The sequence below is a fragment of the Pseudarthrobacter sp. GA104 genome, from assembly GCF_009741265.1.
Taxonomy (GTDB): domain Bacteria; phylum Actinomycetota; class Actinomycetes; order Actinomycetales; family Micrococcaceae; genus Arthrobacter.
Genome location: NZ_WOWL01000001.1, coordinates 4470763 through 4527421 on the forward strand (window position 1 = coordinate 4470763; position 56659 = coordinate 4527421).

The 56659-nt window shown below is 64.8% G+C and carries 56 protein-coding genes (2 of these 56 running past the window's edge); 25 read left to right on the top strand and 31 right to left on the bottom strand.

Annotated elements, in window-relative coordinates; all coding sequences use genetic code 11:
• The 3 genes from leuA to GK109_RS20510 all read left to right on the top strand — a co-directional run.
• Positions 1-1427: the 3' portion of a 2-isopropylmalate synthase gene (gene leuA, locus GK109_RS20500; protein WP_157242284.1), read on the top strand. The gene continues 313 nt to the left of window position 1, outside the view; 1427 of the gene's 1740 nt are visible here — the last part of the coding sequence; its start codon lies off the left edge, out of view; it ends in the stop codon at positions 1425-1427.
• A 100-nt stretch (positions 1428-1527) separates the two neighbouring features.
• Positions 1528-2280, top strand: coding sequence for a DNA repair protein RecO (gene recO, locus GK109_RS20505; RefSeq protein ID WP_321213587.1), 753 nt, complete (start codon positions 1528-1530; stop codon positions 2278-2280).
• Positions 2281-2282: 2 nt separating this feature from the next.
• Positions 2283-3110, top strand: a complete 828-nt coding sequence (locus GK109_RS20510) for an isoprenyl transferase (RefSeq protein WP_321213586.1) — start codon at positions 2283-2285, stop codon at positions 3108-3110.
• Positions 3111-3158: 48 nt separating this feature from the next.
• Here the strand turns inward: GK109_RS20510 and GK109_RS20515 are convergent, their stop codons facing one another.
• Together GK109_RS20515 and GK109_RS20520 are read right to left on the bottom strand one after the other, a co-directional pair.
• Positions 3159-4187: an alpha/beta hydrolase gene (locus GK109_RS20515; RefSeq protein WP_157242286.1), complete on the bottom strand. Its 1029-nt coding sequence runs from the start codon at positions 4185-4187 to the stop codon at positions 3159-3161.
• The gene (locus GK109_RS20520) at positions 4184-5179 is read right to left on the bottom strand and encodes an alpha/beta hydrolase (protein ID WP_157242287.1); all 996 of its coding nucleotides are present in this window, start codon (positions 5177-5179) and stop codon (positions 4184-4186) included. The genes GK109_RS20515 and GK109_RS20520 overlap by 4 nt, the downstream gene beginning before the upstream one ends.
• A gap of 75 nt (positions 5180-5254) precedes the next feature.
• On the opposite strand from GK109_RS20520, the gene GK109_RS20525 reads away from it, so the two are divergent.
• Complete coding sequence (locus GK109_RS20525; protein WP_157242288.1) at positions 5255-6325, top strand: quinone-dependent dihydroorotate dehydrogenase; 1071 nt, start codon at positions 5255-5257, stop codon at positions 6323-6325.
• A 77-nt stretch (positions 6326-6402) separates the two neighbouring features.
• On the opposite strand, the gene GK109_RS20530 is transcribed toward GK109_RS20525, so the two are convergent.
• Positions 6403-7002, bottom strand: a complete 600-nt coding sequence (locus tag GK109_RS20530; RefSeq protein WP_321213583.1) for a DUF3043 domain-containing protein — start codon at positions 7000-7002, stop codon at positions 6403-6405.
• Between the two features lie 92 nt (positions 7003-7094).
• Here GK109_RS20530 and GK109_RS20535 point away from each other — a divergent pair, with 92 nt between their 5' ends.
• The 5 genes from GK109_RS20535 to GK109_RS20555 all read left to right on the top strand — a co-directional run bounded on the left by GK109_RS20535 (position 7095) and on the right by GK109_RS20555 (position 12324).
• Positions 7095-8537: a dipeptidase gene (locus tag GK109_RS20535; protein ID WP_157242290.1), complete on the top strand. Its 1443-nt coding sequence runs from the start codon at positions 7095-7097 to the stop codon at positions 8535-8537.
• A gap of 202 nt (positions 8538-8739) precedes the next feature.
• Positions 8740-9129 (top strand): iron-sulfur cluster assembly accessory protein, encoded by a 390-nt coding sequence (locus GK109_RS20540; protein ID WP_066275924.1) that lies wholly within the window; start codon positions 8740-8742, stop codon positions 9127-9129.
• Between the two features lie 186 nt (positions 9130-9315).
• On the top strand, positions 9316-10188 hold the full coding sequence (gene coxB / locus GK109_RS20545) for a cytochrome c oxidase subunit II (protein WP_321213581.1): 873 nt from the start codon (positions 9316-9318) through the stop codon (positions 10186-10188).
• Positions 10189-10198: 10 nt separating this feature from the next.
• A complete protein-coding gene (gene ctaD, locus GK109_RS20550; RefSeq protein WP_321213580.1) occupies positions 10199-11920 on the top strand; it encodes a cytochrome c oxidase subunit I in 1722 nt (573 codons plus the stop codon).
• A gap of 2 nt (positions 11921-11922) precedes the next feature.
• Positions 11923-12324 carry a cytochrome c oxidase subunit 4 gene (locus GK109_RS20555; RefSeq protein WP_013601026.1) on the top strand — a complete coding sequence of 134 codons (402 nt, stop codon included), beginning with the start codon at positions 11923-11925 and terminating at the stop codon, positions 12322-12324.
• Positions 12325-12398: 74 nt separating this feature from the next.
• On the opposite strand, the gene GK109_RS20560 is transcribed toward GK109_RS20555, so the two are convergent.
• Positions 12399-12692, bottom strand: coding sequence for an HPr family phosphocarrier protein (locus tag GK109_RS20560; protein ID WP_157242291.1), 294 nt, complete (start codon positions 12690-12692; stop codon positions 12399-12401).
• 163 nt (positions 12693-12855) lie between these two features.
• Here GK109_RS20560 and GK109_RS20565 point away from each other — a divergent pair, with 163 nt between their 5' ends.
• Positions 12856-13626, top strand: a complete 771-nt coding sequence (locus GK109_RS20565) for a GntR family transcriptional regulator (RefSeq protein WP_157242292.1) — start codon at positions 12856-12858, stop codon at positions 13624-13626.
• Between the two features lie 119 nt (positions 13627-13745).
• Here the strand turns inward: GK109_RS20565 and GK109_RS20570 are convergent, their stop codons facing one another.
• The 4 genes from GK109_RS20570 to GK109_RS20585 form a co-directional block, all read right to left on the bottom strand.
• Positions 13746-15416: a ubiquinol-cytochrome c reductase cytochrome b subunit gene (locus tag GK109_RS20570; RefSeq protein WP_157242293.1), complete on the bottom strand. Its 1671-nt coding sequence runs from the start codon at positions 15414-15416 to the stop codon at positions 13746-13748.
• On the bottom strand, positions 15394-16467 hold the full coding sequence (locus tag GK109_RS20575; RefSeq protein ID WP_157242294.1) for a ubiquinol-cytochrome c reductase iron-sulfur subunit: 1074 nt from the start codon (positions 16465-16467) through the stop codon (positions 15394-15396). Before GK109_RS20575 ends, GK109_RS20570 begins: the two co-directional genes overlap by 23 nt.
• Before the next feature lie 98 nt (positions 16468-16565).
• Complete coding sequence (locus GK109_RS20580) at positions 16566-17354, bottom strand: c-type cytochrome (protein ID WP_321213577.1); 789 nt, start codon at positions 17352-17354, stop codon at positions 16566-16568.
• Positions 17355-17440: 86 nt separating this feature from the next.
• Positions 17441-18115: a heme-copper oxidase subunit III gene (locus GK109_RS20585; RefSeq protein ID WP_197432522.1), complete on the bottom strand. Its 675-nt coding sequence runs from the start codon at positions 18113-18115 to the stop codon at positions 17441-17443.
• Between the two features lie 112 nt (positions 18116-18227).
• On the opposite strand from GK109_RS20585, the gene trpD reads away from it, so the two are divergent.
• The gene (gene trpD, locus GK109_RS20590; RefSeq protein ID WP_370460725.1) at positions 18228-19283 is read left to right on the top strand and encodes an anthranilate phosphoribosyltransferase; all 1056 of its coding nucleotides are present in this window, start codon (positions 18228-18230) and stop codon (positions 19281-19283) included.
• Positions 19284-19304: 21 nt separating this feature from the next.
• Here the strand turns inward: trpD and GK109_RS20595 are convergent, their stop codons facing one another.
• Together GK109_RS20595 and GK109_RS20600 are read right to left on the bottom strand one after the other, a co-directional pair.
• Positions 19305-19586: an Lrp/AsnC ligand binding domain-containing protein gene (locus tag GK109_RS20595; protein WP_321213574.1), complete on the bottom strand. Its 282-nt coding sequence runs from the start codon at positions 19584-19586 to the stop codon at positions 19305-19307.
• A gap of 108 nt (positions 19587-19694) precedes the next feature.
• Entirely contained in the window at positions 19695-20096 is a 402-nt protein-coding gene (locus GK109_RS20600) for a DUF3054 domain-containing protein (protein ID WP_157242295.1), read from the bottom strand.
• 72 nt (positions 20097-20168) lie between these two features.
• On the opposite strand from GK109_RS20600, the gene GK109_RS20605 reads away from it, so the two are divergent.
• The 7 genes from GK109_RS20605 (at position 20169) to GK109_RS20635 (ending at position 27785) form a co-directional block, all read left to right on the top strand.
• Positions 20169-20642 (top strand): VOC family protein, encoded by a 474-nt coding sequence (locus tag GK109_RS20605; protein WP_157242296.1) that lies wholly within the window; start codon positions 20169-20171, stop codon positions 20640-20642.
• A gap of 335 nt (positions 20643-20977) precedes the next feature.
• Positions 20978-21790 carry a BTAD domain-containing putative transcriptional regulator gene (locus tag GK109_RS20610; protein WP_231754901.1) on the top strand — a complete coding sequence of 271 codons (813 nt, stop codon included), beginning with the start codon at positions 20978-20980 and terminating at the stop codon, positions 21788-21790.
• Positions 21791-22365: 575 nt separating this feature from the next.
• A complete protein-coding gene (locus GK109_RS20615; RefSeq protein WP_157242297.1) occupies positions 22366-23949 on the top strand; it encodes an alpha/beta fold hydrolase in 1584 nt (527 codons plus the stop codon).
• Between the two features lie 90 nt (positions 23950-24039).
• A complete protein-coding gene (locus GK109_RS20620; RefSeq protein ID WP_157242298.1) occupies positions 24040-24207 on the top strand; it encodes a hypothetical protein in 168 nt (55 codons plus the stop codon).
• Positions 24208-24722: 515 nt separating this feature from the next.
• Entirely contained in the window at positions 24723-25934 is a 1212-nt protein-coding gene (locus GK109_RS20625; protein ID WP_157242299.1) for a type III polyketide synthase, read from the top strand.
• A gap of 5 nt (positions 25935-25939) precedes the next feature.
• A complete protein-coding gene (locus GK109_RS20630; RefSeq protein WP_370460726.1) occupies positions 25940-26635 on the top strand; it encodes a class I SAM-dependent methyltransferase in 696 nt (231 codons plus the stop codon).
• A gap of 1 nt (position 26636) precedes the next feature.
• On the top strand, positions 26637-27785 hold the full coding sequence (locus GK109_RS20635) for an FAD-dependent oxidoreductase (protein WP_370460727.1): 1149 nt from the start codon (positions 26637-26639) through the stop codon (positions 27783-27785).
• Positions 27786-27826: 41 nt separating this feature from the next.
• On the opposite strand, the gene GK109_RS20640 is transcribed toward GK109_RS20635, so the two are convergent.
• Complete coding sequence (locus GK109_RS20640) at positions 27827-28240, bottom strand: nuclear transport factor 2 family protein (RefSeq protein ID WP_157242300.1); 414 nt, start codon at positions 28238-28240, stop codon at positions 27827-27829.
• A gap of 58 nt (positions 28241-28298) precedes the next feature.
• Between GK109_RS20640 and GK109_RS20645 the strand changes: the two genes are divergently transcribed.
• The 5 genes from GK109_RS20645 (at position 28299) to GK109_RS20665 (ending at position 32084) form a co-directional block, all read left to right on the top strand.
• Entirely contained in the window at positions 28299-28979 is a 681-nt protein-coding gene (locus GK109_RS20645) for a peptide deformylase (protein ID WP_157242301.1), read from the top strand.
• A 46-nt stretch (positions 28980-29025) separates the two neighbouring features.
• Positions 29026-29907: a putative RNA methyltransferase gene (locus GK109_RS20650; RefSeq protein ID WP_157242302.1), complete on the top strand. Its 882-nt coding sequence runs from the start codon at positions 29026-29028 to the stop codon at positions 29905-29907.
• A 125-nt stretch (positions 29908-30032) separates the two neighbouring features.
• Positions 30033-30497: an NfeD family protein gene (locus tag GK109_RS20655; protein WP_157242303.1), complete on the top strand. Its 465-nt coding sequence runs from the start codon at positions 30033-30035 to the stop codon at positions 30495-30497.
• A gap of 33 nt (positions 30498-30530) precedes the next feature.
• Positions 30531-31472 (top strand): SPFH domain-containing protein, encoded by a 942-nt coding sequence (locus GK109_RS20660; RefSeq protein WP_157242304.1) that lies wholly within the window; start codon positions 30531-30533, stop codon positions 31470-31472.
• A 264-nt stretch (positions 31473-31736) separates the two neighbouring features.
• Positions 31737-32084, top strand: coding sequence for an RNA polymerase-binding protein RbpA (locus GK109_RS20665; RefSeq protein WP_013600997.1), 348 nt, complete (start codon positions 31737-31739; stop codon positions 32082-32084).
• A 103-nt stretch (positions 32085-32187) separates the two neighbouring features.
• Here GK109_RS20665 and GK109_RS20670 read toward each other — a convergent pair whose 3' ends face one another.
• From GK109_RS20670 to GK109_RS20755, 18 genes are all read right to left on the bottom strand, one after another.
• Positions 32188-32934 carry a polyprenol monophosphomannose synthase gene (locus GK109_RS20670; RefSeq protein ID WP_321213565.1) on the bottom strand — a complete coding sequence of 249 codons (747 nt, stop codon included), beginning with the start codon at positions 32932-32934 and terminating at the stop codon, positions 32188-32190.
• 94 nt (positions 32935-33028) lie between these two features.
• A complete protein-coding gene (locus GK109_RS20675) occupies positions 33029-34684 on the bottom strand; it encodes an amidohydrolase (RefSeq protein ID WP_157242305.1) in 1656 nt (551 codons plus the stop codon).
• Between the two features lie 54 nt (positions 34685-34738).
• A complete protein-coding gene (locus tag GK109_RS20680; RefSeq protein WP_157242306.1) occupies positions 34739-37672 on the bottom strand; it encodes an RNA helicase in 2934 nt (977 codons plus the stop codon).
• Between the two features lie 19 nt (positions 37673-37691).
• The gene (gene tatC / locus GK109_RS20685) at positions 37692-38486 is read right to left on the bottom strand and encodes a twin-arginine translocase subunit TatC (protein WP_157242307.1); all 795 of its coding nucleotides are present in this window, start codon (positions 38484-38486) and stop codon (positions 37692-37694) included.
• Positions 38487-38534: 48 nt separating this feature from the next.
• Positions 38535-38807, bottom strand: a complete 273-nt coding sequence (gene tatA, locus GK109_RS20690; RefSeq protein WP_045731378.1) for a Sec-independent protein translocase subunit TatA — start codon at positions 38805-38807, stop codon at positions 38535-38537.
• Positions 38808-38834: 27 nt separating this feature from the next.
• Positions 38835-39188 carry a hypothetical protein gene (locus GK109_RS20695; RefSeq protein ID WP_157242308.1) on the bottom strand — a complete coding sequence of 118 codons (354 nt, stop codon included), beginning with the start codon at positions 39186-39188 and terminating at the stop codon, positions 38835-38837.
• Between the two features lie 10 nt (positions 39189-39198).
• Positions 39199-41178: a helix-turn-helix transcriptional regulator gene (locus GK109_RS20700; protein WP_370460728.1), complete on the bottom strand. Its 1980-nt coding sequence runs from the start codon at positions 41176-41178 to the stop codon at positions 39199-39201.
• A gap of 120 nt (positions 41179-41298) precedes the next feature.
• Positions 41299-41694 (bottom strand): FKBP-type peptidyl-prolyl cis-trans isomerase, encoded by a 396-nt coding sequence (locus GK109_RS20705; protein ID WP_104997974.1) that lies wholly within the window; start codon positions 41692-41694, stop codon positions 41299-41301.
• 98 nt (positions 41695-41792) lie between these two features.
• Entirely contained in the window at positions 41793-42719 is a 927-nt protein-coding gene (locus tag GK109_RS20710; protein ID WP_370460729.1) for an FKBP-type peptidyl-prolyl cis-trans isomerase, read from the bottom strand.
• 112 nt (positions 42720-42831) lie between these two features.
• Complete coding sequence (gene pafA, locus GK109_RS20715; RefSeq protein WP_157242310.1) at positions 42832-44196, bottom strand: Pup--protein ligase; 1365 nt, start codon at positions 44194-44196, stop codon at positions 42832-42834.
• A 13-nt stretch (positions 44197-44209) separates the two neighbouring features.
• Positions 44210-44920: a proteasome subunit alpha gene (prcA, locus tag GK109_RS20720; protein ID WP_157242311.1), complete on the bottom strand. Its 711-nt coding sequence runs from the start codon at positions 44918-44920 to the stop codon at positions 44210-44212.
• Between the two features lies 1 nt (position 44921).
• Complete coding sequence (prcB, locus tag GK109_RS20725) at positions 44922-45740, bottom strand: proteasome subunit beta (protein WP_321213558.1); 819 nt, start codon at positions 45738-45740, stop codon at positions 44922-44924.
• Positions 45741-45820: 80 nt separating this feature from the next.
• A complete protein-coding gene (locus tag GK109_RS20730) occupies positions 45821-46024 on the bottom strand; it encodes a ubiquitin-like protein Pup (protein ID WP_157242312.1) in 204 nt (67 codons plus the stop codon).
• Between the two features lie 85 nt (positions 46025-46109).
• Positions 46110-47780, bottom strand: a complete 1671-nt coding sequence (dop, locus tag GK109_RS20735) for a depupylase/deamidase Dop (RefSeq protein WP_157242313.1) — start codon at positions 47778-47780, stop codon at positions 46110-46112.
• Positions 47777-49528, bottom strand: a complete 1752-nt coding sequence (arc, locus tag GK109_RS20740) for a proteasome ATPase (protein ID WP_157242314.1) — start codon at positions 49526-49528, stop codon at positions 47777-47779. The genes dop and arc overlap by 4 nt, the downstream gene beginning before the upstream one ends.
• Before the next feature lie 82 nt (positions 49529-49610).
• Positions 49611-50678 carry a tRNA (adenine-N1)-methyltransferase gene (locus GK109_RS20745; RefSeq protein ID WP_157242315.1) on the bottom strand — a complete coding sequence of 356 codons (1068 nt, stop codon included), beginning with the start codon at positions 50676-50678 and terminating at the stop codon, positions 49611-49613.
• Between the two features lie 93 nt (positions 50679-50771).
• Positions 50772-51938 carry a site-2 protease family protein gene (locus GK109_RS20750; protein ID WP_370460730.1) on the bottom strand — a complete coding sequence of 389 codons (1167 nt, stop codon included), beginning with the start codon at positions 51936-51938 and terminating at the stop codon, positions 50772-50774.
• Positions 51931-52674, bottom strand: a complete 744-nt coding sequence (locus tag GK109_RS20755; RefSeq protein ID WP_157242316.1) for an HAD family phosphatase — start codon at positions 52672-52674, stop codon at positions 51931-51933. Before GK109_RS20755 ends, GK109_RS20750 begins: the two co-directional genes overlap by 8 nt.
• Positions 52675-52825: 151 nt before the next feature.
• Here GK109_RS20755 and GK109_RS20760 point away from each other — a divergent pair, with 151 nt between their 5' ends.
• A complete protein-coding gene (locus tag GK109_RS20760) occupies positions 52826-53725 on the top strand; it encodes a PAC2 family protein (RefSeq protein ID WP_157242317.1) in 900 nt (299 codons plus the stop codon).
• Between the two features lie 9 nt (positions 53726-53734).
• Here the strand turns inward: GK109_RS20760 and mshC are convergent, their stop codons facing one another.
• A complete protein-coding gene (mshC, locus tag GK109_RS20765; RefSeq protein ID WP_370460731.1) occupies positions 53735-55012 on the bottom strand; it encodes a cysteine--1-D-myo-inosityl 2-amino-2-deoxy-alpha-D-glucopyranoside ligase in 1278 nt (425 codons plus the stop codon).
• Between the two features lie 15 nt (positions 55013-55027).
• Positions 55028-55861 carry an undecaprenyl-diphosphate phosphatase gene (locus GK109_RS20770; RefSeq protein ID WP_321213551.1) on the bottom strand — a complete coding sequence of 278 codons (834 nt, stop codon included), beginning with the start codon at positions 55859-55861 and terminating at the stop codon, positions 55028-55030.
• Between the two features lie 52 nt (positions 55862-55913).
• On the opposite strand from GK109_RS20770, the gene GK109_RS20775 reads away from it, so the two are divergent.
• A protein-coding gene (locus GK109_RS20775; RefSeq protein ID WP_157242318.1) for an aldo/keto reductase crosses the window boundary here: on the top strand, positions 55914-56659 show its 5' portion. 190 nt of this gene lie beyond the right edge of the window; the window shows 746 of its 936 coding nt (coding positions 1-746); the start codon lies at positions 55914-55916; its stop codon lies beyond the right edge, outside the window.

The window sequence follows — 56659 nt, forward strand, 5'->3', positions numbered from 1 at the left end:
ACGTCACCCTCCAGGTCCTCACCCAGGCCCGCGAGCACTTGATCGAGCGCACCTACGAATCCCTGGTAGGCGCCAAGCAGGCCATCGTCCACCTGTACAACTCCACCTCCGTCCTGCAGCGCCGGGTTGTCTTCAACCAGGACGAGGACGGCATCCTGGACATCGCACTCCAGGGCGCCCGCCTGTGCAGGAAGTACGAGGAGACCCTCGCGGACACGCACGTGACCTACGAGTACTCCCCGGAGTCCTTTACCGGCACGGAGCTGGAATACGCTGTGCGGGTCTGCAACGCCGTCGCTGATGTTTTTGAAGCCTCCGCGGACCGCCAGGTCATCATCAACCTGCCTGCCACCGTGGAAATGGCCACCCCCAACGTTTACGCCGACTCCATTGAGTGGATGAGCCGCCACCTGCATCCCCGCGAAGGCATCATCCTCTCCCTGCACCCCCACAATGACCGCGGCACTGGCGTAGCGGCCGCGGAACTGGGCTATATGGCGGGCGCCGACCGCATCGAGGGCTGCCTGTTCGGCAACGGTGAGCGGACCGGCAACGTCGACCTGGTGACCCTCGGCCTGAACCTGTTTGTGCAGGGCATCGACCCCATGATCGACTTCTCCAACATCGACGACGTCCGCCGGACCGTGGAGTACTGCAACCAGCTCCCCGTCCCCGAGCGCTCACCCTACGGCGGCGACCTCGTCTTCACGGCGTTCTCCGGCTCCCACCAGGACGCCATCAAGAAGGGTTTCGAGGCGTTGGAGCGGGACGCCGCGGCCGCCGGCAAGGCAGTGGAAGACTTCACGTGGCAGGTGCCGTACCTGCCCGTGGACCCCAAGGACCTGGGCCGCAGCTACGAGGCCGTTATCCGCGTCAACTCGCAGTCCGGCAAGGGCGGCGTGGCCTACCTGCTGAAGAACGAGCACAGCCTGGACCTGCCGCGCCGCGCCCAGATCGAATTCTCCGGCGTGATCCAGAAGCGCACGGACACCGTTGGCGGCGAAGTAAGCGGCGCCCAGCTGTGGCAGGTCTTCCAGGATGAGTACCTGCCCTCCGGGAAGGCAGACGGGCAGTGGGGACGCTACTCCCTGGGCGCTGTCAAGACAGAAACGGATGACGACGGCGGCATGACGCTTCACGCCTCGCTCACCGTGGACGGCGTGCAGGTCCAGCGTACCGGGACCGGCAACGGCCCCATTGCGGCCCTGCTGAGCATCCTGCGGGAAGACGGCGTGGATGTCCGGGTCCTCGACTACAGCGAACACGCCCTTTCCGAGGGCGGCAATGCCATGGCCGCCGCCTACGTCGAGTGCGCCGTGGGGGAGCGGGTCCTGTGGGGCGTGGGCATTGACGCCAACACCAGCATGTCTTCGCTGAAGGCAGTTATTTCCGCCGTGAACCGCGCCATCCGGGACGCCCGGGCCTGACGCCGCACCGTTGAGCCGCCGGGACCCGCCGGCGGCACAACGGAGCCCCGCCCGGTGGCGGCCGGCCGAATGGTGCCTGCAAAGGATGGGAAGATAAGGCGTGGCCCAACACTCTTTCGCCTCCCGCGCGTACCGGGACGACGCCGTCGTACTGCGCACCCATAAGCTGGGCGAGGCGGACCGGATCATCACCCTCCTGACCAAGCACCACGGCCAGGTGCGGGCTGTGGCCAAGGGGGTCCGGCGCACCAGCAGCCGGTTTGGAGCGCGCCTTGAGCCGTTTATGGTGGCGGACCTGCAGCTTGTTTCCGGCAAGACGCTGGACATCGTCACCCAGGCGGTGGCCAAGGGCGCCTACGGCGGCAGCATTGCCGCCGATTACGGCCGGTATACGGTGGCGGCCGCGATGACCGAGACGGCGGAGAAGCTCACCGACGTCGACGGGGAGGCAGGAACTGCCCAGTACAACCTGCTGGTGGGTGCCCTGGCCGCCTTGAGCAGGGATGAACACGCCGCCGGCCTGATCCTCGACTCCTATCTGCTGCGCGCCTTGGCCACCGGCGGCTGGGCCCCCAGTTTTACGGACTGCGCCCGCTGCGGGGTTCCCGGCCCGCATACCGCTTTCTCAGCGCCGCTGGGAGGGATGGTCTGCAGCGGCTGCAGGCCCCCAGGATCACCGGCTCCTGCGCCGGAAACCGTGGTCCTCCTGGCGGCACTGCTCACCGGTGACTGGACCACGGCGGACGGCTCCCTTCCGCCACACCGGAAAGAAGCTGCGGGCCTGGTGGCGGCGTACCTGCAATGGCATCTCGAACGAGTCCTGAAGTCCCTCAAACATGTGGAGCGAAGCTGACAGTGGCCCTCGGCAAAAAGAACCCCGCGTCCCGAAAGCGCACCCACCCGGTGGTTGCACCGTACCCTCATCCCTCCGGAGCCGTGGCGCCCTCCATCCCCGCAGAGTTCATTCCCCGCCACGTGGCGATCGTGATGGACGGCAACGGGCGCTGGGCCAACCAGCGCGGACTGCCCCGGATTGAAGGGCACAAGGCAGGCGAGCCGGCGCTGCTGGACGTCATGGCAGGGGCGATAGAACTCGGCATCGAGTATGTCAGCGTCTATGCCTTCTCCACGGAAAACTGGCGCCGGTCTCCGGAGGAAGTACGCTTCCTGATGGGATTTAACAAGGATGTGCTGCGCCGGCAAAGAAACCAGCTCGATGAATGGGGCGTGCGCGTCCGCTGGTCCGGCCGCCGGCCGCGGCTGTGGGGCTCAGTCATCCGGGAGCTGGAAGAGGCCGAGGAGTTCACCGCGGGCAACAGCACTTGCACGTTGACCATGTGTGTTAATTACGGCGGCCGGGCTGAAATTACCGACGCGGTCTCGGCCATCGCCGCCGAGGTTGCTGCGGGCAGGCTGAAGCCCGGTGCCATCACCGAGCGGACCATCCAGAAGTACCTTGACGAGCCGGACCTGCCGGACGTGGACCTGTTCCTCCGCAGCTCGGGCGAGCAGCGGCTGTCCAATTTCATGCTTTGGCAGTCCGCCTACGCCGAGTTCGTTTTCATGGACACGCTGTGGCCCGACGTCGACCGCCGGACGCTCTGGGCGGCAGTGGAGGAGTACGCCCGGCGGGACCGCCGGTACGGCGGGGCGGTGGATGCCGCCGCACCCGCGGGATCCTAGGGTCCACGCCCCGCCGGCAGTACACCCGGTTCCGGCAGGAGGCGGCCTTCAGGCCGGGTAGCCCCTGAGCCACGCCGCGAGGTCCCGGCAGGCTTCCTCCCGCACCCCGCGGCGGGACAGGAAAACGTCGTGGATGGCACCGGGATAGCGGAACACCGCCACCCGCCGTCCAAGGCGGAGCGCACGGTGGGCTGTCTCCTCGACATCGATGACGGCGTCCGCCTCCATCAATTCCGCCGACCACTCGATTTGGATGCGGGTGCGGTCCGACAGCATGACCAGGGCCGGGGCCCGGATGTCCAGCCGGCGTTCCACCGCGGCGTGGCCGGCAAGGACTGCCTTGGCCCATCCTGCCCGAATGGGAAAGGACGTCCGTGGGCGCCACAGCGGGTCGAGGTGCCACTCCCCGTGGGCCTCGCTGCTGACGCTCTGCCAGTAGCCGGGCATCTCCGGAAGCCACAATGGGCGGCGGGGATCGGCCCTGGACAGCGGGTCCACCAGGTGCATGGCAATGGTGCGGATGATGCTGCTCCCCTGCAGTTCCAGCCACGGTGCGTTCAGGATCAGGGTGCCCACCGCCTTCGGGTTCCGGTCAGCCCACAGGGCGGTGATAAGCCCGCCCAGGGAGTGCGCCAGGACGTGCACCGTGGGGAAGACTCCCGGTCCCAGGGCCTCCTCGAAGTCCTCCCTGATCGCCGCGATGGCGGCTGCCAGGTCAGCATCGTAGACTCCCAGGTCGTCAGTGAAGCCAGGCGTCTGCCAGGGGCGCAGGCTGCGGCCGAACTTGCGCAGGTCAACGGCGTAGAAAGGGAACCCCGCCCCGGTGAGGTACTCCGCGACTTCCGCCTGGAGGAAGTAGTCCGCCCAGCCGTGGACGTAGAGGACCACGTTGACAGCCGCCCGCTGTTCCGCCGTACCCTGCCGGGGTCCCTGGCCGGTGCAACGGACAAGCGTTGCGCACACTTCGCCTTCATCATCGGGTTCCAGGGGCAGCACGCGCTGCTCGAAACGCGGCCCCAGGATGTCGGCAGACCATTGGGCAGCGGCTCTTTCCCGGCCCGCGTGCCCTTTGCTCATCCGCTCTTCCAACTTTCGGATGGCTCGTCATCGCCATAAGCCTTAAGCCAGCGTGCCAACCGGGCATAGGCATCGGCACGCACCGCGGCGCGGGAGAGGAACACGTCATGAAGTGCACCGTCTATGCGTTCCACCGTCACCGTACGGCCAAGGGTGAGGGCACGCGTAGCGATGATGTTGACGTCAAGTACGGCATCCGTCCGCCGCATCTCTTCAGACCAGAAGAGGCCGTTGGCGCTGCCGCTGGACAGCAGGACAAGGATGGGAACGTCTATGTTGAGGCCCCGCGCCACCTTGGAGTGCCCGGACAGCACGGCATTGAGCCAGCCTGCCCGCACGGGAAACGCCATCGGGGGACGGTACCGGTCATCCAGAGTCCACTCACCGTCGGCCGAGCTGCTGATGGTCCGCCAGTAGAACCCCCGTTCCGGAAGCCTAAGGACGGCTTCGGGCCGGAACCGCGCGACCGGTCCCACCATCCTGGATGCCGCACGCCGTACCAGTGAGCTGCCGTGCATCTCCAGCCACGGGCTGTTCAGGACCAGCCGGGAGACCCGGCCGGGATGCCGGCTGGCCCACAGCGCCGCCACCAGTCCTCCTGTCGAATGGCCCATAAGGGTCAGCGAGGGGTCCGCGCCGTCCTGGCCGATCAGTTGGAATGCAGCTTCGATTTCGGCATCGTAGTCCATGAGGTCGGCGACGTATCCGCCCGGGAAATCCGGACGCAGGCTCCGGCCGTGGTTGTGCATGTCCAGTGCGTAGAAGTCGTAACCCGCCGTGGACCAGAATCGGGCAAGGTCCGCGTTGAAGAAATAGTCGCTCCAGCCATGCAGGAACAGGACGGCGCTGCGCCGGCCCGGGGATGGAGGCAACTTCGTCAGTGCCGGGCGGAACCGGACCAGCGTGGCGGTGCGCTCCACACCGTCCGGCCCCGTGGCGCGGAAGGCGTGCGACTCGAAGTCAGCGCCCAGGATGTCCTGCTGCCATTCCATGCGTTTATGCTAATCCGCTGCAGGTTTGCCCCGCCTCATTTTGGTCTGGGCCCTCCTAGGCGGAAAACTAGAGGCATGCGCGTTTATCCCACATTCTTCAGGCTGGCCTTTTCATGGATGGACGCCGAGCGCGCCCACAAGATCGGATTCAAGGGCATCAGGCTGGCGCATCGCTCCGGTGCGGGGAAGGTGCTGGCGAAGCTGACGGCTCCAGCACCGTCGCTCCAGACCACGGCCTTCGGAATCACCTTTCCGTCGCCGTTCGGGCTTGCTGCCGGCTTCGACAAGGAAGGCCATGGGATCGAGGCCCTGACGGAGCTTGGCTTCGGCCACGTTGAGGTGGGAACCATCACCGGTCAGGCCCAGCCGGGCAACGAGAAACCTCGGCTCTTCCGCCTGGTGGAGGACCGCGCGGTCATCAACCGCATGGGATTCAATAACGACGGCGCAACCGCCGTGGCCCCGCGGCTCAAGGCCGCGCGCGCTGCCCTCCAGCGCCGGCACCGGGGCGTGCGCCCCGTCATCGGCGTCAATATCGGCAAGACCAAAACGGTGGAGCTTGCCGATGCGGTGGAGGACTACCTCGTCAGTGCCCGCAGCCTTGCACCTGCTGCGGACTACCTGGTGGTCAACGTAAGTTCGCCCAATACCCCCGGCCTGCGGCTGCTGCAGGATGTGGAGTCGCTCCGGCCGCTGCTGACGGCTGTGGGCCAGGAAGCGGACAGGTCGGCAGGCCGCCATGTCCCCCTGCTTGTAAAGATCGCCCCGGACCTCAGCGACGAGGATATCGACGACGTCGCACGCCTGGCGCTGGACCTCAAGCTGGACGGCATTATCGCCACCAACACCACCATCGCCAGGAGCGGCCTGTCCACGCCGGCGGAAGAGGTGGAAAAGTGCGGCGCCGGAGGGCTCTCGGGTGCGCCGCTGAAGCAGCGCTCCCTCGACGTGCTGCGCCGCCTGAAGCAGGTCACCGGTGACGCCCTCACGCTGGTGGCCGTGGGCGGCGTTGAAACGGCACAGGACGTCCAGGACAGGCTCGACGCCGGGGCCACCCTGGTCCAGGGCTATACCGCCTTCCTCTATGAAGGACCGTTCTGGGCTGCCCGGATCAACCGCGAACTGGCGAAGAGCCGCCGGCCCTAGGCCGTGAACGGTCCAAAGCAAAAACCCCGGCGGAATATCCGCCGGGGTTTTGTTGGCTGTTGGAGGGCGCCGCGGGCTCAGGCCGGGTACTGGCCGCGCTTGACCTGGGGCTTGGGGAGGCGGAGCTTGCGGAACTGCAGGGAACGCATGGAGCCGTACCACACGGTTCCGCGCTCCACCTCGCCGAATTTGGCGGTCAGCCGCTTGCGAAGCTGGCGGGACAGGATGAACACGTCCACGAAGACGGCCAGGAACATCACCCAGAACCCGCCGAGGACGTAGATCATCAAGTCGCTGGACGCCGGGACCACCAACGACACCAGGACGAATACGAGGGCGCCGAACATCAGGTACTCACCGAGGCTGAAACGTGCGTCAACGTAATCACGGGCAAACCGTTTCTGCGGACCCTTGTCGCGCAGCGGCAGGAACCGTTCGTCACCGGTGTCCAGCGCCTGGCGCATCTTAAGCCGCTGGTCCTGGATTGCCTGGCGCTCGGCAGCCTTCGAGGCTTTACGGTCTTCCGGGACAAGTGGCCGCCTGCGGGCCGCCTCCTGTGCCTTACGCGTGGGAGTTGGGGCACCCTTGCCGCTCAAGCCCTCTGTCCGCCCCGGCTCTGCAGCCTGTTGGTCTATTATTTGCTGCGCCGAGGGCGCTTCCTTTTTACGTCCGAACACCAGAACAGAATACCTTGCGGCGGGGAACTGAAGTCATGCCCAGGCCAACCGTTGGTCCCAAGCAGTCAATGTGACGCGGGTAATGTTTTGCCATGACTTCATTGCCGACGGGCACGCCGCAAAACCATAATGCCCTTCCATCACCGGGCCTTGCCGGAAACAACCGGACGGAAGACCTTCGCAGCTCCATAGACCGGTCCTTCAACCAGACCTTGGCCCGGCTCAAAGAGCTGGTCGCCATCCCCGGCATCGCCTGGCCAAGCTTTGACCGGGCCCCGCTGGAACGCAGCGCCGAAGCTGTAGCGGAACTGCTCCGCGGCACCGGACTCGGAAACGTCCAGATCCTTGGCTGCAACAAGCCTGACGGCACCCCGGGAGGGCCCGCCGTCGTCGCCCAACGGCCTGCCGCCGACGGCAAGCCGACGATCCTCCTCTATGCCCACCACGACGTCCAGCCCGCGGGTGATCAGAGTCTGTGGGAGACGGAACCGTTCACCGCCGTCGAGAAGGACGGACGCCTGTACGGCCGCGGCGCGGCGGACGATAAAGCCGGCATCATGGCGCACCTGGCGGCGTACGCAGCAGTTACTGAGGTGCTCGGGAACTCGCTGGGGCTCGGCGTCACGTTCTTCTTTGAGGGTGAGGAAGAAGCCGGCTCGCCTACTTTCCGCTCTTTCCTGGAGGCAAACCGGGAACTGCTCCGCGCCGACGTCATCGTCGTCGCCGATTCCAGCAACTGGAAGGTGGGGGTTCCGGCCCTGACCACCAGCCTGCGGGGCCTGGTGGACGGAACCATCGAAGTCCAGGTCCTCGACCACGCCGTGCACTCCGGTATGTACGGAGGACCGGTGCTGGATGCGCCCACCCTCCTGTCGCGCCTCATCGCCACCCTGCACGACGACGAAGGAAATGTCGCCATCGAGGGGCTGGTGGCAAGGGATACAGCCACGGTTGACCTTTCCGAGGAAGACTGCCGGGCAGACGCTTCAGTACTCGACGGCGTCCGGCTTGCCGGGTCGGGCAGCATCGCCTCCCGGTTGTGGACCAAGCCGGCCCTGTCCATCATCGGGTTCGACGCTCCGTCAGTGGAGGCGGCTTCGAACACCCTGTTGCCCCGCGCCCGGGCGAAGTTCAGCCTGCGCCTCGCCCCTGGCCAGGTCCCGGAGGACGCCATGGAGGCTGTGCGCCGGCATGTTGCGGCAAACGCACCCTTCGGCGCGAAGGTGACCTTCACGCCGGGGGAGAGCGGCAACCCGTTCCTGACCGACACGTCGTCGCCTGCGGCGTCACTGGCCATGTGGGCGCTGGGAGAGGCCTGGGGAGTCAAAGCCGTGGAAACAGGGATCGGCGGATCCATTCCCTTTATTGCCGACCTCACGGAACTGTATCCGGACGTGCAGATCCTGGTGACCGGTGTGGAGGATCCGGACTCCCGGGCGCACAGTGCGAATGAGTCCCTGCACCTTGGCGATTTCCGCAAGGCCATCCTTGCCGAGGCCCTGCTCCTGGCCCGGATTAACGACCAGGGACTCTAGGACCGGTTCAGGGGACCCGGGGCACGATGGGAGCGCGGCGCTGGCTGTTCCCGGGGAACAACGGGGAGCCGTCGATGGTTACGTTCAGGAGTTAGAGCTACACCTCCGCCCCGCGTAGCATGTAGCTATAGCCCATACCGAAACCGTAGGGGCAGGCACCGCCAGCGCGGCGCCGCCAGACCGTCCTAAGAAGGTAGGCCAAATGAGCACCGCAACCAATGAGAACAGCACCGGTACCACCAGCACGGCCAGTGACGAACTGCCCGTCCACGAGGTCAAGCTGACCGACGTCGCCGCAGGTAAGGTACGCAGTCTTCTCGAGCAGGAAGGCCGTACGGATCTGCGCCTCCGGGTTGCAGTGCAGCCCGGCGGCTGCTCCGGACTGATCTACCAGCTCTACTTCGATGAGCGGCTCCTGGACGGAGACGCAGTCCGGGATTACGACGGCGTCGAGGTTGTCGTGGACAAGATGAGCGTTCCGTACCTTAGCGGTGCCAGCATCGACTTCGAGGACACCATCTCCAAGCAGGGCTTCACCATCGACAACCCGAACGCCGGCGGCTCTTGCGCGTGTGGGGATTCGTTCCACTAAGCCGGTTATTTCGCCCGATGCCGGCGCCGGGTTTCCTGCCGAAAATATCGGTACGGGGGCACGGCGCCGACATGTGGGCGAAACGCCCGGCGGAGCGGTAAGCTCTACACCGAGTAGTAAAACTTTTAGTGTGCCCGGGGCGGCCAAGGCTGCCCGGACAACAGCAACAAGTAGGAAGGGCCGTCTGTGAGTTCGCAGAACCGAACCGGCAGCCGACGCAAAACGATCACAACGATCTCAAGCTTGGCAATTGCCGGCGCGTTGGTTTTGACCGGATGTTCGCCAGAGGTAGAGAAAGGGTGGCTGCCCACTGAACGTGGCACCACCAGCAACACCGACCGCATCATGGACCTCTGGGTCAACTCATGGATTGCCGCCCTGGTTGTGGGCATCATTACCTGGGGCCTGATCGTCTGGTGCCTTGTTGCATACCGCCGCCGCAAGGGCACCGTCGGGTTCCCGCGGCAGACCAGCTTCAACCTGCCCCTTGAAGTCTTTTACCTGACCATCCCCCTGTTCATGGTTGTGGTGTTCTTCTACTTCACCGACCGTGACCAGCAGGCGATTGACAACCGCTCCCAGCCTGCCGACGTCGTTGTCGACGTCCGCGGCAAGCAGTGGGCCTGGGACTTCAACTACAAGGCCGGCGACGTCATCCAAGAGGACGTCCACGAGGCCGGGGTGCAGGCGCACCTCACGGGCAACACCATCGATAAGGAACAGCTGCCCACCCTGTACCTGCCGGTCAACAAGTCTGTTGACCTCGAACTCAACGCACGCGACGTCATCCACTCCTTCTGGGTCCCCGCTTTCCTCCAGAAGCGCGACATGATCCCGGGCAAGACCAACTACATCAGGTTCACCCCCACCAAAGAGGGCACCTACGACGGCAAGTGTGCCGAACTTTGCGGCGAGTACCACTCCGAAATGCTGTTCCGCGTGAAGGTGGTGTCGGAATCCGAATTCCAGGCCCACATGAACGAGCTGCGCGAAGCCGGCAACACGGGTCTCCTCGGCGTCGAGTACGACCGCAACCCGAACCTGAACGAAATTAAGTAAGGGGAGCGACGTGGCTACTTATACCCAGACCGCACCTGCCGGAACCCTCGAGGCTTCCGTAGTTCCTAAGTCCAAGGGACGCATCGTCGTCAACTGGATCACCTCCACCGACCACAAGACCATCGGGTACATGTACCTGATCGCGTCGTTCGTGTTCTTCTGCCTGGGCGGCGTCATGGCGCTGCTCATCCGCGCCGAACTGTTCGAGCCCGGCATGCAGATCCTGCAGACCAAAGAGCAGTACAACCAGCTCTTCACGATGCACGGCACCGTCATGCTGCTGATGTTCGCGACACCGCTGTTCGCCGGCTTCACCAACGTCATCATGCCGCTGCAAATCGGTGCCCCCGACGTCGCGTTCCCGCGGCTGAACGCCCTGGCCTTCTGGTTCTTCCTCTTTGGTTCCACCATCGCGGTGTCCGGTTTCATCACCCCGCAGGGTGCGGCATCGTTCGGCTGGTTCGCCTACGCGCCGCTGTCCAACACGACGTTCAGCCCCGGCATCGGTGGCGACCTGTGGGTCTTCGGCCTGGCGCTGTCCGGCTTCGGCACCATCCTGGGCGCGGTCAACTTCATCACCACCATCATCTGCATGCGTGCTCCGGGCATGACCATGTGGCGGATGCCCATCTTCACCTGGAACGCCCTGGTGACCTCCATCCTCGTGCTGATGGCCTTCCCGCCGCTGGCGGCTGCTCTGTTCGCGCTCGGTGCCGACCGCCGCTTCGGGGCCCACATCTTCGATCCGGAAAACGGCGGTGCCGTCCTCTGGCAGCACCTGTTCTGGTTCTTCGGCCACCCCGAGGTGTACATCATCGCGCTGCCGTTCTTCGGCATCGTTTCGGAGATCTTCCCGGTCTTCAGCCGCAAACCGATCTTCGGCTACAAGGGCCTGGTCTACGCCACCATCGCCATCGCCGCACTGTCGGTAACCGTGTGGGCACACCACATGTACGTCACCGGATCCGTGCTGCTGCCGTTCTTCGCGTTCATGACCATGCTGATCGCGGTTCCGACCGGTGTGAAGTTCTTCAACTGGATCGGCACCATGTGGCGCGGTTCACTGACGTTCGAGACCCCGATGCTCTGGAGCATCGGCTTCCTGATCACCTTCCTGTTCGGCGGCCTCACCGGCATCATCCTGGCGTCCCCGCCGCTGGACTTCCACGTCTCGGACTCCTACTTCGTGGTGGCTCACTTCCACTACGTGGTGTTCGGCACCGTGGTGTTCGCGATGTTCGCCGGCTTCTACTTCTGGTGGCCGAAGTTCACCGGGAAGATGCTGAACGAGCGCCTGGGCAAGATCCACTTCTGGCTGCTGTTCCTTGGCTTCCACGGGACGTTCCTCATCCAGCACTGGCTGGGTGTCGAAGGCATGCCGCGCCGTTACGCGGACTACCTGGTGGAGGACAACTTCACCTGGATGAACCAGTTCTCCACCGTGGCATCGTTCGTCCTGGGCGCCTCCCTGATCCCGTTCTTCTGGAACGTCTACATCACGTGGCGCAACGGGGAAAAGGTCCAGGTTGATGATCCGTGGGGCTTCGGCGCCTCGCTGGAATGGGCCACGTCCTGCCCGCCGCCGCGGCACAACTTCACCTCGCTGCCCCGGATCCGTTCCGAGCGGCCCGCCCTGGACCTGCACCACCCGGAACTCCGCCAGGTCCACACCGTTGAGTCACCGGCGCCGGCCGCCCAGGTACTCGGAAACGCCGACCAGAGGGACAACTGACAATGAAAATTGAATCTTGGATTTTTGGTGCCGGAGTCTTCTTCTTCGTCCCGGTGTCCCTGGTCTATGGCTTCCTGACCAACTGGGGCGAATGGGTGGGCATCCTCGGCATCCTGCTGGTGGGCGGACTTGCCGGCATGATTGGCGGCTACCTTGGCTTCACCGGCAAGCGCGTTGGTATGCGCCCCGAGGACCGCAGCGATGCTGAGATCCACGAAGGCGCCGGCGAGCAGGGACACTTCAGCCCCTGGAGCTGGTGGCCGCTGGTCCTGGGAATCGCGTGCGCAACAGGTTTCCTGGGCCTTGCGGTCGGTTTCTGGATTGTGTTCATCGCGGCCGGCCTGGCAGTAGTGGCACTCATCGGCTGGGTGTACGAATACAGCCGCGGAGACCACGCGCACTAACGCTTCACCAATTACGACGTCGGGCCCCACCAAATGGTGGGGCCCGACGTCGTTTTTGTTGCTCCTGGCACGCCCTAGGCTGCGCCCTGCGACTCCAGCAGCTCGCCGAGCGCCCGCAGGGCGTCCTCGGCCTCCTGGCGGCCCAGCGGGCCTCTGACGGCCGCGTCGCTGACGCCAAGCTCCACGATGCATCCCTGGTGAAAATCCGCCGCCATTACCTGCAGCAGGGAGCGCGCATCAACGCCTGGGCCACCCTCCTTGGAGATGGTCACCGGCAGTCCGGTTTCCGTAACAGCCCGTACAAATAGGGCGGCAGGCCTGGCGTGCAGGCCCACCGATGCTTTGACCACGGCGTTATGTGTTGGCAAAGGGACTCCTCCGTTATGACGGCCCCCTCCGTCGACATCGCGTTTTCATGACAAATATAGGGCCTGCCCCGTTGCCCTGCTAAACGGCTGGGCATGGTGAACAACGCTGGTCTAGACCTGACCTAAAATTGGAAGGTGAACTTCAACGCAGGGGAGACAATCCATGCCAGCTAGTGCGGCAGCCATCACCGGCGACATCGACCGGTCCAGTGGCACGGCCATCTACGTCCAGCTGCGTGAGATCCTGCGTACCTACATCGCCGACTCCTGCCCGCCGGGATCAGCCCTGCCGTCTGAACGGGATCTCGCCGAACGGTTCGGCCTTGCCCGCATGACCGTCCGCCAGGCGATTGATGCGTTGGTAGGCGAAGAAGTGATCGAGAGAGTAGTGGGCCTGGGCACGTTCGTCCGCCGGCCAAAGCTCGATCTCCAGGTCAAACTGACGTCCTACAGCGAGGAGATGCAGCGACGCGGGATGGTCCCCGCGGCGAAGGTCCTGAGCTTTGAGCAGATTGCCGCCAGTGCGTTCCTTGCACGCGAGCTGCAGTTGGATGAGGGAACGCCATTGGTGCGTTTCCGGCGCCTGCTCCTGGCCGACGGTGAACCCATGAGCGTTGACGAGAACTTCATTCCGGCCCACCGGGTGCCTGGACTGCTGGACGGGGAACCGCCCACCTCGCTGTACAACGTCCTCAGCGAGCAATTTGGGCTGGTGATGGAATGGGGCGAGGACATGATCGAGGCCACCGCGGCTTCGCCGTCCACCGCGCGGTTGCTGAACGTGGAGGTGGGTGCGCCGCTCCTTAAGATCCAGCGGCATGCCTTCGTAGCCCGGGCCATGGTTGACTATTCGGTCTCCTACTACCGCGCAGACAGGTACAAGCTATGGGTGCCGCTGCAGCGCCCGGGTGCACGCCGGGCACGTAACCACTGAGGCGCCCGCCGACACACCGGCGGCAGACGGAGTGCAGCGCTGGCGCTGCGGACACGCGAAAGGCAAACAGGAAGGCCCGGTCCATGTGGACCGGGCCTTCCTGTTTGCCTTTGTAAGCCTTAGTGGGACAGGCTCTTTGCTTCCTCGGGTGCTTCCACTGCGGCATGGCCGTGGCCGTGCGCAGCTTCAAGTTCAGCCGGAGTTGCAGGTGCAACCCGGTCCTCGAAGAACCACTTGGAGAGCAACGCGCGGCGCTTTTCCTCGCGGGTTACAACGCCATGTTCATTCGGCACGGCAGGAAGAACCTCAGGCGATTCGAAGCCCACCAGCTTGTAGCGCTTGTACTCGTCCAGGGGAGCGTGAACCTCGATGAACTCACCATGCGGGAGGCGGACAATGCGGCCCGTCTCGCGTCCGTGCAGGGCGATCTCGCGGTCCTTGCGCTGGAGGGCCAGCGCCACGCGCTTCGTGACGACGAAGGCGATAATCGGCCCGACGAAGAACAGGGCGCGCAGCCAGTACGTCACATCGTTCAGCGAGACATGGAAGTGGGTTGCGATGAGGTCGGACCCGGCAGCCGCCCACATGACGCAGTACCAGACGAAGCCGGCCATACCGATAGCCGTACGGGTGGGGGCGTTCCGGGGACGGTCCAGGACGTGGTGTTCACGTTCGTCCTTGGTAACCCAGCGTTCGATCCACGGGTACATGAACATGATGGTGAACAGGATGCCTGCCGGGACCAGGGCCGGCAGCAGGACATTCAGCGTGAGGGTGTAGCCGAAGATGACGTATTCGAAGTGGAAGTCGCCAATCACACCCGGCATCAGGCGCAGGGCGCCGTCAACGAAACCGATGTACCAGTCGGGCTGGGTACCGGCGGATACGGGGGATGGATCGTAGGGGCCGTAGTTCCAGATCGGGTTGATCGTGAAGAAGCCTGCCATCAGGGCCAGGACGCCGAACACGATGAAGAAGAATCCACCGGCCTTGGCTGCATAGACAGGACCCAGAGGGTAGCCGACGACGTTGTTGTCGTTCCGGCCGGGGCCGGGGTACTGGGTGTGCTTGTGGACGACCACCATGAAGAGGTGCAGGACGATCATCAGCAGGATGAGTGCCGGCACCAGCAGGATGTGCAGCATGTAGAGGCGCCCGATGATGGCGGTGCCCGGGAATTCTCCCCCGAAGAGGAAGAACGAGATGTAGGTGCCGATGACCGGGATGGACTTGATCACGCCGTCGATGATGCGCAGGCCGTTTCCGGAGAGCAGGTCATCAGGCAGCGAGTAGCCGGTGAAGCCGGCGGCCATTGCCAGGATGAGCAGGACGCTGCCCACAACCCAGTTCATTTCGCGGGGCTTGCGGAAGGCGCCGGTGAAGAAGACCCTCAGCATGTGCACCGCGATGGAGGCTACGAACAGCAGGGCTGCCCAGTGGTGGACCTGGCGCATAAACAGGCCGCCACGGATGTCAAACGAGATGTCGAGCGACGAGCTGTACGCCACGGACATCTCCACGCCCTTCAGCGGGACGTATGAACCCTCGTAGTGCGTCTCGGCCATGGACGGATCAAAAAAGAATGTCAGGAACGTGCCCGAGAGCAGGAGGATGACAAACGAGTAGAGGGCCACTTCGCCGAACATGAAGGACCAGTGGTCCGGGAAGACCTTGCGGCCGAACTCGCGGAGGATTCCGGAACCGCCAACACGTGCATCGACGAAGTCGGTAATCCGGCCCGTCTTGGTTTTGGCGACGAAAGCCGGCTCAGCTGGTGATGCTGCGCTCATGCATATCACGCTCCCAGTAACTTGGTCCTACGGGTTCTTTGAAGTCGCTGGTGGCGACCAAGTAGCCCTCGTCGTCAACTGCGATGGGCAGCTGGGGGAGGGGCCGGCTGGCGGGGCCGAAGATCACCTTGCACTCTTGGGTGAGGTCGAAGGTGGACTGGTGGCACGGGCACAGCAGGTGGTGCGTCTGCTGCTCGTACAGGGCAACAGGGCAACCGACGTGGGTGCAGATCTTGGAGTAGGCAACAATGCCGTTGTAGCCCCAGTCCTCGCGTCCCTCGGAGGGGTTCAGCGATGCCGGGTCCAGCCGCATGAGCAGCACAACGGCCTTGGCCTTTTCGTTGAGCTTGCCCTCGTGGAGGTCGTTCAGCCCTTCCGGAATAACGTGGAAGGCCGAGCCGATGGTGACGTCGGAGGCCTTGATCGGCGTTCCGTCAGGGTCACGGGCAAGCCGCTTGAGCTTGCCTTCCTGGGGTGCCCACATGGTGTGGGCCAGTTTGTCGTCCGGGCGCGGTCCGAGGTCACCGAAGATGGCGACTGCCGGAAGCGGCGCGAGTGCAACGGCACCCAGGAGGGTGTTACGGATCAGCGGACGGCGCTTGATGCCCGTCTCTTCGACGATGTCATCGACGATGCGGACAGCCGCCTGCCGGTCCTCCTCGTAGCGGATCGCGTGGCGCTCCTCGGAAACTTCGTGGTCCGGCATGAGGGCCTTGGCCCAGTGCACAATGCCGGTACCGATCCCGAGCATGGCGAACGCCGTGCCAAGGCCGAGCAGCATGTTCTGGAGCCGGATGGTGCCGATGCTCGATTCTTCGCCTCCCAGGTCAATGGCGAAGTACGCCACCAGGAAGATCAGGGTTCCAACAACAGAGATGCCAAATAGTAAGGCGACCTGCCGTTCTGCCCGCTTTGCGGCCTTCGGGTCCGTGTCAGCCAGGCGCAAACGGTGCGGAGGGATTCCAGGATCCTGGAATTTCTCCACCTCATTCTGACCAGCCGTAGCTACGGTGCCCGAGTGGTTCGGACTGCCGTCACTATGGTTGCCCATAATTCGCCTCATCCTTCTCTCGTCCCGGCGGGTGCCGGGTTAGTTTCTAATATCAAGCTGCTGACGGATCAGCAGAAGTGTGTGGTGGTTCCCAGGGGTCAGGACGTCCGGGAAGTCAGCCAGATAGTGAAGGCGATAATGACGCCGAGGCCGGCAACCCAAACAAACAGGCCTTCTGCCACCGGGCCCAGGGATCCGAGGTCTGCTCCGCCCGGCGAGCCGGTGGTTTCGATCTGCTTGAGGAAGGTGATGATGTCCCGCTTGCCTTCGGGGGTGATGTTCGAATCACTGAACACAGGCATGTTCTGCGGGCCGGTGGCCATGGCCTCGTAGATGTGCTTGCCGGATACGTCTGCCAGCGCGGGTGCGAACTTGCCGCGGGTCAGCGCGCCGCCGGCGGCTGCTGCGTTGTGGCACATGGCGCAGTTGGTGCGGAACAGCTCGCCGCCTTCTGCTGCGTCGCCGCCTTCGTCGAGCAGGCCTTCTTCAGGGACCGCCGGGCCGGCACCCAGGGAAGCAACATAGGCTGAAAGCTGCCGGGTCTGCTCATCGTTGAACTGCACGGGCTTCTTCATGGCCTGGGGGCCGTTCATCTGCATCGGCATGCGGCCGGTGCCCACCTGGAAGTCAACGGCTGCTGCACCAACGCCAACCAGCGAAGGACCAGCTTGGCTTCCGCTGGCACCCATCCCGTGGCAGGTAGCGCAGTTCGCTGCAAACAGCTTGCCGCCCTCTTCCACGTCATTGGCGCTGTAGGAAGTGCTGGAGGCCTTGGCCTCGTTGACTGTGGTAGCCGCGGCGTATACCCCACCCGTGATGAGGAGCCCCATCAGGAGCAGCGCTAGTGCTGCTAGTGGGTGACGCCGCTTTTGTGAGAGTGCCTTCACGTGGTGGTTCCTTTATTCGATCCTGCGCCGGCTCCGGGAGCCGCTACCTGAAATTCTGCCTCTTGTAGAAAAAGAATCAAAGCTGGCTACTTGAGTACGTAGATGACCAGGAAGAGGCCGATCCACACGACGTCCACGAAGTGCCAGTAGTACGAGGTGACAATCGCTGAGGTCGCTTCAAAATGCCCGAACTTCTTCGCAGCGAAGGACCGGCCCATGATGAGCAGGAAGGCGATGAGGCCGCCAATGACGTGGAGGCCGTGGAAGCCGGTGGTCATATAGAAGGCGGAGCCGTAGGCGTTGGAGGACAGCGAGACGTGCTCAGAGACCAGCATGGCGTATTCCGTGGTCTGTCCGGCAACGAAGAATGCGCCCATGAGGAACGTCAGGGTGAACCATTCGTTCATTCCCCAGCGGGCGAACTGGAAAGCGCCCCCGGTCCGGCGCGGCTGGAGCCGTTCGGCCGCGAAGACGCCCATCTGGCAAGTAAAGGAACTTGCCACGAGGACGATGGTGTTGACGAGCGCAAAGGGGAAGTTGAGCTTGGCTGTCTCATCGGCCCACATCTGCGCACTCGTGGAGCGCAGCGTGAAGTACATGGCGAAGAGACCGGCGAAGAACATCAACTCGCTGGACAGCCACACAACGGTTCCAACGGAAACCATGTTCGGGCGGTTCAGCGTGGGGTGCGCCGGGGTACTGGGGGCATGGGTCGCAGATGTCACATAGACATTATGTCTGTAAAACTCCGTGCTGCCCAACGCAAACCGCCTTTTCGGGGGACTTTTTCTACAAAGACGCGAAATCGCCCGGAAAAGTTCCTGGAGGGGTTCACATTGGTCACGCCCCCGCAACGCTCGATAGCATCAGGAGGTGACTTCACAGGTTTCCGCACCGTCCGGCAATTCTTGGCCCCGCCTGATCTCCGCCTTGATCGGCGGTGCTGACCTGACAGCGGACAACACCTCCTGGGCGATGGACACCATCATGTCGGGGGAGGCCACGCCCGCCCAGATTGCCGGATTCCTGGTGGCCCTCAGCTCCAAAGGCGAAACAGTTGAGGAGCTTTCGGGCCTGGTGGCGGCCATGCTTGCCCATGCCAGGCCTGTGAGCATCTCCGGCGAGAAGCTGGACATCGTGGGCACCGGCGGAGACCAGTTGAACACGGTGAATATCTCCACGATGGCAGCCCTTGTCGCGGCGGGGGCCGGTGCCAAGGTGGTCAAGCATGGCAACCGGGCCGCGTCGTCGTCGTCCGGCTCTGCAGACGTACTCGAAGCCTTGGGCGTGCGGCTCGACCTGACCATCGAGGAGGTGGCGCGCAACGCCGAAGAGGCCGGAATCACGTTCTGCTTTGCGCAGGTGTTCCACCCCTCATTCCGCCACACCGCCGTTCCCCGGCGCGAGCTGGCTATTCCCACCGCTTTCAACTTCCTCGGCCCCCTCACCAACCCTGCCAACGTGCAGGCCTCAGCGGTCGGCGTCGCAAACGCCAGGATGGCGCCGCTGGTAGCCGGCGTGCTGGCGCAGCGGGGGAGCAGGGGCCTGGTATTCCGCGGCAACGACGGCCTGGACGAGCTCACCACCACGGGTCCGTCCACAGTGTGGGAGATCCGTGATGGCCGGGTGACAGAGCTGACTTTCTCTCCGGAGGACCTGGGCATCCGCCTTGCCACCGTGGAACAGCTGCGGGGTGGAAACGCAGAGGTAAACGCAGCCGTTGTCCGCGAGGTCCTCGCCGGCAAGGCAGGCCCGGCCAGGGACGCCGTCCTGGTCAATGCGGCGGCTGGGCTGGTGGCCTTCGACGAATCGGCCGAGGGCCCCTTCCTTGACCGGATGCGGAAGGCTTTTGCCCGCGCTGCCGAATCCATTGATACCGGGGCCGCCGCAGCCGTCCTTGGGAAGTGGGTCTCGCTCACCGCCCGGTGAGCCAGGTCAGTTGCCTACTGGCTACTGCTCAAAGCCCAGCGAGAACGCCGCGTCCAGGTCGTGCTGCGAATATGCGCGGAAGGCAATGTGGGTTGTGGTGTGGACCACGGCAGGGACCTTGGAAAGCCTGTCCGCGATGACGTCCGCCAGATCCTCGTGCCGGTGGACCCGAGCCACGGCAATGAGATCCCATTCTCCGGTTACGGAATAAACCTCGCTGATCCCCTCGATCGAGGAGATTTCCTCGGCAGTTTCAGGGATGCGGGCAGCGTCGGTCTTGATCAGGACAAATGCAGTGATCACGTTGAACCCTTCCGGATCTGTTGCGCCGTAGCAGTGCCCGGCAAGCTTCTGCTGCCAGCCTATTACATTGGCAGTTGCGCGCGGCCGGACCGTCATGTGCCGGCCTGTTCACGCACGGCGGCGGCGCCTGAACCCCGCCAGCAGCACGCGGTAGCCAAGCAGCAGGACCCCCAGGCTGACCAAAGCCACTATGACAAACGGGAGCACCACGGCCTGGCCGGTCAGGGCGCGCAGCACCATCCCTCCCGCCACGCTGCCGAGCCAAACGGCGAGGCCGGTGCGCCGTACCGAGAGGGGTTGCCGCCATGCCCTCGCAATGATCCAGCCCAGCGCAGCACCCGCCAGGAACGGCCAGGCGGTCAGGAACACACCGGTCACCACATCGCCGCGCTGGTGGGCGTCACGTCCGACGGCGGCGAACACCAGAATCATGACGGCGTCGGTCGCCGCGGCTGCCAGAGTCAGGCGGAAGGCGTGCGGTTTTGCGGTCTTCATGTTGCGGGAAGTCATGGATCCGAGCTTAACGCCGGCCGTTGTGTGCCGTGGACCGCGGCATTAGGCTCAAGCCGGAAGGGAGCCACCATGCCACGAAAGATCGGGACCTGCCTCTGGTTCGAAAACCAGGCGGAAGAAGCGGCACAGTTCTACACTTCGGTTTTCGACGATTCAAGAATCCTCAATGTTTCGCGGTTCGGTGAGGGCGGACCGGGCGCGGCAGGCGAAGCAATCGCCGTCGACTTTGAACTCGAAGGACGGGGGTTCACTGCCCTGAATGGTGCCCGGGGATCCACCTTCACTGAGGCTGTTTCGTTCGTGGTGGACTGCGAGGACCAGTCCGCGGTGGACCGGTACTGGGCAGCCCTGACCGACGGCGGCTCAGAAAGCCAGTGCGGATGGCTAAAGGACCGTTTCGGTTTGTCCTGGCAGGTCATACCCTCAATCCTGCCGTCCTTGATCGCGGGACCCGACCCCCAAGGATCTCAGCGGGCCATGCAGGCAATGCTGGGGATGCGCAAGCTGGACATCGCCGAACTGCAGAAAGCCTATGACGGGTGACCTTGCCGGGAAATCCGCAGTAATCTCCGGCCGGCTGCCGAACTATCCGCTGCTGGAGGCCCTGTGAACAAGCCACTGTGGATCTGTTGCCTCGTTGGCGGTGCTGTTGGAATTACCCTTGGGCTCGCGGTTTTTGACAGTCCGTTGCTTGGTTTTGCACTGGGACTTGGGATCGGGGCCATGGTTGGCGCCGGGATCGGGTCCAGGCGCTAGATTCCGTCCGGGTTGCCTCCGCTTCGGAGAGGGACCTCTCCCTTAGGAAGTATGGGGATGGCCCCATTGACAGGACCGACCGTCCTGAGGATGCTCATTCGTACCATCCATCACACGTTTTGTTGAACCGAAATCAGGTTCCCATGGGCGCCGACGGCTATGGAGAATTGAAACTGGAACTGCTCGGGTCCTGGCGTCTCTGCCGGGACGGCGTGGTTGTGCACGTTGCGACGCGTCAGCAGCGGCTGATCGCGGCGCTGGCCATCAAGGGTCCGCTTCTCCGTAACTACCTCGTCGGCTTGTTGTGGCCCGAGTATCCGGATTCCAAGGCGTTGGAGAGCCTGCGCGTCAGTGTGCATCTGATTTCCCGCCAAGTGCCCGGGCTGATCGTCAATGAGGGCCGGATGCTGTACCTCAGCGACGACGTGGATGTCGACCTAAGGCGGGTCCGGCTTCAGGCCAGGGCCCTGGGCGGTGCAGGGCTGCAGGCCGACCCTGCATCCCTGCTGGACGGACTACATGACGCGCAGCTGCTTCCCGGCTGGTACGAGGACTGGATGATGGTTGAACAGAGTCGGCTGCAGCAGGACCGCTTACGGGCTTACGTAGCCATCGCTTCGCATGCACTTGCCGTGGGGGACACCGGTACGGCAGAGGCAGCCGCCGAGGCGGCGGTGGAGATCGAGCCGCTCTATGAGACTGCCGTCAGTCTCCTTATCCAGGCTGAATTGCAGCACGGCAATCCCGCCGCCGCGCTCAGGGCTTACGAACGCTACCGGAAGCAGCTTGGGGAAGACATGGGTCTACTGCCTTCGGAATCGGTAAGCGGGCTTCTCACGGGGCCCCTCGAGCGTCGGCCAGGTTTGGGGACGGAACGGTCAGTTCCGCCCGGTCACCCCTGGCTGAGCGGCCAGCCAGCGCTTGACCACGCTTAGGACCTCCGCGGGGTCGGCTGTGGCCACGGTGCTTTGAGTGCTGCTGGGAGTCTGTCCGTAGGTTATCCTCGCGCGGAACCCCTGTGGGTGGCCGGGCTCCTGCCAGGTCCGAATGACCATGAAGCCGGCGGAGGGGGGCTCCTGCTCTGGTCCCTGGTCGCCCGCGGGCTCGGACCAATGGTGGTCTTGCATCACCGCGGTCACCTCTCCCGTCCTGGCTCAATGATTGTGGGAAGGTCCAGGCTTCTGCCGCGCCGATCCCTTGGCCGCCAGAGGTGCCCTCCATTGAATGGAGGCTTTCCTCTTGGTTCCTTTGATCTTGGTGGAGGAAAATCAGGAGTTGGCTCGCGTTTCCGAAATATTGACGCAAGATTAGTCCTGCCCGGCGGGGCTCCCGCCCCCGTACACCGCTGAGCCGTTAACCCCCACGGCACCGGCACTGGGACCCGCGGGGCGCGGCGGAGGAACCGGCAGCAGTAACGCTGCGGTAACGCCGCGGATGGTCCAATCGGCCAAGACCCGTACGCTGCAAGGCGCACGGCAGAGTCCTGATCTGTTGCCTAAGGAGGGACAGTATGGGGTTCCCCGGTGACGACGGCCGGCTGCCCGTGATCTACGTCCGGGGCTTCGCCGGAACAGGCACCGCCGTCAATACCGCCGTCGATGACCCGTTCTACGGCTTCAGCCAGGGCTCTGTGCACGTCAGGGCTGACAGCAATGGCCGGGCGAAGTTCCACCAGTTCGAGTCTCCGATGCTGCGGCTGGTGAGCGACCATAAGTACGAGGTCCCTGTCCACGGTGACCAATGGGCCTTTCTGAACAGCGCGGACGCCGGCTCGGTGAACCCGGCGTCGGTGTGGATCCACCGCTTCTACGACGTGTCAGCAGATACCTTTGGCGCGGACCCGGAAAACTTCTCCTTCGAGGATGCGGCACGCGACCTGTTCAAGCTGATCAAGCTTGTGCTGGAGAAGACCGGCGCGCCCAAGGTCTTCCTGGTGGCCCATTCCATGGGCGGGCTGATCTGCCGCTCGCTTCTGCAACGGGTCATCCCGGAAAGCCTCGCCGGGCAGGACGGCAATATTGACCCCGCCGCGGGAGCCGGATTTGTTGCCAGGGTCTTTACCTACGCAACGCCGCACGGTGGAATCCGTTTCGCTATCGGTTTTGGCCTGCTGGAGAAGATTCGCGACGCCACGGGGCTCCAGGGCGCGGATATTTTTGGCCCTGACCGGATGTACGAGTACCTCACCCCTCCTGCCCTCAGGAGGACGCTGACGCGCGATCAATTCATCGCAACCGAGATGCCCGAGGAGGGCTTCCCGGTTGACGAACTGTTCTGCCTCGTCGGTTCCAATCCGGAGGACTACGATGTGGCCCTGGGCCTGTCCTCCAAGGCGGTGGGTGCCCGCAGTGACGGGCTGGTCCAGATCGACAACGCTGCAGTCCGGGGCGCGCCGCTGGCCGTAGTGCACCGCAGCCACAGCGGACGGTACGGAATCGTCAACTCGGAGGAGGGCTACCAGAACCTCCAGCGCTTCCTCTTCGGCGACCTTAAGGTCGAGGTGGAGCTGGTCGGCTTCACGGTCGGCAGGGACGCTCCTGCCGACGTCGAATTCCAGCTTGACGTCGCGCTGGCCATCAGGGGACTGCCGGTCATGGTCCACGAGCAGAGTGCGTCCCACTTCTGTCCGGTACAGATTGAGCACTGGCGGGAAGGGGACCCCATCGATTCTCCGGTTCCGCTGCTGACGACTTTCCTTTCCTCCAAGGCGCCACGGCCGCGTGTCGGCGGCAGGGTGGTACCCCGGCTTCGTCATGCGCTCCGGCTCCGGCTGATGTCCATCAGGGAGAAGGAGGGACACTTCTTCTTTGATGACCACCTGGAGCAGACCGAGGACTGGCAGGACACCCTGGTGGTTGACATCGAACCTCCCGCAAAAGACCGGCCGCTGCCGAGGGCATGGGCTGCCTGGAACAGCGTGATCCCGACGGCCCTTCGGGACTGGGAGCCGGGGGAGAGGGACCAGCTGAAGGACATAGACCCTACCGTTCACCGCTGGAGCGGACGCATAGACGTCCCGGAGGCCTCCCGGGACCTGCTGGGACGGCATGCAGGGATCAACCTCACCGTGACCCCGAGAACCCTTTCATTCTGAGACCGACCGCTTCAGCCGCAGGGGAGTGGTGCAGTTCCGCACGCACTGGTGCCTGCCGTCCGCGAGGGCGGGATGCCAGAATTGGGCCAGATGCAGGTTGGGGGCTTTCGTGGACAGGAGGTGACGGTGGGCGGTTACACCTTCGTCGTGGTCAACGGCGCTGAGTGGCGGTTCGACCGCGAGGACGTCTTCGGAGCACTGCGGCGCGACCACATCGGCAGCCTCTTGAGCGCCGCGGTAGACGACTGGCGCGAGTAGGCTACTCGGACGCCTGGGATGTAGGGCAGCGATGACCTCACCGCGTTCGTGATCAGCGCTCCGCCCGCGCCGATGATCGAATTGGTGGCCTGGGTGCGGGCCTTCGTGCCGGCGGACGTGGACCTGCTGCTTTTCGAAGACCAGCTTGCCTTCGATCCAGTTTTGCTGCCTCCTGGCATCACGCGGTGCGGAGCCGGTTCTTCCCTGATGCCTGGAGGGTGGAACAGTTGGGTGCGCCGGGGCCTCCGGTGCTGGCCGAACGCCTGGGGTCGACGAAGCCGCCCAAAGTTCCATGAAGCCCAACCCACGGAATTATCCGAACGTGAAGCAGGGCGTGCATCTCCCCATGGCAGGTGGACTCGACTCTACTTGACATAATGTAGATTATCGGCGTTATGTGAGGTTACGGAAGCGTGGGTCCACCAGCGTGGGCGCACCCGCCGGATCGGACAACTCCGCAGGTCACCGGGCCGCCCACCGTTGCCTTATTCCAAGGGCTCGCTAAGAATGAACCAATGACGGTCTACGTGCGTTCACTTGAAACTGCAGTTCCGAAAACGATGCTGATCCAGTCGGAAGCCCGGGACGTTTTTGCGGCCCAGCCTGGCCTGTCCAGGCTTGGTTCCCGGCTGGTGAACACGTGCTTCGATTCAGCGGCCATTGACACCCGCTTTACCGCCGTCGAGGAACTGACCAACGAGTTCCGCTCGGACGATCCGCAGTTCTACGACCCCGCCACCGGCCTCCTCCTGAACCCCGGCACCAAAGCCCGGAATGAGATCTTCGGCCGGGAAGCCACCAAGCTCTTCGTCGAAGCCGCCCGCTCCGCCGTCAGCGCCTGCCCGGAACTCAATTTACTTGACATAACTCACCTGGTGACAGTCTCCTGCACGGGATTCTTCAATCCGGGGCCCGACTACAAAATCGTGCGGGAGCTCGGCCTGGATCCAGCGGTCCAGCGCTACCACCTCGGCTTCATGGGCTGCTATGCGGCCTTTCCCGCGCTGCGCGCAGCAAAGCTGTTCTGCGAAGCCGACCCCAACGCCGTGGTCCTGGTGGTCTGCGCGGAACTGTGCTCGCTGCACGTGCGTACTTCCAACGATCCGGACACCATCATGGGGTCAGCACTTTTCGCCGATGGTGCGGCAGCCGCCGTCGTCACTGCCCGGCAAGGCGCCGAAGACCATGCGCTGATGCAGCTGGACCATTTTGAAACAGTCCTCACTCCCGTCGGCGAGGACTCCATGGCCTGGAACATTGGCGACCACGGATTCGAAATGGTCCTGGGCAACTACGTCCCGCACATCATCGACGACCACATCGTCGGGGCACTGGCGCCCCTCCTGGCGCGGGAACCGGAACTGGCAGCACTCCCCTACTCCTCCATCCGCCACTGGGCCATCCACCCGGGCGGCCGCAGCATCCTCGACAAAGTCGAGTCCAGGCTCGGCCTCACGCAGGAACAGCTGGTTCCGGCCCGCGAGGTCCTCCGCAATTACGGCAACATGAGCAGCGCTACTGTCCTGTTCGTCATCAAGCACATCCTGGAACAGGACCCGGAGCCGGGTGACGAACGGATCTGCTCCATGGCCTTCGGCCCCGGCCTCACTGTGGAAACGGCGGTCTTCACGAAACTGCGGCAAGCGCCGCGCACCACCCGGCCGGCGCACAACTCTCCAGAGGAACAGGTGCAGGAGGGGCTGCCGGTGGAAGCGCCGGTGGCCTGATCCCCGTGGATCTCCTGCTGCGGCGGCGCGCCGCCTGGGCGGTGGAAATCATGGACCTGCCCGACTGCGACCCGCAGGCCCTGGACAACACGTACCGCCAGTTCGCTGTCATCAACCGGATGCTCTCCGGGTGGCGCCGGCTGTACGTGCGCGAGCTGCGTCCTTTCCTGGCCGGCAGCTCCCGGCCCGTGACGCTCCTGGACGTTGGCTCAGGCGGAGGGGATCTCCCAACCCTGCTGTGGCGCTGGGCCGCGCGCGACCACCTGGCCCTGCACATCACGGGCATCGATCCCGATCCTCGGGCCGCCGCCTTCGCTAGGCGGCGCCCCGACGTCCCGGGACTCACTTTCCGGCAGGCCCACAGCGCCGATCTGGTGAGCGAGGGCAGGCAGTACGACTTCGTGATTTCCAACCATGTCCTGCACCACCTTGCTGAGGCACAACTCCAGGAACTGCTGGCGCATTCGCAAGTTCTGGCCGAAAAGGCCGTGCTGCACAACGATCTCCGCCGCAGCCCGGTTGCCTATGCCCTTTTCAGTGCCGCCGCCCTGCCCTTTCGGCATTCATTCATTCGCGCGGACGGGCTCACGTCCATCCGGCGCAGCTATTCGCGCCGGGAACTGGCGGCCGTCGCTCCCCCCGGCTGGGTGGTCAGACCGAGCAGCGCCTTCCACCAGGTCCTCGCTTTTTCGAGGGACTGACGTGGAAACAGACGTGGTCATCGTCGGCGGCGGCCCGGTGGGCCTCTACCTGGCGGCTTCCCTGCTCCAGGAGGGCGTCTCCGTACGGCTCCTCGAGCAGCGGACGGAACGCAATATCCACACCCGCGCCATCGGGATCCATCCTCCCGCCCTCGAGGCGCTGGACGGCGTCCACCTGGCCGATGCCATGGTGCGGGAGGGCGTGCCGATCCGTGCGGGCATGGCCCTCAGCGGCGGGAGGACCGTGGGCACCATGTCCTTCGCAGGCGTTTCGGAGGACTTTCCGTTCGTGCTGGCCCTCCCCCAGTACCGGACGGAACAACTCCTCGAGGAACGCGTCAATGCCCTCGACAGCCGGGCCATCGTCAGGGGCGTGCGCGTCACAGGAGTGAACGACGACGGCGCTTCGGCCGCCGTCGTCGTCGAACCTTCCAGCGACGCAACGGCAGGGGGCGGCAGCTTTGAAGCGTCAATTGTGGTCGCCGCCGACGGCGCAAGGTCACGGCTGCGCGATGCCGTCCGTATGCCCGTCCGCACCAAGGCCTATCCGGACCACTACCTGATGGGCGACTTCGCCGACTCCGGACGCCATGGGCAGATGGCTGTCCTCTTCCTCGAGCCGGAGGGGATCGTGGAATCCTTCCCGCTCCCGGGCGGGCTGCGGCGGTGGGTGGTACGGCTCGGCCAGCCCGCGGAAGGAGCCGACGCCGGCCGGCTGGCACGCCTGGTCCTGCGGCGGACGGGAATCCTCCCTGACGTGCGGACCAACACCATGCTGAGCGCCTTCAGCGTCCGCTCCACAATGGCCCGGCGCATCGTGGCCGGGCGCGTAGTGCTGGTGGGCGACGCCGCCCACGAAATCAGCCCGATCGGCGGCCAGGGCATGAACCTTGGCTGGCTGGACGCCCAGGCCCTGGCCCCCGTGGTTCGGGAGGCAGTGGCGGGAAAGCCAGTGGCCCGGCGGCTGAAGGCATTCGACGCCGGTCGGCGACGTGCCGCTGTGATTGCGCGGCGCCAGTCCGAAGTGAACATGCTGCTGGGACGCCCGCTGCCGGCGCCGCTCCTTAGGCTTCGCAACCTTGCCATCGGCGGCGCCGCTTCAATCCCGGCAATGAACCTGTGGACGGCCCGCCGCTTCACCATGCAGTAGGGCGGTGGCGGGGAACGCTCGGACATGGCCCCCGGCGGGAGTCAGCGGAAGTAGCAGTCGTAGCTGTCCTGGCTCACGATTTTTCCGTCAGCAACCTCAAAAACCGACGACGTCCGGGCCCGGATGGTCTCCCCCCGGTCCCAGTAGCGGAGGTCCATCCGGACCGTCGCTGACCAGTCTGCCTCCACGGACACCCTTCCGCCTTCACAGGTGGTGCGCCTGATGTGGAACTTCTGGTCCGAGACCACCTCGGAGCTCTGGTCCGCGCCGGCAAGGACCGAAGCGAGCGTGCGCGTGGAGCCTTCCGGAGCCAGGAGGTGCGGTGCTTCGACCAGCACGAAGGTGTCCGCCAGGAAAGGCCTGATCTCAGCGGCCCCTCCGCCTGCTTCCAGTACCCGGATGAATCCGAGGACCCGATCCAACGGGGAGATGCTCAGGGAAGGGTCTTCAGCCATGGAAACGACACTAACCCACTGCGGCCGGGAGGATGACGGAGGCCAGTAGGCTTTCCCCATGAACCCCATCCCGCCGGAGACCACCGCCAGCGATGAACAGATTCGGGAAACCGTGGAGCGGATCCTTTCGGCAGGAACGCTCCCGCCCATCGTGCAGGCCGGCCACCCCGCACTTCGACAGCGCGCCGCCGCCTTTGACCGGCAACTCTCCTCCGACCAGCTGGAGCGCCTCATCGCCCTCATGCGGCAGGTTATGCACGAGGCCCCCGGAGTGGGACTGGCGGCGCCGCAGCTCGGCATCCCCCTCCAAATCGCGGTCGTCGAGGACCAGTTCGACGTCGATCCGGAGGCCGCTGCGCTGCGCAAGCGACGTCCATTGGAGTTCCTGGCACTCCTGAACCCCCGGTACACGCCGCTGGGAACGGAGTATGCCTCCTTTTACGAGGGCTGCCTCTCCCTGAACGGGCTCCAGGCAGTGGTGACCCGACCCGAGAACGTCCTGCTGGACTTCCAGGCACCCGATGGCTCACCGGTGCAGCGGGAGTTCGCAGGCTGGCAGGCCCGGATCGTGCAGCACGAAACCGACCACCTGAACGGTGTCCTGTACGTGGACCGGGCCCAGCTGCGGTCGCTCAGCAGCAACGCGGAGTACGCCGCGCACTGGGCGGAACCGGGGATCAGCAAGGCCCGGGCAGGGCTCGGGTTCGATACCGGCCCGGTCAGCGTCGCCGGCTCCTAGCCGGACCCATCCGGGGCGCCGGGCGGGCCGCCCTAAGATGGTGGCTATGCCCGCTCCCAAGCTTCCCCTGCTGTGCCCTGTGTGCTTCCAGCCGCTGGAGCCGGCGGGACCGCATCCCTCCGGCCACGGCCGCCTTCTTTGCGGATCTTCCCACAGCTTCGACGCCGCCAGGCAGGGGTACTTCAACCTGCTGGTGGGAAAAGGCACCGCTTTCGAAGCGGACACCGCCGAGATGGTGGAGGCCCGCTTCAACTTCCTGGGGAAGGGGCACTACCTGCCGCTGGCAGAGGCGGTGGCAGCCGCCGTCGTTCCCGCCCTGCCCCGGGACCGAGCCGTCGTGCTGGACTCAGGAACCGGCACGGGACACTACCTGCGCGTTCTGCTTGATGCGGCGGCGGCCAACGGCCGGGAGGTGGCCGCCCTTGGCCTCGACATCTCGAAATTCGCCCTGCGGCGCGCCGCGCGGCTCAACCCGGAGGCGGTAAACCTCGCCTGGGACGTATGGCAGCCGTTGCCGGTGAAGGACAACTCGGTTGACGCGGTCACGGTTATTTTCGCGCCCCGGAACGCCCCGGAGTTCGCACGCGTGCTGCGGCCAGCGGGCCTGCTGGCCGTGGTGACACCCCGGCCCGGTCATCTCGCCTCCATTGCGGAGCCGGCCGGCATGCTCGGTATCGAAGAAGGCAAGGAGAACCGTTTGGCCGGGGCAATGGAGCCGCACTTCACGATCGAAAGCGCCCGGGACATCGACTTCCCCCTTGCGCTAACCCGCCAGGAGGCAGCAGACCTTGCGTTCATGGGACCGGCGGGGCATCACAGCGACCGCACCGCCATCGCCGCCAGGCTGGAGGGCCAGCCGGAGCCCGTCCTGGCCGAAGCGAGGTTCCGCCTCACAGTCTTCCGCCCCGCGACGGCCCGCACGCAGTAACGACTTGGCCACTATCCCCGCCAACTCCCGGCGGCCCGCCCAAAGGAAGGCTGCCCGCATTAGGATGGAAGAACAGTTGCTGGAGGGTCCGCGGTAGCGGCTCCCCGTAGCGAAGGGGGAGCACGTTGTTCGAATGGTTGGGCGAAAACTGGTGGGCACTGTGGCTCACCGCTTTCCTCGCCTTTGCAGTGATCGAGATGATCACCCTTGACCTGTTTTTCATCATGCTCGGCGGAGGAACCCTCGCCGCCCTGGTGGCTGATTTTGCCGGCGCTGACCTCTGGCTGCAGATTGTGGTTTTCTGCGTCGTCTCCCTGCTCATGATCGCCTTTGTCCGTCCGGTGGCCCTGTCCCACTTGAAGAAGGGTCCGTCCGAGCAGCGCACCAACGTTGACCGGCTGATCGGTGAACAGGCCGTGGTCATGGAACCCGTCTCCTCAGACGGCGGCCTGGTCAAAATCGGCGGCGATATCTGGAGCGCCCGCTCAGCGGCAGGAGTCCTTCCCGCCGGCCAAAAAGTTGTGGTGGCCGCCATAGACGGTGCCACCGCCGTGGTTTCGGCAGCATCCGAACCCGACACCAAGTCCTGATACAGCCTGATCAATTGGGGAAGAAGGAAATGTATGGATAACGCAGGAGGAGCCGCACTCGCCATTGTGCTGGTGGTCCTGATCGTGTTTGTGATTATTGTCCTGGTCCGGGCGGTCCGGATCATTCCACAGGCACGGGCTGGTGTTGTTGAAAGGCTGGGCAAATACCAGCGGACGCTCAATCCGGGACTGACCATCCTTATTCCCTTCGTTGACCGGCTCCTGCCGCTGCTGGACCTGCGCGAGCAGGTGGTCTCCTTCCCGCCGCAGCCTGTCATCACCGAGGACAACCTGGTGGTCTCCATCGATACCGTGGTGTATTTCCAGGTCACGGACCCGCGCGCCGCCACGTACGAGATCGCCAACTACATCCAGGCCGTGGAGCAGCTGACCACCACCACGCTGCGCAACGTGGTGGGCGGGCTGAACCTCGAGGAGGCGCTCACGTCCCGGGACCAGATCAACGGACAGCTGCGCGGCGTCCTGGACGAGGCCACGGGCCGCTGGGGCATCCGGGTTTCCCGCGTGGAACTGAAGGCAATCGATCCGCCCCACTCCATCCAGGACTCGATGGAGAAGCAGATGCGCGCCGAGCGCGACCGGCGCGCGGCCATCCTGACGGCCGAAGGAACCAAGCAGTCAGCGATTCTCACCGCTGAGGGCCAGCGGCAGGCCTCCATCCTGAAAGCGGAAGGTGATGCGAAGGCGGCCATCCTCCGTGCCGACGGCGAAGCCCAGGCCATCCAGAAGGTCTTCGACGCCATCCACAAGGGCAATCCGGACCAGAAGCTGCTGGCCTACCAGTACCTGCAGACACTGCCCAAGCTGGCGGAGGGCTCCTCCAACAAGCTGTGGATCATTCCCAGTGAAGTCGGCGAAGCACTCAAGGGAATCGGCAACGCCCTGGGCGGGACCACCCCGGAATCCGCCGGCGGCCTGTTCGACGAAGTCGGGGCCAAACCGTCGGAGCCTTAGGGCGCTACGGCCGGAGGACCGGCTGACGGTCCTTGCCGGTTACGAGGAGGGGTCCGTGCTGAACGGACCCCTCTTTTGGCTGTTCCGGCCTTACGCCGGTATAATTGTGTATTTGTCCGGCTGGAGCAGATCCGCTGGAACAACAAAGCTTCGCGATGCGTTGAATCTAGAGATGCAGCACAGAGCACACAGTAGTCCGATGGTACGTGTTTACCGTCGGCCGGCGCGGTGTTGTACACCGCGAATCGACCAGAGGGAGAAATCATGAGCGATCGCAGCCTGCGGGGCATGCGCCTTGGTGCACAGAGCATGGAGACCGAGTCCGGAGTAGAGCCGGCTCCGCGCCAGCGTGTCGAGTACCGGTGCGAGGACGGCGAGCAGGTCTTCGTCACCTTCTCCTCAGAGGCGGAAATCCCCCCGGTGTGGGTTTCCAAAACCGGCAAGGAAGCGCTCCTGGTTGATGGCGAACGGCCCGACACCAGCAACGACAAAGCTGTCCGTACCCACTGGGACATGCTCCTGGAACGCCGCTCGCTGCCCGAGCTTGAGCAGATCCTCGAAGACCGGCTGACCATCCTGCGCGAACGCCGCGGAGAACGGCGCTCCGCCTAAGGAATCCAGCCCAGGGCTTGAACCAAAGGGGCTGTCCCTGCACTTTGTGCAGGGACAGCCCCTTCCTTGTTTAATTCGGCTTCTACGCGCTGTGCTGCAGCGGTTACGGCTGCCGCGCCGGTGTCTTCTTGCCGGTCAGGGCGTGCCAGCGGGCCTGCAGGCCCCACTTGGTGACGTTGACCATGGCTTCGAGCACGATGTTGCCGCTCATCTTGGAGGCGCCGAGTTCCCGCTCAACAAAAGTGATGGGCCGTTCCTCGATCCGGAGCCCCATGCGGGCCACCCGGAACGCGAGGTCCACCTGGAAGCCGTAGCCAACCGAGTCCACCTGGTCCAGGTTGAGCTTTTCCAGCGTGGTCCTGCGGAACGCGCGGTAGCCGCCCGTGACGTCCTTGATCTTCAGACCCAGCATGAGGCGGGCATAGGTGCTGCCCACCCTGGAAATGGCCTGGCGGTAGAGGGGCCAGTTGACGACGCTGCCGCCGGGAACCCACCGGGAGCCCATGGCAAGGTCGGCGCCCTGTTCAACGGCTTCCAGCAGCTGGGGAAGCTGCTCGGGCTGGTGGGAACCGTCAGCGTCCATTTCAACCAGGACGTCATATCCGGCGTCCAGACCCCACCGGAAGCCGGCGATGTACGCGGCGCCCAGGCCTTCCTTGCCCTTGCGGTGCAGGACGTGCACCTGGGAATCCTCGGCAGCGAAACGGTCCGCGAGCTGGCCGGTGCCGTCAGGGCTGTTGTCATCCACCACCAACACGTCCGACGCCGGGACCGCCGCGCGAAGCCGCTGGAGGGTCTTGGGCAGCGATTCCAGCTCGTTGTAGGTGGGAATGATCGTGAGGACGCGCACAGAGGGCCTTTCCTGGGGGAAACGGTCAGAGCGCCCGGCCGCAATCGGGGTCGCAGCAGGCGCAACTACCAATTATAGGGTGGCGGCAGCCGGGTCAGGACCGGAGCGCTGGACTTGCGAAAATTTCGATGCCGTTCCTGACCGTTTGCAGGCACACCGGATCAGTGCCGGTGTCCAGGGCAGGCAGCAGCGGTGTCCGCGCCCTTGGGTCGGTGCTCCAGGACTGGACGCGGCCGTCCGCCACCTGGACCATCAGTTCCTCGACCTCCCAGACGGCGAAACTGGCAGGAGCTCCGGGCACGAGCTGTCCCGCCATGGGGTCGGAATATCTGGCGGCGCGCCAGCCTGCCCGGGTGTGGCCCAGGAAGGCTGCGCGGGCCGAAATCCGCTCATCCTGGTTGTGGTGCTCCAGGCAGGCGCGGACACTGGACCAGGGCCGCAGGGGCGTCACTGGGCTGTCGCTGCCGAAGCACACCGGAACCCCGGCCGCGAAGAGCCTGGCAAAGGGGTTCATTGACCGGCTCCGCTCCTCCAGCCTTTGTTCGTACAGCCCTCCGGGGCCGCCCCAGGCAGCGTCGAACGCCGGCTGGGCGCTGACTGTAACCGCGTACCGGGCCAGGGTTTCGACGGCGGCGGCGTCCACCATCTCCACATGTTCAAGGCGGTGGCCTGCGGCACGCACCCGCTGCTCACCCACTTCACGTGCTGCCAGCTCGAGGGCGGCCAGCGCGGTGTCCAGCCCGGCGTCCCCAATAACATGGAATCCGCCTTGGACTCCGGCAAGCGAGCATGCAGCAAGGTGCGCTGCAGCTTCATCAACAGTCAGATACAGGCTCCCCTGCTCGCCCGGCGCGTCCTCGTACGCGGACCTCAGGGCGGCCGTCCGCGATCCGATGGAGCCGTCGATGTTGAGGTCGCCGGCCACCCCCCGCACGCTGAAGCCAAACTGGCCCAGAAGGCTGCGGGCATGTTCTTCGGAGGCCGCCAGTTCCCCCCAGTAGGGAAGGACTTCAGGGACTCCGGCGCTTTCAGGGCCGCCGTTGTTCCATGCGGCGGCAAGCCGCAGGTCCTCTGCGCCGCCGATGTGCGGTGCGCCCATTTCCGCGACTGCCACGTAGCCATTAGCCGCCGCTTCGGACAATGCACGGCCCTGGTGGCGCCGCAGCTCGTCGTGCGGCAGCCGGCGGGTAGCCTGGCGGGCGGCCGTGTGCGCTGCCCGCCGGACCCTCGCCCCGCCGTCGAACCCGTCCAGTTCCCGGACGCCCGCCGCGTGGGCCAGGGACCCGGACACCAGCGCGGAGTGCACGTCCACCCGCGAGAGGTATACGTGCCGCCCGGCGGACGCCCGTTCCAGCTCCTCGGCGGTGGGCAGGGTGTCATCCGCCCAGGTGGTCTCATCCCAGCCGTGGCCCAGCACAGGTCCCGTGCCGGGGACGCCGGCTACGGCGTCCAGCAGTTCCTTGGCTGAACGGATTCCGCCCAGCTGCAGTGAGTCCAGCGCGATGCCGGTCTCGGTCAGGTGGATGTGGGAGTCCACGAAGCCCGGCGCCACGAGGGCGCCCCGGAGATCGATGATCTCCATTGAACTGTCAGCAATGGATGAGGCTGCCTGTTCGGATCCCACCCAGGCAACCGTGCCGCCGTCAACCACCATGGCCGTGGCAAAAGGGTCTGCCGCGGTGTAGACGGACCCGTTCCGGTAGAGGACAGTCTTAGCTCGGGCAGCGGGCAGCGGTTCAGGCTGGGACATGCGGGGCAGTGCTCCTGGAGTTGGTGTGGGCCGGTGGGTGGCCGGCGAGGCTTGTCAGAGTACGGAAGAATAGGCTACGACGCCGCGGCGGATCAGCGAGATGGCTTCGGCACAGAGCCGGGCAAGGCGGGGTTCCAGGCCGGGAATCTTTGCGAGCTGGTCCAAGAGGTCGACAACCTGCTTCACCCACCGGACAAAGTCACCGGCTGCCAGGTCCGTGCCGCTCAGGACGTCCTGCAGGTGGCGGCCACGGGCCCACTTGTAGATCGGCCAGACGAGCCCCAGTTCGGGTTCGCCGGTCAGCGGAAGCTTGTTCTCCTCTTCCACGTCCTCCAAGGCAGACCACTCGCGGACGACGATATCCACCGACGTCTCAAGGGAAATACTGGGCATCCGCGGCCGGAGCCCCCGGTCCTCCCTTTTCGCCTGGTACACCAGCACACTGGCCAGTGCTGCAACTTCCACGGCATCCAGATCGTCAAACGCGCCCAGCCGCAGGGACTGGGAAATGAGGAGGTCCTTCTCCCCGTAGATCCGCCGCAGCCGCTGGCCATCGGGACTGATGCCCAGCCGGCCGTCGGCAGCCGGCTCCAGATACCCGTACGCGGTCAGGACGTCGCACACACGGTCAAAGGTCTTGGCGATCGTGTTGGTCCGGCCCTGGATCTGGCGCACCAGCCCATCGGTTTCCCGCCGCAGCTTCCACCAGCGTTCGGACCAGCGGGCGTGGTCCTCCCGTTCGCTGCAGCCGTGGCACGGGTGGGCCCGGAGGACGCGGCGGAGGTCGGCGATGCGCTTTTCCTGGTTGGGCAGGGCCGTGGCGAGTCCGAAATCGTGGTTGCGGGTGTTGCCCGGGGCGGGCGGCCGGTTCTCCCGCAACGCGTTCCGGGCCGAGGACGCGAGATCACGGCGGGATTTGGGCACCTTGGCATTAAAGGACTTGGGAATGCGGATGCGCGTCACCGGCGCGATGGGGCCTTCCAGATCATCGGTTCCGATTCTCCGCAACTGGTTGTCCAGCGTCAGGACGGCAGGCCGCGGCTCGCGGCTGGTGTGGTCCGAACTGAGCACAATGGCCGGGCCGGGCGCCCTGCCCCCGGGCACCTCCACCACGTCCCCCGGCAACAGGCGGGCCAGGGAATCATCGCTGAGTGATTTCCGGGCGCGGGACTTGGTACGCGAACCGGCGTTTTCGGCGTCGGAGAGTTCCCTCCGCAGCCGCGCGTACTCGGTAAAGTCGCCCAAATGGCAGGTCATCGACTTGGCATACCCGGCCAGCGATTCCTCCCGGCTGCGCACCTGCCTGGCAAGCCCCACCACCGAACGGTCAGCCTGGAACTGGGCAAAGGAGGACTCAAGGATTTCGCGGGCCCGGGCCCGGCCGAACTGGGCCAGGAGGTTGATGCTCATGTTGTACGTGGGCCGGAAGCTCGAGTTCAAGGGGTAGGTGCGCCGGGACGCCAGGCCGGCGACCGCCGTCGGGTCCGTACCGGGCTGCCACAGCACCACTGCATGGCCTTCGACGTCGATGCCGCGGCGGCCCGCACGGCCGGTCAGCTGCGTATACTCACCGGCGGTGATGTCCACATGGGCTTCACCGTTGAACTTGTCCAACTTTTCCAGCACCACGGAGCGGGCAGGCATGTTGACGCCCAAGGCCAGGGTTTCCGTGGCGAAAACCGCTTTGACCAGGCCGTCGGCGAAGAGTTTCTCCACCACTTCCTTGAAAGTGGGCAGCATGCCGGCATGGTGGGCGGCGAAGCCCCGGATCAGTCCGTCACGCCAGGTCCAGAAGCCCAGGATATCGAGGTCGTCCGGCGGGATATCCTGGCCGGCTTCGTCAACGCGCTGGGCGATGATCCGCTGTTCCTTCTCCGTGGTGAGCCACAGCCCGGAGCCGACGCACTGTGCCACGGCAGCGTCACAGCCGGCCCTTGAGAAAATGAAGGTAATGGCAGGGAGCAGGTCCATGCGGTCCAGGCTTGCAATGACCTGGGGGCGGCTGGCGGGACGAACGCCACGTTCGTCGCCGCCCCGGCCGGGACGGTCGTTGCCGCGCCGCCCGCGCTGGCCGCGTCCGCCGGGTCCCCCTTGGCGGCTGCGGAAACTCTGCTGGATTTCGCTGCGCGCTACCTTGAGGAGGTGGGGATTGACGTCGACGCCGCGGCCCTTTGCGCTGTCCTTCGACGAAACCGGCTGCGTCTCCCCCCCGTCCACCGGCGGCGCAATTTCGTCGAAGCTGGTTTCTCCGGCGAACAAGTCCATGATCTGGCGGCCAACCATCACGTGCTGCCAGAGAGGTACCGGCCGGTGCTCGGAGACGATGATGTCAGTATCACCGCGGACGGTGTCCAGCCAGGCTCCGAACTCCTCGGCGTTCGAGACGGTGGCGCTGAGTGAAACCACCTGCACCTCGCTGGGGAGATGGATGATCACTTCCTCCCAGACGGCACCCCGGAACCTGTCGGCCAGGTAATGCACCTCGTCCATCACCACATAGCCGAGGTCGTCCAATGTTGCCGAATCCGCGTACAGCATGTTCCGCAGGACTTCCGTGGTCATGATGACGACGGGGGCGTCACCGTTGATGCTGGTGTCGCCGGTGAGGAGGCCAACATTCCGGGCGCCGTATTTTTCAGAAAGTTCGGTGAACTTCTGGTTGCTCAAAGCCTTGATGGGGGTTGTGTAAAACGCCTTCAGGCCCCGCTGAAGCGCCAGGTAGATGGCGAATTCACCGACGATGGTCTTGCCGGCGCCTGTGGGGGCCGCCACCAGCACTCCCCTGCCCTCCTGGAGGGAGCGGCATGACTGCCGCTGGAAGTCGTCCAGTTCGAAGTCCAGGGTACGGACGAAGGCTCCGAGGTATGTCGCCGCTTCGGCCCTGCGCTCGGCGCTGGCACGGTACCGCTCGGCAGGAGAGAGCTCTTCAGTGTCGGTGGGCCCGGCAGGGAACGGTCCAATGGAAGAAGGCCCGGTGTTGGAGGACATACCCCAAGCCTAACGGGGCTCAGAGGTTCTTGAGCTCACTGCCGGGGGTGGCGATGTCCGCTGTGGCCTCGGTTTCAGCTGCCCGTTTGGCTGTCCTGCGTTCGCGGCGCTTGTCGTTCATCAGGCAGATGCCGATCGCGGCAAAGAAAAGCACCAGCAGTGGGCCGGCCAGCATGAACATCGAGATGGCATCTGCTCCGGGAGCAGCAATGGCAGCGAGGACGAACACGAGGAACACTGTGATGCGCCAGGCCTTGAGGATGGTACTGCCGGAGATGATGCCCGCCATGTTGATGCCCACCAGCACCACGGGAACCAGGAAAGCCACGCCCAGGACCAGCACCATGCGGGTCACGAACTCGATGTACGTGCGGGCATCGATGACGCTGGAGGACCCTTCCGGGGTGAACTGCGTCAGCGCGTGGACCACCTGCGGCACAACAAGCCAGCCGGCCCAGATACCGGCCAGGAACAACGGGACTGCCGCCGCCATGTACCCCAGCGTGTACCGGCGTTCCTTGGAGGTCAGGCCGGGCGTGATAAACGCCCAGAGCTGGTAGATCCAGATGGGGCTGGAAATGACCACGCCGATGAGCAGTGACATTTGCAGCTTGAAATCGAACGGAGATGCAATGCTTCCGAAGTTTATGGCCGAGAGCCCGCCGGTCTGCTCGGAGATGCGGTTGACCGGCTCGGCCAGGGCCTTCAGCAACGGATCGTAAAGTATCCAGCCCCCGATGCCGCCAATAACGACGCCGATCGCCGACTTGATCAGCCGGTTCTTGAGCTCTTTGAGGTGGTCCCAAAGAGCCATCCGCCCCTCGGGGTTGGCTTTACGGGCCCGCGACAGTGCCACTGGGGGTCAGGCGCGGTTCGACGGCGGAACGTCAGTGCCGTCTGTCGGCTCACCGGGCTTCGCCTTGGGGTGGTTGACGATGGTGCCTTCCACCGGACCGGAGGCGTCAGTGGATTCGGTCTTGCCGTCGTTCTTCATTTCCTTGACTTCGGACTTGATGATCCGCATGGACTGGCCAAGGCTGCGTGCCATGGCCGGAAGTTTAGGCGCGGCAAAAAGGAGCAATGCAACAACGATGATAATTACGATGGGCCAAGGGCCATCAAAGAGTCTTCCCACGGGAAATCCTTTCGTTTCAATACAATTTTACTTCGAGGTGAAGTCCAGATCGCCGAGTGCCTGCGGCTGGCCCCGGTCTATCTTGCGCTGCACCCGCCGAAGACGGCGTTCTTCCTGTCGGGACGACTTGGATGCCTCGTAATCATGTCTCATGACAGTCGGCGAGGCAAAAACCGCGGATCCCGGGTGGGGCGTCGCCGGCGCTGTGGAGGCCGGGGATGTTTCCATGGGGCCCAGCTGCCCCAGTTTTTCACCGGCCGCCCCCAGGTCCTTGACGGTTGCCATGAACTGGCGGAACAACCGGATGCCCAGCAGGACATAGAAGAGCAGCGAGAGCGCAACGAGCGCCACCCATATCAGGATCCAGGACCACCAAGGCATGCTGAGAAGTCTAGTCGCCATACATGGCCAGCGATGCCGCCAGCCAGGTGCGGGCAGCTTCCGCCAGCTCCTCGGGGGCAAGAATACGGGCAGCACCCCCGTGCTGGGCCACGAACATCGGCAACCATGCGGTGTTGCTGAAGCGGATGTCCGCCACCAGGCCGCCGTCGGGCAGTTCCGCCGTACGTTCCGCGTAGTAGTCATCTGCCAGTCCCCTCCCCTGCCGGGTGAGCTGGACGGTGACGGTGGTGTCGTCGTCGTTGGCCGTGAAAAGCTTTGCAGGCGCCCCTTCGGCCGGCGTGATGTCGGCGGAAATGGGAACACCGTTCGGGTGCAGCTCCTGGACCCGGTCCAGGCGGAAATTCCGCAGCCCGCGGACCAGGTGGCAGTAGGCCTCGAAGTACCAGGTGTTGTCCAGGGAGTAGAGCCGGAGGGGATCCACATCGCGTTCGGACACGGCGTCCCGCTGGGGCGACAGGTACGCCAGGCGCAGCTGTGAGCGTGACTCGATCGCCTGCCGCACGGCGGCGTGAGTGGCGGCATCCGCGGGTGCGACTTCGGGCCCGGCAAGGGAGGCCGCCCTGAGCCCTTCTTCGCCGGCTGCCGCCAGGAGTTTTAGCGTCACCGATTCCAGGGCGCCGCCCTCGGCTACTTCCGGCAGCCCGTTCAGCGTCTCCAGCCCGGTCAGGAGGGCGCAGGCCTCCTCCACGGTGAAACGGACCGGTTTCGTCAGGTCCAGGTCCTGGGTGATGTACACGTGGTCGTCGTCCCACTGGATGTCCAAAAGATCATCGGGATATCCCTCGGGCAGCCCGGAGCAGATCAGAATCTGCAGGTCGTCCTCCAGCTCCTTCCTGCTGACGCCGAACTGATCGGCGACGTCCTGGATGTGCAGGCCCTGGTTGTGCACCAGGAAGGGCACCAGTTGGAGCATCCGCTTGAGCTGGTCCTCGGAAGTGCGTTTGCGGACACTCCGGGCACGGGCCTCGCCGAAGCGGTAGGAGGGCACAGGAGCCGCGCTGAAGTCCGCAGCGGCACGCAGCCTGCGGCGGACGGCTTTGACGAGCTCGGAGGGGGACACCGCGCGCGCATCCGGCCCGTAAGAGGCCAGTTCCTCGGCCAGGCTCTCGGGGTCCCTGAATTGCAGGGCCAACCGCTCATAGCCGGTGGCCGGCCGCCCGGCCGCGTTGCCTGCGTCAGAGCTCCGCCGGCGCAGGGCCAGCAGGCGTCCTTCCCTGACGTCCACGATGGCAGTGCGCAGCGGAAGCTCCGGGAGGCGGGCCAGTTCCTGCCGTACATTGAAGTCCGCGGGCGGCGTAAAGAGCTCTTTGTCCAGGGTTGTCACCGCACTGGTAATGCGGGAGAGCCGGAAGTGCCGGGTGGCATTCCGCACCCGGTCGTGGCCCATCAGGTACCACTGGCCAAAGCGGCTGCCCAGGCCCCATGGTTCCACTGCCCGCAGTTCCTCCTTGCCGGTGGTGCCCGCGAGGTACGTGAAGGTGACGGGGTGCCGGGAGTGCATTGCGGCGACCAGGTCATCGAAGGCCTGTCCGGCGGGTTTGATCCGTGGCTGGACGCCGGCGGGCAGGCCGACGTCGGCCATCCGGCCGGAAGCCTTGAGCTTCCGGAGCGCGCTTTGGGCGGACGTGCCCAGGGCGGCGCGTTCCCACAACTGCGAGGCCAGGAGGAGTACGGTCCATTCCTCCGGCCCCAGCTGGACATCAGGAAGGCGGTTCGATTCCTTGCCGATCCGGTAGCGGGTGGTGGCAGGGTCGTCCTCGCTCCACCCCATGTCCGTCAGTGTTTCCACATCGAAGCCGAACTGGCGGAGGTCGTTTTTGTCCCGTTCGAACATCCGCCCGAAGGCAACGTCGTTTCCTGACTGGTCGTGGTAGACCTTCTCCCGCAGCTCACTGCGGCGCAGGCCATACCGGGTGTTCAGGAGCGCGATGAGCAGGTTGAGGAGACGTTCAGTACGGGATACGGACACCCTGGCTACGTTACTAAAGTCCGCGCCGGAACGCAGAAAGCGCGGCAGGCCCGGGTGTTCAAAGTCCCGGGCCTGCCGCGCTCGTGGCGGTGACGGATGCCGTTTAGCGGCTAATCCCCGTCAGCGGACCCCTACGAGGTCCACTACGAAGATCAGGGCTTCGTTCGGAGCGATGGCTCCGCCGGCGCCGCGTGAGCCGTACGCCAGCTCGGACGGGATCTCCAGGCGGCGGCGGCCGCCCACCTTCATGCCGAGCAGGCCCTGGTCCCAGCCCTGGATGACCTGGCCGACGCCTACGCGGAAGTCAAGCGGTGCGCCGCGGCCCCAGGATGCGTCGAACTCTTCGCCTGTTGACCAGGCAACGCCCACATAGTGGGTGGATACGGTGTCGCCGGCTTTGGCTTCCCGCCCGTCGCCCTCAATGAGGTCGGTGATCACCAGTTCCGTGGGAACATCGCCCTCGGGGAAGTCGATCTCGGGCTTCTGGCGGTCGAAATCACGCTGGCCAAATGACATGGTTACTCCTTTAGGTCTGTGCTGCTCGTGTTCTGCTGCGCACGTGTGGTGCTGCTGATCGATGCCGCGGTGGGGCAGCGGCCCGACTGTAAGTGTTGCTACTTCGCCCCGAGGATGTCCACTACGAAGACGAGGTCCCCCTTGGCCTCGCCCTGTCCGGCGTCGCCGTAGGCAAGGTCCTTGGGGATGACCAGGAGGACGCGGGAACCAACTGTCTTGCCGGCAAGGCCCTGGGTCCAGCCCTTGATGACGCCGGTGAGCGGGAAGCTTGCGGGTTCGCCGCGGTCGAAACTCGAATCGAACTTGGTGCCGCCAACGAGGGTCACGCCAACGTAGTTGACGGTGAGGGTGTCGGATTCCTTGACTGTGGGGCCCTTGCCCTTGACGAGGTCCTGCGACACCAGGGCCGTGGGGGCGGCTACGCCTTCGACGTTGATTTCGGGGATGCCGTCTTTTTCGGTGACTGTGGGCAATCCTGCCGGCGGGGTCACGGTCTCGCCCTCGGGCTTTTCCAGGACCGGCGCTACATCCTCAGCGGACAGCACCTTGATGACCAGCAGCTGGGTGGGCTGGGCTTCGGCTCCGGCTGACGCGGCCTGGCCGGGTACAGCCAGTGCCAGGCTGGAGCCTACTTTCGATCCGACGAACGCGTTGTAGATGACCTCGCTGCCGGTCTTCAGCTCCTCGTTCAGCTCAAGCGGTTCCGGTTCACCCGGGAATGTGTCCTCGAGCGTCGTGCCGTCGGTGCCGTTTAGGGCCAGGATGGAAATGTTGGCGACCTGGTTGGCCTTAACCGTTTCGCCGCTGCCCTCGGTGACCACCTTGATGGTGGGTTCTGCCACTTCCAACGGCTTGGTGAATTCAACACCGGGGGCTTTCTTGTCCCCGTTGTCGGTCAGTTTGAGGGAGTCGAACTTGGCAGTCTCACCGGCGGATACGCTGGTGGGTTCCGGCTCTGCGGTTGAACCGCCGCAGGCGGTCAGCAACAGCAGGCCGGGAAGAAGGATTGCTAGTAGTCGGCGCACGTATAAAACTTTCGTCGGGGCAGGATGGATGCGATGTTCCGCATGGCAACGGCCGGCATCGCGCAGGGCCCGGATAAAGGGCCCTATCCAGAATAGCCCCTGAAGCTGGGTGTCAGCCCATAGAGTCAAGGAGCGCATCCACACGCTCGTCGACGCTGCGGAAGGGATCCTTGCACAGGATGGTCTGGTGCGCACGGTCATTCAGCTTAAGGTGCACCCAGTCAACCGTGTAGTCCCTGCCCAGTTCCTGGGCGCGGCGCACGAAGTCGCCGCGCAGCTTTGCCCGGGTTGTCTGCGGCGGAACGTCAACGGCGTCCTTGATGACCGTATCTTCCACGATGCGGCGGACTGCCCCGCGCGCCTGAAGCAGGTAGTAGAGGCCGCGGCTGCGCGAGATGTCATGGTACGTGAGATCCAGCTGGGCAATCCGCGGGGCGTCCAGGCCCAGCCCGTGGCGTTCACGGTAGTTGTCCATGAGCTTCTTCTTGATGGCCCAGTCGATTTCGGTGTCGATGCTGCGGAAGTCGCCGCTTTCGATGGCCTTGAGCGCGCGCTCCCAAAGGTCCAGGATCAAGGGGACGTGGGGGTTGTGGGCACCATGCTCTTTCACGAATGCCGTGACCTTCGTCAGGTACTCCTGCTGGATTTCCAGTGCCGTCAGCTGGCGTCCGTTCGCCAGCCGGACCAGTGCCCGGCCGCTGAGGTCGTGGGAGATCTCACGGATGCTGCGGATCGGGTTTTCCATCCGCATATCCCGCATGATCACCCCGGCCTCGATCATGCGCAGCACGAGGTCCACGGTGCCGATCTTCATCATGGCCGTGGCTTCAGACATGTTTGAGTCGCCCACGATGACATGGAGGCGCCGGTAGAATTCCGCATCCGCATGCGGCTCGTCGCGGGTGTTGATGATGGGGCGGGACCTGGTGGTGGCGGAGGATACGCCCTCCCAAATATGGTCGGCCCGCTGTGAAAAGGCGTACGTTGCCCCGTGCGGTGTCTTGAGGATCTTGCCGGCGCCGGCGATCAGCTGGCGGGTGACCAGGAACGGGATCAGGATTTCTGCCAGCCGCGAGAATTCGCCGCGGCGGGGAATGAGGTAGTTTTCGTGGCTGCCGTAGGAGTTTCCGGCGGAGTCAGTGTTGTTCTTGAACAGGTAGACCGTTCCGTTGAACCCTTCGGCCGCAAGGCGGGCCTGTGCCTCGTCCACGAGGTCATCAAGGATCAGCTCCCCGGCCCTGTCATGGGCAATGAGCTGCGCCAAGTCATCGCATTCGGCGGTGGCATATTCCGGGTGGGACCCCACGTCAAGGTACAGCCGGGAGCCATTGGTCAGGAAGACGTTGGAGGAGCGCCCCCAGCTGACAACTTTCCGGAAAAGGTACCGGGCCACCTCCTCGGGAGCGAGAGGCCTCGAGTCGGGGCTCGAATATGAGATGCCGAATTCGGTTTCGATGCCGAAAATTCTCTTGTCCATCTGTCCTGTCCTCCTAGGCCAGCATTGCAGTGATATCTGCGTCAGTAAGCCGGCGGAAGGCACGCCTTGATCCGCGGCTGCTTTCTGACTGCCGGTCCAGGACTGCCACCTCCAGCGCTCCAGCCGGCAGTGCCTTCGCCGGTTCCTCTCCCTCCGCCGGCGGAACCAGTCCCGCCATTGCCAGCCGCACAGCCTCTGCGAAGCTCAGCGAGCTGCGCCAGCCCTGGCCAATCACGGCTGAGACCTTGTCTGCCTGGCCGCCCATCACAACAAAGGAGTGCTCATCGGCAATGGAGCCGTCAAACGTCAGCCGGTAGAGGTGGTCCTCCGCCTGCGTGGGGCCAACCTCGGCCACTGCAAGCTCCACCTCGAAGGGCTTCTGTTCAGCGGTGAACACCGCGCCAAGGCTCTGCGCGTAGACACTGGCCAGTCCCCTGGCCGTCACGTCCTCCCGGTCATAGGAGTACCCGCGCACATCGGCGTAGCGGACCCCGGCCTGGCGGAGGCTTTCGAACTCGTTGTACTTGCCGACTGCGGCGAACGCGATTTTGTCGTAGATCTCACCGATTTTGTGAAGCGACGGCGAGGGGTTTTCGGCAACGAGTGCAATGCCGTCCTCGCAGCTGACGACGACGACGGACCTGCCGCGGGCGATGCCCTTCCGTGCAAAGTCGGCACGGTCCTTCATGAGCTGCTCGGGTGATACATAGAACTGCTGTGTCATCTCAGGCCTCCCGTCCAGCGATGGTGCGGGCTTCGATGACATTCCTCGCGGCAGCTGCCAGTTCGCTGTCCGGAACCCGCCGCGCACCCGAGCTGTCCACCGTGTAGATGACAGGCCAGAGTTGCCTCACGGTGTCAGGACCGCCGGTGGCTGAGTCGTCGTCGGCGGCATCGTACAGGGCTTCGACCGCGACAGCGGTAGCTTCCGCTGCCGTAAGGTTTGGCCGCCAGAGCTTCTTCAAAGCACCGCGTGCGAAGACAGCTCCGGATCCCACCGTATGATGCTCGTGTTCCTCGTACCGGCCCCCGGTGACATCGTAGGAGAACAGCCTGCCGACACCGGCGCTGGTGTCGAACCCGGCGAAGAGCGGCACCACTGCCAGTCCCTGCAGCGCCAGGGGCAGGTTTCCCCTGATCATGGCGCCAAGCCGGTTGGCCTTGCCTTCCAGGCTGAGAAGCGTGCCCTCGATCTTCTCGTAGTGCTCGAGTTCCACCTGGAACAACCTGGTGAGGTCAATCGCAATGCCGGCAGTCCCCGCGATCCCCAGAACGGAGTAGCGGTCGGCCGGAAAGACTTTTTCGATGTGCCGGCTCGCTATGACGTTGCCCATGGTGGCCCGCCGGTCCCCCGCCATCAGCACGCCGCCGTCGTAGCTCATCGCAACGATCGTGGTGGCGTGCGGAACCTGCAACGGGGCGGCGGCCGCGCCCGCCTGGAGGGACCGGTTGTAGGGCAGAAGCTCCGGCCGGTCCCGCTGCAGGTGTTCGGTGAACGATGACGTGGCGTTGGCGGCTACCTGGTTGGCGGTTGATTCCTGCACTCATGCACTCCTTGAACGTGGTACTTCAACGTCGGTACAGATTCGGCCGTCCGCGGCTTCCGCCAGCCTCCGGGTACGGGTTACTGACCGCCCTTTTGGACGAATGCCCGTACGAATTCTTCGGCGTTGGATTCGAGGACGCCGTCGATCTCGTCGAGGAGGTCGTCCACGCCTTCCGTTGATGCCGATGCCTGCGCCTCAGGCGGCGTGGGCGGCGACTCGGGAATGTCCTCTTCGACCTGGCTGTCGCGTGACTGCGGCTGCTGTTGCTCCTGGCCTGCCATTGCTACCCCTCCTTATTTCTGTCTTCGGATCCGGCGGATCCTCCGATATGCCCATCCTGCCACGGTGTGGGCCAACCGGGGCGGTTTACGCCGCAGGCGGAGCGTTATGTCCCAGAAGCTCCGCGAGGAACGGGCCTGCGTCCCGGTAGCGTTCAAACAACGCTCCGGTCAGGGCTTTGGTTCCCCGAAGCGGTTCCCTGGTGGGCACGCGCTGCAGCCGGCCGTATCCCGGAACATCGAAGATGACGGAGTCCCAACTGGCACCTACGACGTCCTTGCCGAAGCTGCTGATGCACTTGCCCCGGAAGTATGCGCGGGTATCGGCCGGTGGTTCAGTGACGGCGGAGGCAATGGCGTCATCTTCAAGGATTCTTTGCATCCTGTCCCTGGCGAGGAACCGGTAATAGAGTCCCTTTTCGGGCCTGATATCAGCCCACTGAAGGTCGACGAGGCCGAGCCTGGCGTCGTTCCACTCAAGTCCGTCGCGTTCACGGTAGCCGTCGAGCAGCGACAGTTTGGCAAGCCACTCCACCGAGGAAGCTGCGGCGGCCCGGTCATTGTCTAGCTGGGTCAGGACGGTGGCCCAACGCTCCAGGACGTCATGCGTGTGGCCGTCCCCGTCCACGGCGTCGCCAACCCCCGTATCCTGCGCCAGCTTGGCCGCGGCCTCGTGGTATATCCACTGGAGGTCAAGGGCGGTGACCCGCCTGCCGTCCAGCAGCCGCAGTTTTGCGGTGAGCGAAGTATCGTGGCTTACCGCCTGGAGTGCAGAAACCGGCTCGTACACCTCGATCTTGGGCGCCAGCCCTGCCTCAATGAGGCTGAGGACCATCGACGTGGTTCCGAACTTCAGGTAATTGGAAACCTGGCTGAGGTTTGCGTCGCCGATGATGACATGCAGGCGCCGGTACTTGTCCGCTGTTGCGTGCGGCTCGTCCCGGGTATTGATAATGGGCCGGCGGATAGTGGTCTCCAGTCCCACTTCCGCTTCGAAGAAGTCGGCCCGCTGGCTGATCTGGAAACCCGGGGTGGAGGCGTCCTGGCCGATGCCCACCCGGCCGGATCCGCACAGGACCTGGCGGCTGACGAAAAAGGGCGTCAGGCCCCGCACGATGTCGCCGAAGGGAACGGAACGCGGCATGAGGTAGTTCTCGTGCGAGCCGTAGGACACCGATTTATTGTCCGTGTTGTTCTTGTACAGGTTGACCGGCGGAAGGTCCGGATCTGCGGCCAGCCGGCGAACGGTGGCCAGCGCAACAAGGTCTCCGGCGGCGTCCCACTTCACGGCGTCCCGCGGGTTGGTCACCTCCGGGCTGGAGTACTCGGGATGGGCATGGTCGACGTACAGCCGCGCGCCATTGCCGAGGACCATGTTCATCAGCAGTGTTCCGGACTCGTCCTGCCCGTCGAGCTCCAGCTCCTCCCGCCCGTACGCCAGTGCCACCGTTTCCGCATCCAGCACCGGCGGCTGGTCGGTGAGCTGGCTCGGATGGGCTGAGCGTCGGTCCACTGTCCAGCCGCGGGCGTCATGCAGCGGCTCCTCATCCGTATAGTCCCAGCGGGTTTCCGCTCCGCCGGCGGCGCGCTGCCGGGTTACCTGCGCATAGGCCTGGACCACCCTGGCACTCATCATGGTGGCATTGGCAGTAGGGGCGGAGGGGGCATGGATGCCATACTCCGTTTCCGCCCCCATCACCCGCATGGCCCCGCCGGCCGGCAGAGTCCCCCCGGCCGCGGGTTCCCGTGCAGCGGTCATAGATACTGCCCTGTGGTCGGCATGGTTTCGATCGACTTGCCTGGCTCCTGGCCCGCCTTGCCCTGGACGATGGTCCGGATGTATGTGATCCGTTCGCCCTTCTTGCCCGAGATCCGTGCCCAGTCATCCGGATTGGTGGTGTTGGGCATGTCCTCGTGCTCGCGGAATTCGTCCACGACGGCGCGCAGCAGGTGCTCGATCCTCAGACCCTTCTGCTGCGTGATGAGAAGGTCCTTGATGGCATACTTCTTGGCCCGGTCCACAACGTTTTGCACCACGGCACCGGAGTTGAAGTCCTTGAAGTAGAGCATTTCCGTGTCGCCGTTGGCGTAGGTGACCTCAAGGAACTCGTTGGACTTGTCGGTGGAGTACATAGCTTCGACAGTGCGCTGGACCATCGCATCCACCGTCGCCTGGACATCGCCGTCGTGCTCAGCGAGATCGGATTCGTGGAACGGCAGGTCCGGAGTGATGTACTTGTTGAAAATGTCCGCAGCAGCCTCCGCATCCGGACGGTTGATTTTGACCTTAACGTCAAGCCGGCCCGGACGGAGGATTGCCGGATCGATCATGTCCTCACGGTTTGACGCGCCAATGACGATCACGTTGTCCAGCCGCTCCACGCCGTCAATCTCGCTGAGCAGCTGCGGCACGATGGTTGTTTCGACGTCGGACGAAATCCCTGTGCCGCGCGTGCGGAAGAGGGAATCCATCTCATCGAAAAACACCACGACCGGGCTGCCATCGGAGGCCTTTTCGCGTGCCCTGGAGAAGATCAGCCGGATGTGGCGCTCGGTCTCACCGACGTACTTGTCCAGGAGTTCCGGCCCCTTGATGTTCAGGAAATAGCTTTTCAGGTCCACATTGCCCGAACGCTCGGCGGCGCGGGCGGCAAGGGAATTGGCCACGGCCTTGGCGATGAGGGTCTTGCCGCAGCCGGGAGGGCCGTACAGCAGGATGCCCTTGGGAGCTTTGAGGCCGTGTTCCCGGTAGAGGTCAGGGTGGAGGAACGGCAGTTCGACGGCGTCACGGATCTGCTCGATTTGGGGCCCAAGGCCGCCAATGTCCTCGTAGGTGATGTCAGGGACTTCCTCCAGCACGAGGTTCTCCACCTCGGAGCGGGGCACCTTTTCGAGGGCGTATCCGGTCCTGGAGTCAACCGACAGGGCATCGCCCACCCGCAGCTTTTCGGCAAGGAGCGCTCCGGAAAGCCGCACAACCCGCTCTTCATCGGCACGCCCCACCACGAGGGCGCGATCGGCACCGAGCATTTCCTTCAGGGTGGCGAGTTCACCGGCCCGCTCGTATCCCAGCCCGGCGACCACAAGGAGGGCCTCGTTGAGCAGGACCTCCTGCCCAACGGCCAGCTGGTTGATGTTCACCAGGGGGCTGATGCCCACTCGCATCTTCCGTCCCGCGTTGAAGATGTCCACCGATTCCTCGGTTGCAGCCTGTCCGCTGTTGCCGGGTGAGGGCTGGCGCTTGGGGTTCAACTGCAGGATGGTACCGAAGCTGTAGGGCGGCTGCCCCTCCTGGTCCAGCGCATTTTTCAGCCGAAGGATCTCGGCCTTCGCGGTTTCAAGCATGCTGACCAGCTTGGTGTTGTTTTGCGTCGCCGCAGCCAGCTGGCGGTCAATGTGCCTCAGCTTGTCCCGGAGGATGTTGACCTGGCGGTCGGCAACCGAGAGGTCATTGGCGGCAGACTGCTCTGCCGGTGTACGTCCGGAGTCCTGGTTTGGCGTCTCCATGATGTATCAGCCCCTTCCTGCGCTTCTATTAAGACATTAGCCCCAACACGGCAGGTAGGGATGGCGACTCCCGAAATGTGGACTACTTCGTGACCTCGGGCTCGTCCTTGACGTTCGTTCCGGCGATGGCGTCCCGCGCTGCGCGCCGGAGCTTCTTGTCGGAGACCTGCCGTTCCCCGACCGCGCCGGGGGTCCAGGCGTTGACGTCCTCTTCATTGAAGTCGGTTTTGGAGGGGCGGCGCTTCACGGAGATGCCGGTAACGCCGTCGGCCAGGCGCCGGGTGACCAGCAGGAACCCGGTATGCGCCACCATCCGGTGGTCCGGCCGGACGGCCAGTCCTTCGAGGTGCCAGCCCCGGACCAGGGATTCCCAGGCGTCCGGTTCAGTAAAACGGCCGTCCGCACGAATGGCTTCGGCGGTGCGGGAAAGCTGGGTCACCGTGGCCACGTAGTTGATCCAGACACCTCCGGGTGCCAGGACGGTTGCCACGGCGTCCAGGCATTCCCACGGAGCCAGCATGTCCAGGACCACGCGGTCCACGGAGCCCGGCGCTTCGCTCCGGACCACCTCGTCCTGGAAGTCGCCCAGGGAGATTTGCCAGGCCGGGTGCGGCCCGCCGAAAATCGTCTCGACGTTGCCGCGGGCAATGTCGGCGAACTCCTCGCGGCGCTCGAAAGAGTGGAGGTAGCCCTGGTCGCCTACTGCCCGGAGCAGGGAAATCGACAGGGCCCCGGAGCCCACGCCCGCTTCCACGACGCGCGCACCGGGGAAGATATCAGCCATCGTCACGATCTGCCCGGCGTCCTTGGGGTACACCACTGCGGCCCCGCGCGGCATGGACAGGACGAAGTCGGAGAGTAGGGGGCGCAGGGTCTGGTACTGCTGGCCGACGTTGTTGACAACCACCGACCCGTCCGCCTTGCCGATGATGTCATCGTGGTTCAGGAAGCCGCGGTGCGTGTGGAATGCTCCGCCACTCTCAAGGGTGATGGTATTCATGCGCCCGCGCTCGTCGGTCAACTGGACGCGCTCACCTTCGCGGAAAGGACCACGCCGGCGGGCAGCGCCGACGGGCTGCGAGACGCCGGCAGCATCACCGGCTTGACCGGAAGCTGCTGTGGCCTCGTTGACGGCAGTTTCGCTGCTCATGAATTTCCTCGCTCCTGTAAAACATGGCGCCTGGATGTCCCGTTGCAGACAATCCGGCTTCTGCGGCGGCGATGCACCGGCCGGCAGGTAACTCTACCGGTTTTGGCCCTGCCGGCGTGTATCGGGCCGCCGGGGTTTTCCAGTAACGGCGGCCAGGACCGCGTCCTGGGAAAGAAGCCCGGTGACCTTGCCGTTGTGGTCCACCACGGCGTAGTGCCGCCCTTCGAGCTGGGAGAGGAACTGGAGCAGCTCCTGTCCTTTCGACCATTCGGGAACGTAAGCTCCCGGTGCGAGGGCGAAGGAAACAGCCGTGATGGGGGTGGAAGCCGCAGCGTGCGCAGGGACAGAGGACAGGGCGGCGGCATCCACCACTCCCTCCGGCCGGCCGTCCGGCCCGCAAACCACCAGTGACAGGGCACCGGCACCCTCGTGCCGGAGGGCTTCCTCCACCGTTGCCGTGGCAGGCAGCCCGGTAGCCGGCGTCGACAGCCCTGCGGCGCTGACAAGGTGGAGCCGTCCCCGGAGGGTTCCCTGCTGGATGGACGCCGAGGCACCCACCCAGAGGAAGCTGGCCACCAGGACCGTGATCATCAGCAGGCTGAAGTCGGGCGACTTTCCGGCCAGCAGGGGCCGCGCAACGAACCAATAGCAGATGACGACGACGATGATGCGGCCGCCCCACCCGGCGGCCACAGTGCCTTTTGCCTGGCTACCGGTTGCCTTCCATACGGCGGATTCGACCAGCCGTCCACCGTCAAGGGGAAGTCCCGGGAGCACGTTGAAGACGCTAATCAGGAAGTTCGCCCACATGAAAATGTTGATCAGGATTTCGGCAACGCTGCCCAGGGCCACTGTGCCGAGCACCAGCCAGGCGCCCGCGGCCAGGACGAAATTCGCGGCGGGCCCGGCCAGGGCCACCAGGACTGACCGTCCCGGCGTCGCGGTAAAGCTCTCGAACTGGGTATGCCCGCCCCAGAGGTTGAGCACGATCTTCTGGGTCGGCCAGCCGTAGATTCTCGCTGTCAGTGCGTGGGCGAGCTCGTGGACCAATACCGAGATGAGGAGCAGGACGGCGTAGGCGAACGCCACAATGTATGCGCTGGCACCAAGGGCGGGGTTCTCCTGGCCCAGGACAGGGCCATACACGATCACGGTGAAGGCGGCGATGACGAACCACGAATAGGCGAGCACCACTGGAACTCCGGCAATCCTGCCCAGCGGGATGCCCTCGCGCCGGACCGGCGCACTGGTTTCAGCCACCGGAGATCTCCGGCGAGCGGGCAGGCGCAGATGAGGACCCCAGGAGCTCAGGGCCGGCCAGGACCAGGGATTCAAGGTCCGTCACGGAGCGGCCGGACAGTGAGTCCCAGAGCGTGTACCGATCATCCTCGGGAAGCGGGACGATGTGCGGAATAGCCACGGTTGCCACGCCGGACGCCACGGCTGCCGCCACGCCCGGGGCTGAGTCCTCCAGCGCGACGCAGTGATGGATGGCCAGCTCCGGGTCCGAGTCCTGAAGCCATTCGACGGCGGTCAGGTAGGCCTCGGGGTGCGGCTTGCCCTGCGCCACAGTGTCCCCGGTGACCAGGACTTCAAAGTACGGCCGCGGAAGGCTGGCAACAACCTGGCGGGCCAGCGGCCCCTCGGACATGGTGACCAGGGCGCAGCGGACCCCTGCGAGGTGAAGCTCCTCGAGGAGTTCGCGCGCACCGGGCCGCCATGGCACCTGGCGTTGCACGCTGCTCACGACGGCCCCGGTCAGGGTGTCGATGATTTCGCGTATTTCAAGGTCCACGCCGGCCTCCTGCAGGATGCCGGCGGAAAAGGTCAGCGACTGCCCGACCAACTGCATGGCCTGTTCATGGGACCAGGTGCCGCCGTGGGCTTCCACCAGTGCGTGTTCGGCAGCAATCCAGTACGGCTCCGTGTCAACAATCGTGCCGTCCATGTCCCACAGGACGGCTTTGAGCGGGGAACTGTCAGCTGGAAATCGCATGTCCTCAGTCTACGGGGACAGCCCGGACGCAGGCTGACGGCTACGCCTTCGGCGAATATCGGGCTCGTTCGCGCTACCGACCCTGCTTTCGGCGGATTTTGCGGCGCTTCATTCAATGCACAGCTGCGGTCCTTGGACGTAGGGTGAAGAAATGAATAGCTTCGAGGGAGACACCGCCGAACCGGGTGCCGGACCCGAGCGGTTCCTGCAGCCGGTCGCTGACGGACAGCGCGTAACAGTGATGCTTGCCGCCTTTGAAGGCTGGAACGACGCCGGAGAAGCGGCAAGCGATTCGTTGCGCTACCTGAACAAACTGTGGGGCGGCAAGAAGGTGGCGTCCATCGACGCGGACGAGTATTACGACTTCCAGTTCACGCGGCCCACCGTGCGCCGGAATGCTGCCGGTGAACGCAAGATAAAGTGGCCCTCCACGAGGATCTACAAGGCCAGCGCACCGGATTCGAACGTGGACGTCATTTTTGTCCAGGGGACTGAACCGTCCTACAAGTGGCGTGCCTACACGGCCGAACTCCTGGTGCACGCTGAAGCGCTGAATGTTGACTATGTCGTCCTGGTCGGGGCGCTGCTGGCGGATGTTCCGCACAGCAGGCCCATCCCGGTCAGCACTTCTTCTGACGACGCCCCCCTGCGGGAGCGCATGAACCTGGAGGCTTCGCAGTATGAAGGCCCGGTGGGAATCGTCGGCGTGCTCTCGGAGGTCGCCCTGCTGGCAGGAATTCCCACCGTCTCGCTCTGGGCCGCGGTCCCCCACTACGTTGCCCAGGCGCCGTCACCGAAAGCCCAGCTGGCGCTCCTGCACCGCATCGAGGAACTGCTCCAGGTGCCGTTGGACACGCATGAGCTGGCAGAGGAGGCGGACGCCTGGGAACGGGGTGTGGACGAACTGGCCACGGAAGATCCCGAAATCGCCGCCTATGTCCGGCAGCTTGAGGAGGCAAAGGACACGGCGGACCTGCCCGAGGCCACCGGCGAGTCGATTGCCCGCGAGTTTGAGCGCTATCTCAAGCGGCGGGGCCAGGACCGGCCCTGAACGGGCAGCCTAGAGAACCACACCAAGCAGGGCGTCCACCGCGTCCTTGACCATTGCCTGGTCTACGGGACTTGCCGGGCCGGCGTCGTGGTTGGCCTGCTCCGCCCAGCGGGACACGGCCGCGACGGCAGCCGGGGCATTCAAGTCGGCAGCCAGAGCTTCCCGCATCTCGGCAACAAGCGGGACGGCAGACCCCTTGGGAGCGCGGCCCAGCGCCCGGCGCCACGCGGCCAGGGTGGCCTTGGCTTCCAGGAACCCTTCATCCGTCCAGGACCAGTCGGAGCGGTAGTGGTGGGCAAGGATGCCAAGGCGGATGGCGGCAGGGTCCTCCCCCGCTGCCCGAAGTTTCGACACCAGGACCAGGTTTCCCTTGGATTTGCTCATCTTCTCGCCGTCCAGGCCCACCATGCCTGCATGGGCGTAGTGCCTGGCAAGTGGAACACCGGCAAGGGAATACGCGTGGCCGGCACCCATCTCGTGGTGCGGGAAGATCAGGTCCGAGCCGCCGCCCTGAACGGTGAAGGGCGAGGGCAGGTACTTTTGCGCGATCACGGTGCACTCAATGTGCCAGCCGGGCCGGCCCGCACCCAGGCTGCCGCCGGGCCAGCTTGGCTCGCCTTCCCGTGCCACCCGCCACAGCAGCGGATCAAGTGCCTGCCGCTTTCCTGCCCGCCCGGGATCGCCGCCGCGTTCCGCGAACAGCTCAAGCATCTCGCTTTCCGCCAATCCGGAGATGCATCCCAGGGTCCACGCGTCCGGTGCCACGGAGTGCTTTCCGGCCGCTTCGACGTCGTAATAAACGTCCCCGTCAGGCTCGCCGTTGGTGCCCTGCACTTTGTAGGCCAGCCCGAGGCTGACCAGCCGTTCCACCTCCGGAACTATCAGGCCGATGGATTCCACGGCACCCACGTAGTGGTCCGGAGCGAGCACGTTGAGGGCTTCCATGTCCGTCTGGAAAAGCTCAATCTGGCTGGCGGCGAGCTCCCGCCAGTCAACGCCTCTGGCCGTGGCGCGTTCCAGGAGCGGATCGTCCACGTCCGTGACGTTCTGCACGTAGTCAACCTCGTGGCCGGCGTCCCGCCAGGCCCTGTTCAGGAGGTCAAAGGCCACGTAGCTGGCGGCGTGGCCCATGTGGGTGGCGTCGTACGGCGTGATGCCGCAGACGTACATCGAGGGGCGTCCCTCATTCTCCAGGGCAACTTCACGGCCTGCCGCCGTGTCGAACAGCCGGAGGGCGGGCATGCTTCCGGGCACGTCGGGAACGGGGCGGGATTTCCAGGATTTCACACGCCAAGCCTAGTGCTAGGCGCTGATGACATTGAAACCGAGCAGGAGGTACAGGGCCAGGCCCAGGAAGATCCGGTACCAGACGAACAGCCGGTAGCTGCGGGTGGAAACGAACTTCAGGAACCAGCCGATGATGATGTAGCCCACCACCAGGGCGATGACGGTGGCAAGCGCGGTTTCCGGCAGGCCGTAGGGGCCGGTGATTCCTTCCTTGGACACCGTCTTGTACAGCTGGAAGAGGCCGCTGCCAAAAACCGCCGGAATGGCCAGCAGGAAGGAGTACCGTGCGGCCGCTTCCCGGGTGTACCCCATCAGGAGGCCGGCGGTGATGGTGCCGCCGGACCGGGACACACCGGGGATCAGCGCCATGGCCTGGGCGAAGCCGTAGAGGATGCCGTGCTTGTACGTCAGCCGGGTCAGGTCGCGTTCCTGCCTCCCTACTGCGTCGGCGACCGCCAGGATCAAACCGAAGACAATCAGCATGGTGGCGACGATCCACATGCTGCGGAGCACCGATTCGATCTGGTCCTGGAACAGCAGTCCCAGGATAACGATGGGGAGGCTGCCCAGGATGACAAGCCAGCCCATCCGGGCATCCGGGTCCTGCCGGGAGACTTTTCCGGTAAGCGAACCGGCCCATGCCTTGACGATCCGGACGATGTCCCGCCAGAAATAGATGAGCACCGCCGTCTCGGTTCCCAGCTGGGTGATGGCGGTGAAAGCAGCGCCGGGATCCTCGGCATTGGGCAGGAACTGCCCCACAATCCGCAGATGCGCGCTCGATGAAATCGGAAGGAATTCCGTCAGTCCCTGCACTAGGCCCAGCAGGGCCGCCTCAAACCAGTTCACGCTAAGACCCTACGTCATGGGCAGCGCCGGTTCTGCCCGTAAGCTTGCTGCTATGCAGCAGCGTTACGTCGGCAACAGTGGATTGCGGGTTTCCGCCCTTTCCCTCGGCACCATGTCCTGGGCCGGCGAAACGGACGAACAGGACGCCTCTGAGTTGCTGCGCACCTTTCTAAACGCCGGCGGCCGGCACGTCGATACCGCCGCCTCCTACGCGGACGGGCGCTCGGAGGCGATGATCGGCTCCATGCTGGGCGACGTCGTGGCCCGGACGGAGGTTTCCATCTCCACCAAAGCGGGAATGACGACGCCGGATGGCCGGCTCGGCGTGGACACGTCGCGTAATGCGATGCTCACCGGACTGGAAGCGAGCCTCGCCAGGCTGGGCACCGACTATGTGGACATCTGGTTCGCGCAGGCCTGGGACCGTAATGTGCCGTTGGACGAGACGCTGTCAGCTTTGGAATTTGCTGTCCGTACCGGCCGTGCGCGGTATGTGGGGGTCTCCAACTTCAACGGCTGGCAGGCGGCGAAGGCCGCAGCCATCGCCGGCTTCCCCCTTGTCGCCGCGCAGGCGGAGTATTCGTTCCTGCAGCGCAGGCCGGAAGCCGAACTGATCCCTGCCGTCGAGGACGCCGGCATGGGCCTGATGGCGTGGGCGCCGCTTGGCCGCGGCGTGCTCACGGGCAAGTTTCGCGGCAGCATCCCCTCCGGATCAAGGGCTGCCTCCGCAACCGAAGCCGGGTACGTTGAGCCGTACCTGGAGGAGCAGCCGTCCCGGACGGTGGAAGCTGTTTGCAT

Excerpts from the sequence above, each read along its gene's own strand:
- GK109_RS20695 (WP_157242308.1), bottom strand. The coding sequence starts at position 39,188 with ATGCCTTGGTGGTCCTGGATCCTGATATGGGTGGCGCTCGTTGCGCTC.
- GK109_RS20640 (WP_157242300.1), bottom strand. The coding sequence starts at position 28,240 with ATGGCTGAAGACCCTTCCCTGAGCATCTCCCCGTTGGATCGGGTCCTC.
- GK109_RS20555 (WP_013601026.1), top strand. The coding sequence starts at position 11,923 with ATGAAAATTGAATCTTGGATTTTTGGTGCCGGAGTCTTCTTCTTCGTC.
- GK109_RS20705 (WP_104997974.1), bottom strand. The coding sequence starts at position 41,694 with ATGTCATTTGGCCAGCGTGATTTCGACCGCCAGAAGCCCGAGATCGAC.
- tatC (WP_157242307.1), bottom strand. The coding sequence starts at position 38,486 with ATGGCTCTTTGGGACCACCTCAAAGAGCTCAAGAACCGGCTGATCAAG.
- prcA (WP_157242311.1), bottom strand. The coding sequence starts at position 44,920 with ATGACACAGCAGTTCTATGTATCACCCGAGCAGCTCATGAAGGACCGT.
- GK109_RS20615 (WP_157242297.1), top strand. The coding sequence starts at position 22,366 with ATGGGGTTCCCCGGTGACGACGGCCGGCTGCCCGTGATCTACGTCCGG.
- GK109_RS20620 (WP_157242298.1), top strand. The coding sequence starts at position 24,040 with ATGCAGGTTGGGGGCTTTCGTGGACAGGAGGTGACGGTGGGCGGTTAC.
- GK109_RS20665 (WP_013600997.1), top strand. The coding sequence starts at position 31,737 with ATGAGCGATCGCAGCCTGCGGGGCATGCGCCTTGGTGCACAGAGCATG.
- GK109_RS20515 (WP_157242286.1), bottom strand. The coding sequence starts at position 4,187 with ATGAGCAAAGGGCACGCGGGCCGGGAAAGAGCCGCTGCCCAATGGTCT.
- pafA (WP_157242310.1), bottom strand. The coding sequence starts at position 44,196 with ATGGACAAGAGAATTTTCGGCATCGAAACCGAATTCGGCATCTCATAT.
- GK109_RS20625 (WP_157242299.1), top strand. The coding sequence starts at position 24,723 with ATGACGGTCTACGTGCGTTCACTTGAAACTGCAGTTCCGAAAACGATG.
- GK109_RS20645 (WP_157242301.1), top strand. The coding sequence starts at position 28,299 with ATGAACCCCATCCCGCCGGAGACCACCGCCAGCGATGAACAGATTCGG.
- GK109_RS20730 (WP_157242312.1), bottom strand. The coding sequence starts at position 46,024 with ATGGCAGGCCAGGAGCAACAGCAGCCGCAGTCACGCGACAGCCAGGTC.
- GK109_RS20575 (WP_157242294.1), bottom strand. The coding sequence starts at position 16,467 with ATGGGCAACCATAGTGACGGCAGTCCGAACCACTCGGGCACCGTAGCT.
- GK109_RS20540 (WP_066275924.1), top strand. The coding sequence starts at position 8,740 with ATGAGCACCGCAACCAATGAGAACAGCACCGGTACCACCAGCACGGCC.
- arc (WP_157242314.1), bottom strand. The coding sequence starts at position 49,528 with ATGGAGACGCCAAACCAGGACTCCGGACGTACACCGGCAGAGCAGTCT.
- GK109_RS20680 (WP_157242306.1), bottom strand. The coding sequence starts at position 37,672 with ATGTCCTCCAACACCGGGCCTTCTTCCATTGGACCGTTCCCTGCCGGG.
- GK109_RS20660 (WP_157242304.1), top strand. The coding sequence starts at position 30,531 with ATGGATAACGCAGGAGGAGCCGCACTCGCCATTGTGCTGGTGGTCCTG.
- GK109_RS20600 (WP_157242295.1), bottom strand. The coding sequence starts at position 20,096 with ATGACTTCCCGCAACATGAAGACCGCAAAACCGCACGCCTTCCGCCTG.
- GK109_RS20525 (WP_157242288.1), top strand. The coding sequence starts at position 5,255 with ATGCGCGTTTATCCCACATTCTTCAGGCTGGCCTTTTCATGGATGGAC.
- GK109_RS20755 (WP_157242316.1), bottom strand. The coding sequence starts at position 52,674 with ATGCGATTTCCAGCTGACAGTTCCCCGCTCAAAGCCGTCCTGTGGGAC.
- GK109_RS20760 (WP_157242317.1), top strand. The coding sequence starts at position 52,826 with ATGAATAGCTTCGAGGGAGACACCGCCGAACCGGGTGCCGGACCCGAG.
- GK109_RS20565 (WP_157242292.1), top strand. The coding sequence starts at position 12,856 with ATGCCAGCTAGTGCGGCAGCCATCACCGGCGACATCGACCGGTCCAGT.
- dop (WP_157242313.1), bottom strand. The coding sequence starts at position 47,780 with ATGACCGCTGCACGGGAACCCGCGGCCGGGGGGACTCTGCCGGCCGGC.
- GK109_RS20570 (WP_157242293.1), bottom strand. The coding sequence starts at position 15,416 with ATGAGCGCAGCATCACCAGCTGAGCCGGCTTTCGTCGCCAAAACCAAG.
- GK109_RS20675 (WP_157242305.1), bottom strand. The coding sequence starts at position 34,684 with ATGTCCCAGCCTGAACCGCTGCCCGCTGCCCGAGCTAAGACTGTCCTC.
- GK109_RS20520 (WP_157242287.1), bottom strand. The coding sequence starts at position 5,179 with ATGGAATGGCAGCAGGACATCCTGGGCGCTGACTTCGAGTCGCACGCC.
- GK109_RS20605 (WP_157242296.1), top strand. The coding sequence starts at position 20,169 with ATGCCACGAAAGATCGGGACCTGCCTCTGGTTCGAAAACCAGGCGGAA.
- GK109_RS20650 (WP_157242302.1), top strand. The coding sequence starts at position 29,026 with ATGCCCGCTCCCAAGCTTCCCCTGCTGTGCCCTGTGTGCTTCCAGCCG.
- GK109_RS20535 (WP_157242290.1), top strand. The coding sequence starts at position 7,095 with ATGACTTCATTGCCGACGGGCACGCCGCAAAACCATAATGCCCTTCCA.
- GK109_RS20745 (WP_157242315.1), bottom strand. The coding sequence starts at position 50,678 with ATGAGCAGCGAAACTGCCGTCAACGAGGCCACAGCAGCTTCCGGTCAA.